The sequence below is a fragment of the Trinickia dinghuensis genome, assembly GCF_003367175.1.
GTDB classification, from domain to species: domain Bacteria; phylum Pseudomonadota; class Gammaproteobacteria; order Burkholderiales; family Burkholderiaceae; genus Trinickia; species Trinickia dinghuensis.
In genome coordinates this window covers 1-57,671 of record NZ_QRGA01000008.1, presented here as the reverse complement: position 1 = coordinate 57,671, position 57,671 = coordinate 1, and the positions used below count along the sequence as shown (strand labels likewise).

Genomic DNA, 57,671 nt, shown 5'->3' with positions numbered 1-57,671 from the left:
CCCATTCCTCACCCCGAGTTGCTCGAGCAAGGCATGCGATTGCTTCGTTTGGTGTAGGAGGACTCTGAGGCGAACTGCTATGTTTTTGGCTTCAATCTCGTTGCCCGAGTCGAAGTTCCGGCACCCGAGTTTCAACAATTCGATTTGCTCGGAGAGGGCTACCAGCAGGTCCTCTTTGCTGCGAGCACTTTTCTTTATTCCGTCCGTTGCCATGGGCTTTCCAATCGTTAGCGCTCGTGTGCCGGCGTCACTCTGGTCGGCTGCTCTTGTTCCAGGGGCCGGATGAATAGTACGTCAGCGCCGTTGCGCGGGCGATACCGTGCGTGATACGAGAAACATTCGTCCTCGAGTTCGCCAAAAAACTCGATCAAGTCTGGGCGTCGTCCGGTTTCGGCTCCAATGAGGTCGATGTCGTCGGGCGTGCCATCCTGGTTGTTCGCTTGAACGTACACGGTCAGGTTAGACTCGCGCCCAATCCGGTCCAAGACTTCGAGCATGCAAATGCCAGATAGCAGGACGACTCCGGACTTCGCGCGCGCTTGCTCAATCGCGGCTGTCAGTTCTTGAAGCCGCAGGGCTTCGACAAACACGCCCTGCTGACGCTCGACGAAATCATCGAGGTCGAGCCCTTGCACCCCGAGGCGACGCGCGATCTCGCGCATCAGTTCCGTCTTGCCGGCTTGCATGCACCCGTCAAACGTGATTAGGCCGTGCCTAATTTCGCGCACACGGCGCTCGAAGGCCTCGACGTCTGCCGTTTCGATGCGGGTTATTCCCATGCTTGCTCCGCGGTGAGAGTGGCTGCAGTCTCCGGCGACGCCTGCCGCAGTCGGCCGATTGTAGCGCGGCCACACCCGAGCAACTTGGCCAGCGATCGTTCGCTCTCGCCCTTCGTAAGTCGGGTGAGGTCATCGGCACAGGAAAGACTCTCACCCGATGGCGGATTGGAGCGGTAGAAAGTCAGGACGAGATCCAATCGGCTTTCCCGAAGCCGCAAAAATCAGTCACGGGCAACGATTTGCCAGCCGACTCGGATGTGGGAATGGCCGTTAAACACATCAAAGCAGCCGTAGATGAGGCCGAGTTCAAGGTCCGGAGAGGGGCGACGGCATCTGTCGTCGTCGCGTTTTCCAACGGTGCGGTGCGCACCTCATCGTCGGGCCGGATTCAGCCCAAGTTCGGCCGCCGGCTTGCTAGTCTCATTGGACATTCAAGCGTCTGCTGTGCCCCGCAAGCGGTCCCCTACCGCCTAGATCTTTGTGAACGCCGATCTCAGTGATCGCGTTGTCGGTCCGGCTCATCACATCCGCTGGAATCCGCAAGGTGCATCCCCACAACTTGACATCGCGCTGCCGGGGCTTTGGTTTCTCGATCAAGATAGAGGACACGCCCCGCCACTAGCGCAGTTAAAGGGGCCACTCTGAGGACAAACTTTTCTGGCAGCCCACACCGGTTGTCCATAGCCACACGTACGCACCGTTGATCGTTCGACATCAATCGGCAAATCACCGACAATCCATCATGACTTGCCGACGACAAGGACGACGATGAGAGAGCTGGATGACGAAGACAGGTCTGCGCTTGCTGCGCTCGAAGCAGAGTGGAATGCGAACCACCTTGAGATAAAAGCGATGCTGCCCCGGCTCGCTGAAGTTAGGCGGAGTTTCGCCCAAAATCCGTCCGACGAGACCGAACGCGCCATGCGACAGGTCGAAGAGGATACACTTGCCATCCATGAGCGCAGCGCTGAGATCCTCCAGAGGATGCAAGTACTTCTCGAAGTAACGGATGCGGACCTTGAGTCCATGGGAAGGTCCGGTGAGGAAATGCCGCGCTACCATCGCGAGCAGTTGACCGCAGACCAGGTGCCGGCGAACGATCGTGTGGATCTTCTGCTTGAGCGAACGTACGAGCAGCTTCTGAAGCTGCTACCAGGGACCAAGCTGCGTGAATATCGCGAACTGGAATTGGATTTGCCCTGGGGTGCGGGAACGAACGGCATACTCTCAATCGTCAAGGGGGTTGTCCCAGAAATCGAGAATCCGCGGATACATCGTTTCGCTCAGTGCATTCGTACCTGCGATACCTTCCTTTCGGGAAGCCAAACGTACGACATGTTTGCCGGCGCAAGCTTGATACCTCAAATTGCACGGCTTGCTCACCGGATCGACGTGCTGTCGGAGATTCCGGGCGCCCGAAAGCGCATCCGTTCGCTCTGGAACGGAGCGCCGAACGAGGTGGACTCGACCATGTTCGAACTTCTGGTGGCTGCGGGCTGCTCCGTAATGGGGCGCTCTATTGAGTTCCTCGACCCGAAGGGCGGAAAAACGCCAGACCTGCGATGCCACGATCCCTATCCGCTGGTCATTGAATGCAAGCGCAAGCGGGCGCTTACGAGTTATGAGATCAAAGAAGAGCTCATTATGCGTGAGCTCTTCGTCAAGCTCGACGCTGGCGCGCGAAGTGCAGGTATGTGGGGCACGTTTTCGCTGAACCTTTCCGTCGAGGCGCAAGCGGCACCGATTGATGAAATAGTTGAATATTTGTTGAGATGCCGGCATCTACTAGGCTCTCAGCCGCCCGAGACTCAGCCTTGGGGAACGTGGGACTATTCGGAGCTACCTCATTTCAAGCCCATTGGCGTCCGTACACGCATGTATTCGCCGATCATGCTTGATGAGGTCTTCGATTGGAATTCCGATCTCGCAGAATGGGATGGTCTCGTGTGTCGCGTCGAAAATCACGAGGAGTCGACGACCGATGCTGCTGAGAAGCCAGTCGGCCTTCGGTGGGTGAACACCAACGAACAGGCAGTCAAGAAGCGCTCATGGGGACCGATGTCTGTGCTGGGTGAGGCTATCGAACAAATTCCCCCTGGCGAATTTGGAGCTGTCTTTATCGCGAATCAAGAAGGAGCGCGAAGCGCGATTGCAGACATGCGGACGTTCAATTTTGCCAAATGGATAAAGGAGGATGCGTCACATTCTGCAAATATCCGCGTCCCTTTTGGACGACTCTTCAGGATGTATCCACGGCCGCTCGAACATGGTAGACCCGACTTCATCGAGAGTTCGATTAGCTTCATCGCAGACTACGGCGACGACGAACTCCCGAAAATGTTCCCGGGTAACGTGATCGTGCGCTGATGTACCTATACTAGCGCCGCCGACGCTGTGTCAGAGCCAACTGCAGTTTCAGCGGTACCTGACTGAGAAACATCGTCTCCGTGCAACCGTAGACTGGCGACTGGCTCCCTGTGCGTTCTACCGGCTGTGTCCTGAGATCCGCAACGGTGTCTGGACTTTTTCGGATGCTGCGCTCGTAGATTGACTAAGCCAGTGAATTGAAGCCAATTTCGTTAGGCGAACGGGAACTAACGGCCGTTGAACTTCGGCAGCGGTTCTTGCGGTCGCCGAAATTTGGGCGGCGGCTCCGGGGCGGCAGCGAGCGAACGTAATCATCCGTGCCGACAACAAGCCGGCTGTCGCCGCAGACATCTGCACGGTAGCCTTGCAGTCGGCGGCAGTTGTTGGCTATTCGAGAACTGCTGGTCTCGAAGCGGCGAAGGCCGCGGCGGTACAGGCGGCCCGTTGTTTGGCCGCCACGCGCCAGTAAAACGTCTCCGGTCCCTTAGAATTTCCGTTTTTCCATCGTCGAAAGAGGAGCGGCATGGCTATACGGCTTCTGGTTGATACCTGCGTCTGGCTCGACCTCGCGAAGGACTATCGCGAGCAGCCAGTCATCAGTGCGCTCGAAGACCTTATCGAGAACGACCATGTCGAACTGGTCGTGCCGCAGCAGGTGCTGGACGAATTCGACAGAAACACGGCCCGTATCATCGACGAGGCCCGGCGCGGTCTGCAGTCGCATTTCCGGTTGATCAGGCAGGCCGTGAATCAGTTTGGCGAGGACGGCCGCAAAGCCGAACTGCTGGCAGGACTGAACGAGGTCGACCACCGGATCGGTGTTGACGGCGACGCGGTAGGCGGTTCGATCGAACGCATCGACAGGCTTCTACGCAGCACACCCGCGCTCGCGATCAGCGACACGATCAAGCAGCGCGTCACCGAACGCGCTCTCGCGAAGCACGCTCCCTATCACCGCGCGAAGAACAATGTGGGAGACGCCATCCTCGTCGAGATGTACGTCGATGTGGTTACTGGCGCGACCGAGGACGCACCATGCGCGTTCGTCACTCACAACACGAAAGACTTCAGCGATGCAAACGGCGATTTTCGAAAAGCGCACGCCGACCTCGTGCACCTGTTCGATGAACCGAAGTCATCCTACTGGATATCGATGGTTGAATTCCTGAAGGACTACTGCCCCAATCTGCTTGGCGAACACGACTTCGAGTTCAATTACTCACAGGAAGCGCGGCGGCTACCGGAGATCCTCGAAGCCGAACACCTGTTGTTCCGGCAGGTCTGGTACAACCGCCACCGGAACCTTCGCCACGGGATTGAGACTGGCAATCATCATGTCGTCTCGGAGAAGGACTACAGCCGGAACCCGTACCGGGCAGACCAGACGCTCGATACCGTATGGGAAGGCGCACTCGCTGCCGCAAAGAGGACTGAGGACGAGGTCGGCATTCAGAACCTCGGCCCATGGGACGACTTTGAGTGGGGAATGATCAACGGCAAGCTCTCGGCGTTGCGATGGATTCTCGGGGACGAATGGGACATGCTGGACACGTAGGTGTCTCAATCAAGCGTCCAAGCAGCACACACACTAGCATCGTTGAGGGTTGTTCGGCGCCTGCCGATATCGGTATGACTGTGCACATGCTGCGGCGCGTGCCGGCATGCGTTGAACAAGCCTTGCTGGAGGAAACCGCGGAGTGCGCCGATGCGGCCGGAGTGTCGCACGGCTATGGGGATTGATGGGTAGGGACGGTCAGCGGTGGCGGAGAATGGCCGGTCGAATCACACACCGGATGAGCGCCGGTGCGGTGGTGATGTTGCACGAAGCCGCCGTGGCGAGGATCACTCGGCGATGCATGGTGCGGCGTGACGCGGCAGGCACAAACGTCCGCTCGTGGGTCGCGTTGCCGCGAAGCCGACGTTGGGTATGCCGGAACCGTTGCTGCACTGTAATCCAGCCTTTTCCAACGCGATCCAACAAAAAAAGAAAGTGCGCCGCGGATGAGGCACACCTTACGGCGCGCCTCAGTATGCGGGCTTTCTGCCAAGGTGGGTGCTCCGCGAGCTTTCGAGGCGTGAGGCTTCAGCGATCCTCTTGCCAGCCGTTGTCCGTTTTCGTCATCGCTATTTTGCCGCTGAACGTTTCTTCCAGCCCATCGTCGTACTGCTCGACGGATTCGTTTCCGTTGAAGAAATTGTCGAGCAGTGTTGTACTGACGTTCGGACACGTTTGCCGCATGGCGCGCTCCATCGCCGCCTTGGCTGTCCGCGGAGCATTGTTCACGAGCTGGTCGCCGCTGAGAAGCAGCGGCATGACCTTTTGGTATTCTGCCCAGCCGTCCTGGTGGGCAACTTCGTACGCTGCTGCATCCTGGCCCGGATTCGCTTGTATCCAAGCCTGCTCATCGGCTTTCCACGCGTTCTCGACTTCATGCGCATGCGCGAGCTGCGTCTTCAGGTTGTCAACCTCCTTAACGTATTTCCCGCTGGCATAGGCCTTGATTTCGGGCGTCGGCTTCATAGAGACCGTGTACTTCACGTCGATGAGGTAGTGATCGTCACCCTGGGGCGTACCATTCACCTTCTTGAAGTCTTCAAGCTGGAAGTACTTGCAGTCGCCCAGCGCATTGACGATCGCTTGTTTCGCGTCGTTTTCAGAAGGGGCGCTGTGCCCGCAGGCTGAAAGCATGGCGGTCGTTGCGATACATATGGCGAGCAGTGCGAATCTTGTGCTGCGCGTGCTTTTCATGATTTTGTTTCCCGTTGTCGTGAGTGAAGTAGGAAGCATGGAGTCCGGCGCTGGTCGGAGAGCAGGTATAAAAAAGCCGACCGATGGGCTGGTCGGCAAAGACGCTCCGGCTTGATCCGAGGGCTATGCCGGAGCATGAGAGCGCTTTGGGTTAAGCGAGCCGACGTTGCGTCGGCCACTAAGACGATGCAGTCCGGTAAGCCTAATGGGAGCCAGCCGGACCGTCCGCGTTAATAACCAGCGCGACGTACAACGAACCGATGCGATCAGTTCTTGTACTGCCAGGTGTTGACGTAGAAGTCGCCGTCGACCTGTTCGAGTAGCGCGATCAGACGACGCGAATCGGATGGCAACGGATTTTCCGTGAGCAGATTCGTATCCGTCGCCGAATAGTTCGTGCCGCTTTGACCGATAGCTGGGCTGCTGTAGTAGTCAAAACCGAGCGTCGCAACGGAATTCGGCGCTTGAGTCACCTCGCCCGTCAAGATTGACGTCGGCGTGATCGGATTGAGAGCTGATTCTGTCCAATCGAGCGAGAGACTTGAGACGCCCGCGCCTGTGGCCGATCCGCCGGTCGTCAGGAAGTTGCTGATGACATCGGTTCCCAGCGTTTGCCAAGCCACCTGAGCCCCAGCTTGCGGAGCTTGAATCGCAGCGATGTTGACCACGGTCTGAGGCGTGCCGATCTGTTGCTGACTCGGGTTATACAGCGTCACCGCATACGCTCCGAACTGTTGGATGGTGCTCGGATCGCTAGACTGCGATGCATAGTCCGACGTGCTCGGTACCGTCACGCCGCTACCCGAGATCGGCGACCATGCCCACTTATATTCGGAACTCGTGCCCTCGGACATTGTGCACGTCGTGCTTACCGGGAGGCCGGGGCAATACATCGGAACCGTGCGCGCCGTTGCCGGGAATGTCAGATAGGCACCGTGGCCGCTGAGCACCAGCCAAACCCCGTTCGCCGGCAAGCCGGGGCCCGTCACCAGTGCGGAGCCAACGACCGTCGAGTTGCCATTTACTGTCACGGTAGTCGGGATCAGGAAACGCAGCCCCGATTCGTAGCGGTTATTCGCTGCGTCCGCCTGATCGACATATTGCAAACGACCCACGAACGAAGCGATGTAAAGGTCGTATTGCTCCTGATTGCCGATCAACTGCCAACCGTTCGCCGTCTGCTGCACGAAGTCTGAAACAAAGCCGGGCTGACCCGAAGCGTTCGTGTACAGCATGTAGATGAGCGCGACAGGCCCCGTGGTGTTCGGGATCGTGCCCGCGGGCAGCATCGCCAACGTCTTGATGCCCGTTAGCTTAACTCCCGCAACATACGGTTGGGGGTGCCGCGCTTGCGGCGTCGAGAAGCCTTGGTTCAGATAGTTGGCGTCGATCGCCTGCGTACACGCGGCGGCGCTCGTGATGCTCGCTCCACCTTGCACATCGGTCATGCACTGGCTGATCGAGGCTTGGAAGCTCGCCAGGTAGTTGGCCGGTTGCGAGGGCGCAGATAAGGTAGTCGATACCGACGTCGAGCTATTGAGCTGGATGGCCGTGTTCGGATCGGCGAGGCTCGTAATCTGAAGACCCGTTCCCTTGGTCGAGGCCGTCACCGAAACGGAATCGATAACGGCGTCAAGGCCAGTTTGGTTCGCCGTGAAGGCTGTCGCGATCGGATCGAGGGTACTTGCCACGTTGTTCGCACTGAGGATCGGACCCAATGCTTGGTCGAGTACCTTCTCCGCGTTCGAGACATTAGCCGGCGTAACGGTTGAAGGACTTGTCAGGAGATCCGCCGGATTGCCCGAGGCCATCATCAGCGCCGCGACCGCCGTGGTGAGTGGGGTGACGTTTGCGGTCAGCGAGGTACTGCTCGAGGTGAGTGTCGGCACGACCGAATAGAGGAGACTGGATGCTCCCGACGGGTCTTGCGCTTCCAGTACGAGCGGAGCGGTCAATCCTTGCACTGAGACGGTGTAGCTGCCGTCCGCGTTCGACGTTCCCGTGGCCGTCTTGCCATTGGCGTCGATGACCGTGACGGTCGCGCCGGCAAGCGCCGTCCCGATCGCAACGGTGCCGCCGATGGAGGTTGCTGCTTGTTGGCTGGGTTGAGAACCCGTGGAGGACGTGCCGCCGCCGCATGCGGCAAGTAGGGTAAGAGAACTGAGGGACGCGCCGAGCGCGATTCGAATTCCTCGGGTGGGACGCTTGTTGTTCATTTCTTCCGATTTCCTTTCAAAAATAATTGTCGTGTTTACTCGACAAAATAGGGCGCGAGTCAACCCTGGGGGGTACGCCCTCAGAGCGCTATATCGGCTCGTGTCGGCAAAAAATGAAGAGTAAACACTACGTTATTTGAAGTGTATACAGCGTCGAGAATTAGTCGACAGATGGGCATCCTGCTCGGCATGACTGCCAAGCGCTCTTCCTCATCCCGTGTCCCGCCGGCGCCGATCTCCGTTGCCCTCGGCAAACGCGTCAAGCAATGCCGGCACGAAGCAGAGAAATCGCAGGAAACGCTCGCGTTCGAGGCGCACATCGACCGCACCTACATCTCGACAATCGAGCGCGGGATTGCCAATCCGACCATCGAGGCGCTCGCGAATATCTGCTACTCGCTGAACATCACGCTCGCCGAGCTTTTCGCGCCGTTGGACGGCGTATCGCTGAAACCTACTGGAGAGCGCCGTGCCAATGCTGCGACTCCTCCTGAGATCAAGCGCAACCGCCTGAGATAACGGCGGGCGGCGGCTTGGCGATCACCCGGATCGAGACAGCGGTATCGAGCGTAACCGGATAGGCTTCAGTCTCAGTCACGTACGTTGGACGCTTACGATCGAAGAGCAAGCGCGCGTTGCACGCCGCGAGCCTTGGTTCAGCCGCGGCCGGATCGAGCAGTAGCAGAGCGTGGGGCTCAAAGGTTCGCTTGTGTTGCCGCCCCTCGATGCCGACAACCAGCGCTGCGTGCACATCGCGAACGCGGCGGCGACGCCAGCCGACGATGGCGGGCCTTCCCCACTGCAGTTCACGTTCACTAAAGTGAAGAATTGAGCCTCGGCCGTCGGGTAACGCAACCGGCCGCACGCCCAGATTCAATTCCCAGACGAAGCTTTCAAATTCCGAGAGCGTGAGACCGTGCAGGTAGTACGACCATGCCCGATCCCAAAAAGCCGCTTCCGGACCGGTGTCGCTTCGAGAAAGCGCGACCGGATCGGTCAGCTTGCCCAGCAGCGCAAGCGCCATCGCCACGCAATGCAGCGCACTGCCGCTGTCCCAATGACCCTGGCGGCTAAAGAGCGGGACGCCGGAGTGGGCGAGGACCAACTGCTGGCCGGGCCGTAGCGCCGGATGAAATTTCTGGATCAGCATGTTAGTACTCGCCTGGCAGCAGGAACGTCGTCGCGTAGCGGTCTGCTTCGGTAATGAGCAAGACAGTGCGGCCACCGGCCAGAACATAGCCCGATACGATGCGCTGTCCGGCAACGATCGCTTGTTCGTTCTGTTGACGATCGGAATCGGACAGCTCACCCCAGTCGCCGCGCAGGTGCCTAATCAGCAGGTCGACAATCGAAATGCGCGCCTCGGCGATGACTTCCAGCGCGCCGGGCGTGGCAAGGATGCGGCCGAGCTTGAAACGCGGACCGGTGTGATGAATCGAAGGAAGATTCAAGATAAATTTCTCCTGGAAACGGTCGAGCACTAGCCTCCGGTCCTGCCGGATGCGTGAGCGTTGAAATCAATCGGAAAAGGGTGATACGGGATGCGCGTGTGCTGGCAGCGTACGCAGCGTCAGAAGCCAGCGAGCTACCGCGTTTCGGCGGCGAGTGCGTTCGGGTAGTGTTTCGCGAGGATGCGGTTCATGCGCTCAACCAGATCGGCCCGTGCGAACGTCAGATGCCCGTTGCCGTTCTTGAACCAACGTAGGTTGAAATAGGTGTGTTCGGCTTCGGCGAGTCTTGCTTGCCGAGCGTCCGAGACGAGGGCATAAGCCCCGAGCCGGTGATCCGGCTCGGGCTTGCCGTCGAGTATGCAGAACGCGCGCACGAGGTCGTCCAGTTCGTCGGTGACGCGATGATTCGTGCAGCCGTCCGACAGCAGGCGTTTCACGATGATTCGCTTGCCGAACTTGAACGGCCGATTGGTCTTGTAATCCCAGGACAGTCGCCTGAAACATTGGATAACGCCGCGCTCGAACATATCGCTGCGCGCGCCGTACAGTTGTGCGAACGTCGCTTCGATATTGGCCGTCGTGAGTTCGGGCACATCGCCTTCGGAAAGCTGTCGATCCCATTGCTCTCGGGCTTGGGCATCCATGAAGGTGCGCAAACCCGACTCGGACAGCAGATAGCTCCAGCCGCGCACGTCGATCACGCGGACGATGGCGCCCTCAGCCTCGTCGCGCTTTGCATACTCACCGGTAACGGACGGCCTGCCGCGACAGGCGTACGCATCGTCGAGTACCAGTCGTGGAAAACCGAGGTGAGCCGCCCCTGCGATCTGTTCGGCCTCGGCGAGCAGATCGAGCGCGGCGTGTACGCGCTCGACGACTGCGACGCGCTGGTTGGCGAGATTGGCAATGCTGACGCTTTTGACGAGGTCGGTGGTTGTATCCATGACTTTCCATATGGCAGACGGTTAAAGAGAAAACGCCGGGCGCAAGGCCCGGCGTCTATGCCGCCGTGTGGCGTGCGACGAGTTGGCGGCGCAGTGCAGTAGCTTTTGCCTGCGAACATCCAAGACGGCGTCGAATCTCCGCGACGGTGGGGCGCAGACGACCCGCAGCAATGTCCTGGGCAAGCTGAGTCACGTCGTCACCGGGGGAGCCGACGTCCGGTGGCGGCGTAAGCGGATCATCACGCGGGGTGCGACTAGGAGTCATGCTGTTTTGACTGCGCGATCCGCTTTCGTGACTCGCAGTCTCGTCGATGTGACTTGCCGCAGCGTCCGCTACTACGGGTTCGGTTACGGCAGTCACGGCGGGTACCGGCTCGACTGCTGTTAGCGTCGACTCGCTCACGACTGGTGCCGGGACCGGTAACGGCGACGCCCCTAGTGCGAGCACCCAAAGTAGGCAAGCGACCCCCTCCACGACTGCGGCGAACATCAGTCCCGACAGCAGATCGACGCGCGAGGCAGTCGTGCCGAGTAACGCCGCAAGTCGCGATGCGACCGGATCGGCGAGTAGTGCGTCACGTTGGGTCGTGACTCGGTCCTCCTGAGCTTCACGACGCCGAATGTCGCCGGCTTCGGCGTCCAGCGCATCGCGTCGCGCAGCGAGCGACGCGCGACGTGCACGCAGGCTCGGGCAGTAGCCCGCACAACGCCGAACGTTGGCGGAAGCGAGCTGTGTCTCTACGACCGCGCGCTCCGCCACGACGACCGTAAGACTGCGACCGGCCGGCAACACTCGCACTGAGACCGACGCAGCACGCCGTTCACCAGCGTGCATCTGCGCCAAGAGAAAAAACGTCGCGTGACCGAACACGGTTGCCCCCATACAGCCCAGCCACAATCCGGTGGCGACGACCCGAAGCCGTGGGGCAGTTGCGTGCGCGAGCGCCGGTAACAGATGGGCGGTCACGACGAGGACGACTCCAATCGCGACCCACACTAGTCGCTCCGGCAAAGTGCCGCCGCGCTGCCATCCCGACAGGATGGACAGCGTGACGGCCGTGCCTGTGGCCGTGACTGCTAGGGCCAAGGCCCAGCGCTGCGTCGTCATGCCGCCGCTCCGCCGAGCAGCACCGCCTGCCGCTCGAGCTTTTCGCGCAGCGTTGGTCGAGCGGCCGATCCGGTCTCGGTGGGCGAAGGTTCGCTGCTCGATTTCGTCGGTTCCGCTGACGGATAGAATTCTTCCGCCACCGCCGCCTGCTCCTCAGCGCTGTCCTCGAACGCTCCGCTGGCAAATCCGAGACGCGCAACTGCATCGAGCGCAGCCTGGTCGAACCCTGCGGATTTACGTCTAGCATCGAGTTCGCGCGCCTGCGTTAGCGCTTCCTCAAGCGTGCTGCCAGCACGGACCGACAGATCGACGTAGTAGATCGGCGTCCTATAGCTTTGTGCTGTACTTTTTCCGCGCAGCTTTAGTTCGAGTGGCAGGCAGGCGAGAAGGTTGCTGGACACCGCAGCGAAGTAATGCAAGCGCGCTGCGAGCGTGCGGATGCTGTTAAAGCCGCTAGTCCTGAACAGAAAGCTGTCCATTTCATCCTCGTCGCCGATCAGCACGTTCAGCCGCGCATACGGCTTGCAGCCGCCTTGTTGGCCGAACGTGCAGCCGTCGGGCGAAACGCAGGGTAGCGTCTCGATACCCTTGTCGGTCGCGCGCTTGCAAGTTTGGCCGTCGCCGACGCACACGGGCCGGCCGGTGTCGCGATCGAACAGGCTGTAGTCGGCCCGCAGGTTCAGATCCGGATCGTTGAAGAGCACCCGAACTGGAATCGCGCGCAGCTTGCCCGGAGTCGCTTTGCGCAGTTGCTCATTGAGTGGGTGGAGCAGCCACTCGCCGCGTTGTTGAACTTGGGTAGTGAGGGTGAACTGATCGTCTTTCTCGGGCAGTCGCTTGCCGGCCCTCTCGACAATGCGTCCGATTGAAATCCGCCCGACGACGGGCGGGGTAATAGCCAGACCCTTGAGCATGGTGGTCCTCAGAAAAGGAAGAAAGTTGGGAGAAGTGGGAGTCAAGCGGAGATGAGAAAGCGCCGAGAACCGGGTTTCGAATCGGCGTATTGCTGTTCCAACTCGGGGTGTTCAGCGAGCAGCCGTTTCAGGTCGACTGTGGACGAATCGCGGCTGCGCTTGAACGAGACCGCACCGGTCTCGAACACGGCACGTGTTGCTTCGCCCATCGCTTGTTGGATGGTCTGCTTTAACTGTGCTTCGATTGCTTGGTGCGCTTCGATCTGCTCGCGTACAGCAACGAGGTCAGCGAATACCGACGAGAGTTGCCGGTCGTCTGTGAAATCGACCGTGTCTCCATTACCCGGATAGAGATGGCGTAGTGCTCGGTCCGCAGATTCGGACCCGTCCGCAGGCGGTGGCGTATCCGATTCGACGTAACGCCAAAAGCGCGCTTCGAGTTCGACGAGCCGGCCGATCAATGCGTCGTCGCGTTCGATTCGATAAACCTCCAGCGCCTGGCCGCAAAGCAAGACGGCGACATGCGCCGCTGTTTTACCGGTGACGGCCAGTTGGTGCTGCACTTGGATCTGCACGTACTCCGGGACACCTTCTCGCCAGAGCCGCGTACCGAACTCCCCCGCCGTTTTGCATTCCAAAATGGAGACATCGCGGCACCCCACTACTTCACGATCGAGATTCGCGAGCATGAAAGGGATCGTGGGGTGCCGCAGCACGGCGTTGATGCGTCGAACCCGGTTGCCGGTTTGCTTGGTGTAGGACGCGGCAACGATTGGCTCGAGCAGCGTCCCCCAATAAGTGGGCGATGTCGTGTCGTCTGGAGCCGGGCGGGGCATGCTTTCGGCTCGTCCCGTTTTGTCGAGCCATAGCTCCAATGTGCTCATGTACGGATTAAGTCCTACTGCCGCGGCGGCATCTGATCCGCCGATGCCGGTGCGACGAACGGCGAGCCAGTCGTCCCGGCTCAATTCCTGCGTTTTGACGAGTTTGAGCGCCGGTCGGCGCATACGTGGCCCGTCGGGTTGGCCTGCACTCATAGTGCCTCTCAAAACAAAGCGGCCCGGCAGGAGAACCTGACCAGGCCGAGGGTGAAGGGGAACGGGAGGTCGCAGGCTCACACGACGAGCTTGAGCGCTTCATCCCACGCACGTTGCTTGATGTTTGCACCTTGCCCGAACCACGCCGCGTCGCGACGGTGATCGTCGCTTCGCGCGCGGCGGTGGTGATCGACGTACTCTGTCACTGCGTTGAGCAACCCCCACGCCGTGCCACTCGCCGAAGAAAGTTCGGCTCCCTTGCCGCGCCCGGCGTAAAGCTGCCCGACCGCCTTGATGGCGCGCTCATTCACGGAGAGGACTTCACGATCCGCGACGTTGGCGGTCGAGTAGGTGAGCACGCGTCGAAGGAACGCTTCGGCGGCCGTGTCCGATACCTTGTGTTCGGCCAGTGCTTTCGTTCTCGCGATGAACCTGTCCCACGAGGAGATCGCAATGCCGAGCTGGCGTTTGACGGCTTGAGCGTCGAACTGCGAACGATGCGGGACCTTGACCGTGCCGACGTTGTCTCCCCCCAAGGCAATTTGCAACGTGTTGTTGCAGACAACGCGAACCGAGGTGAACTGAGCGGTGGTGGCGAGGGTTCCGTCGCACGCGGTCGCCAACAGAAGGTAACCGTTGACCTGATCTTTTCCCTTGAGCGTCGCACTCTGCCCGGTTCGGGCTAACGCCCAGAGCTTGCGGCCTTCCTTCAGCACGCCCGCGGTTTCGAGCTGAAAGCCACCCACTTCTGTGAGATCGCGGTAGAACTCCAATATCTCGGACGGCTGTACGACTTGGTAGCGGGCAGAGACAACGGATAGGGGGGCCTTGGTGTCCGAGCGATAGAGCACTTTCTGTTCGGGGAAGGCATGGATTGAGCCGAGATTGTGGTTGCCGGCGGCGACGAAACGCACTTCGGCTTCTTCGATGCTCCAGTCCATCCCCGCAGCACGTGCCCAAACTTCGAGCGGTTGTTTCGGGGCGAGCTGATGGCCGAGGCCGTGCCAGGGAGTTGAGCCTACATAGGCCATGTTCTGTACAAGGTGCACTTTGGGGACTCCTGTGAAATAGGTGCATAAAGCCCGGCGCGGGCCGGGCTATGTGAAAGGAATGAATCGGAAGGAAGGGATGAAGCGTCAGCCAGGACGGGTGGAGAAGACGAATCCGCAGGCGAGACACCGCAAACCGTTGAAGACGCGCTGATCGAGCGCGTCGCCGAAGGCCGCGCCGGTCGCGCAGCCTGCCGCGCCGGCGACGAGGCCCGCGAGAACCGCGCCAGCGATGCCACCGCATATCGTGCCGATCGGCCCTCCGAGCGTGCCAACGACAGCGCCGGTTTCCGCGCCGGACAGCATGGCGGCAGCGCCGCTCGTGGCGCCCGCCGCTGCGCCGACAGCACTACAGATACGTCGTGCGAGGTGGCGTGGCTCGGTGTGGAACGATGCGCAGGACGGGCACGGCCACACCGGGCTCCCTTGATCGGGACGGTAGCGTGGCGATTCGCCATCGTCGTGTTCCGGCGGTCGATGTCCGTGGCGAAGCCGATCGAGTGCGGATTGCCACGCCGGGTCTTCATCGTAGTCACCGTCGTCGTAGGGGCGGAACGGGCTACGATCATGCATGGACCGGTGTCTCGGATGCACGGGCATAAGCTTCGCGCCTGACCTTGCAGACATGGCGGCAATGACACGCGGCCACCATCGCGCCACAGAGGAAGGCGATCGCAAAAGAGATTAGAAAATCGAGAGGGGAGAGCATCACCGGACTCCTGAGGCAGGTTCGTCGGTGCGGAGGTGCACAGACGGAGTGGCCATTACTGGCCGTGCTCTCGGAGGTGATATAGGGCTCAAATATTCTTGAATAGTCGGGCGCAGGCAGCGTTCGAAAAGGTGGGCCTACCTGGGTCTTGAACTTCGATACGGCTGCGGCTCGGCTCCAGTTGCGCGGATGGTGAGTGTCGTCAGGTGCTGGCGGCGCGCAAATGTAGTACCAATTGCGAGACAGATGCTACAGTCGGTTTATCAGCTATGTTTACGAAAACGCTTTGTCGAAACGGGGTGTGGGGCGTATGAAACTACAGAGCATCCGGCTGTCCGGTTTTCTGTCATTCGGACCAGACGCAACTGAACTGACCTTCAACGACATTACATACTTGATCGGGCCCAACGGCTCGTGCAAGACGGCGGCACTTCAGGCTCTATGCCGTCTGTTCGCCTTCGATCCCTCATTGAGACGGATTCAGCGCTCGGATTTTCACGTTCCATACGACGAGGATGCTGTTCCGGACGAAAGACAACTCTGGATCGAAGCTGATTTTGTCTTCCCTGAACTCGATGAAGATGGCGAAAATTCGACGGTGGCACCGCACTTCAGCCACATGCGCTTGGACACCGCTGATGGCTTACCGCGAGTTCGGTATCGGCTGAGTGCCACAATGGGAGTGGATGGCGATATCGAGGAAACCTTGGTCTATGTGCTGGATCTGAATGGTGACGGGTCTCCCCTGACGACTGCCCAGGTTCCACGAGCCGAAAGAAATCACGTGCAGGTTCACTACCTGCCTGCGCGCCGCGATCCTGCGGAACACATTGCGTACAGTACAAGTGCGTTGCTTGGGCGGATGCTGAGAGCAGTTAACTGGGAAAACGAGCGCGAGGAAGTCAAAGGCTTCACGGACCAGATTAGTGAAAGTCTCGCCGCAAACCCCTCCATTGCGGCTTTGAGCGAGAGCTTGAAGACGACCTGGGGTACATTGCACAAAGGCAGTTTCTTTGCCGATCCCCATATCACCTTTGTCGCATCCGAAATTGAGGCCCTTCTACGACATTTGTCTGTCTCCTTCTCGCCCGGACACGACGAAGAACTAGTCGATTTCTCTAGACTGAGCGATGGTCAGAAGTCCATGCTCTACTTGTCTCTGGTGCTCTCAGCCCAGTCCATTGGGCGCGCCGTCCTCGCCGGCGAGGACGATTCATTCGACCCGGATAAGCTGCGTCCGCCCGTATTTACGATCGTTGCGCTCGAGGAGCCCGAAAACAGCCTGTCGCCGCATTACCTGGGAAGGATCGTGAATGCGTTGGTGGCCATGACGGGAAACGAGGACGCGCAGGCCCTCATCGCCACGCACGCGCCCTCCATGCTGAGGCGAGTCGACCCGCAGCACATTCGCTACCTGCGACTCACGGATGAACGTACGACAAAGATCACGCGCATTCGAATGCCCAAGAAAACGGACGAGGCACACAAGTTCGTTCGGGAGGCTGTACAAGCGTACCCTGAAATCTACTTTTCCCGGTTGGTCATCCTGGGAGAAGGTGACAGCGAAGAAATCGTCTTGCCCCGAATCCTGCGTGCCAAGGGCGTCCCGGTGGACGAGTCCGCAGTGACTGTCGCGCCACTCGGAGGCCGGCATGTCAACCACTTCTGGCGCCTGCTCTCCGCGCTCGAAATCCCGCATCTCACCTTGCTCGATTTGGATGTCGCCCGGTATCAAGGTGGATGGGGACGATTCAAATATGCCAACGATCAGTTATCGGAGTACCGAGCCAAAGACGTCCTTCCTGAAAATTACGGAATTCCCAAGTGGAATTCAGACAAAAATAAGGTCCGAAAGTACCCGTGGTACATCGAGGCGCTTGAAGCACGCGGAGTCTTTTTCTCTTTTCCGATGGACCTCGACTTCGCGATGCTTCTTTCCTATCCGGATGAGTATGGCGTTGAATCGAATCCACCGAGTGAGCCCACCATCAAGGCCGTCCTCGGCGACAGCCACCACGATGCCAGCCAATACAATGCGAACGAGCTCGGCCTGTTCGGCACCTATCACAAGCGCTTCAAGCTAGGTAGCAAGCCGGCAGCCCACATCGACGCATTGGCCCAACTGAGCGACGAAGAACTCCTCGCTGACATGCCTGAGTCTCTGAGTCGCCTGGCGGACGCGGTGATCGCCAAGCTGGAGGAGTTGCCAGAGTGATCGCAGCGGACACCTGGCATCCAGCAGATGGGCTGACGCTCGAACCCAACGCCTGGCGCGCGGCGATGGAAGCGGAACGCTGCCTTGCCCTGACAGCGGGGCCGGGGGCGGGCAAGACAGAAATGCTGGCACAGCGCGCCGACTTCCTGTTGCGTACCGGAACCTGCCCCTATCCAAAGCGGATACTGGCTATCTCGTTCAAAGTTGACGCCAGTAAAAACCTGAAGGAGCGTGTGAAGTGCCGGTGCGGTTCAGATATGGCCGCGCGGTTCGACAGCTACACCTTCCATGCCTTTGCGAAGCGGATAATTGATCGGTTTCGTCCGGTGCTAACCGGGCAAGATGCCCTTGATGTCGATTACCGGATTGGTGGCCAGCGAGTCGCGCGACGCCAGATCGAATTCACGGATCTGGTGCCTCTGGCTACCCAGATTTTGAGAATCTCGGCCGTTGCCCGTCGTGCTGTCCGTCAGACCTACAGCGACGTCTTCTTGGACGAGTTTCAGGACTGCACTAACCACCAGTACGAGTTGGTGAAGATTGCCTTTCAAAGAACGGCCATCCGCCTTACGGCGGTCGGAGACACGAAACAGAAGATTATGGGATGGGCGGGCGCTCTAGACGGTATCTTCCAGACCTTTGCAACAGACTTTGGTGCGGTGCCGCTCAACATGTACCGCAACTTCCGTTCGAAGCCCCGCCTGTTGCGCATGCAGAACGAGATCATCCGTGTGATGGACCCATCTTCTGTTATGCCCGATGAGCAACTTGGAGGTGAGGAGGGGCTCATCTTCGCGTGGCGTTTTCCGGACAGCCAGCAGGAAGCTGAGTTTGTGGCTAACGCAATTGACGGCTGGATCAATCATGACAAGCTTGTACCGTCGGAAATCGCAATTCTGGTCGCCCGACAACCCGACCTGTATGCCGACCATCTGATGGCAGCGATGGAGCGGCGAAATATCCCATTCCGAAATGAGCAGCAGATCCAGGACATTTCGGTAGAGCCAGCCGCAAGACTCATCGTTGACTACCTGTCCTGTCTGTACGGGCAGCGCGCGCCCAAGGCTTGGATTCGTCTAATGGACCAGTTGATTCCTTTCGGTGATGAAGACGTCCAGGCCAACATGCGGCGAAACACCCAGCGCTTCATAGCGGAGCAGCGGAAAAAGGCTGTTCTTGTCGAATCGTTGGGCGAGCCTGCAACGGATTGGTGGGAGTCCGTACGTGAATTCTTGCGCCATGTGGGGATCGAGACCCTGTCAGCACTTTCGCCGGACTACGAGTCCACGGCTCGATTGAAGGAGGTCATTGCTGACACCAAGGTTCGGATCGAAGAACTGCTGAAGATCGAGCCTGACTTGCCGAAGGCACTAGAGCGTTTTTCCGACGATCAGGCAGTACGAATCCTCACCATACACAAGAGCAAAGGGCTCGAATTCGATTCGGTGGTCATTCTCGGTGTCGAAAACCAAACGTTCTGGGGCAACGCAGATGCAGAGCGATGTGCTTTTTTTGTGGCGGTCTCTCGGGCGAAGAGTCGTCTTGTCTTGACCGTAAGCGATCGCCGACAAATGCCTCCGTCGAATCCCTACCGATGGCAGGAAAATAGAACGACTCACAACGAATTCATGGCCTATGCCACGCCGTTTCTCAGCCTCCCATAAGCGATGAATCGGTGGGGGCATTCAACGAAAGCGACGATTGACAGGTGAATGTAGCGATGAACGTTTTCAAGTTGCGGCAGGGAGAGCACGAATACCAGAAGCTTACGGAGACGGGCTTCCATTTTGCGACAGGCAAGCAATATCCTTGGTATCAGAGCCGTGCCGGCAAGACGATGCACTATGCGGTCTGTCCGGAGTGCGAGAACCCGGTGCACATCGTCAACTTAGACGTTGACCGCAAGGTAGACGCCGGCGGAAAGAGCTTGCCGTTGTACGCCAAGCACGCTGTTGGGAACATTGAGGGCATCGGCAAGTTCGATAAGGATGCATACGACGAGTGCTCTCTCGCGGACCCCAAATCGTTTAACGGCCGAAACAAAACCCGACGACCCGGAGCGATTACGGCCGGCATCATCGACATACTCGTGAATCATGCCGATGCGGTTCACTACATGGTCGAACGATTTCTCGGCGCGTCGGTGTCAGACTGGCTGTTCGCGTCGATGCTCGAACAATTCCACGAGCAGGAAGGCTATCTCTATCGGGAAGTAAGCACTTCCAACGTGCCCTATGCCTTGTTGTACATGGCCGGAAATCAGCAAGTCACCGGCTGCGGGCCGAAAGACGATTCGGTGCTTGCCCGCGCTGTTAAGAAAAGCCAGAACTTCGAGCTGTCTCGGCAGCGAATCAGGAGGAAAGGCGATTCAACAGCACAGCTTCATTTTTTCGTGACAAACCACCTCATCAAAAAATCCGATTCTGGGAGCGAGCAGACGATGACCGTCGCGATAGAGGAGGAAATTTCCGGAGAACGGCATCTTCTCTACCAAGAGGCTGTGGCGCTTGAGATCGACTACTTTCGCAATATATTGGCAAAGCGAAATCGTCTTCGCGACATTGCACAAAAAGAATTTAATGGCCTTCCAGGAGCGGACTGAGGCACGTCTTGCAATAGTACAAGTCAGCATCGAGGGATGCGCGCTACTCTGTGGGCGCCATCGGATGCGGGAACAAGCCATACCGCCCATGGTGCGGATTCTTACCGAACATCAGCGATTGCTCGAGCTTCATAATTGCGTCGGGCGGATCAGTGTTCTCGATCACGATGACCTGCGTATCGGCGGACAATGTCTCTAGGTACGAATAGAACTGCTCCTGAAGGTCGGTGCCAGCTAAATCGTCTTCCGTACCATCGGGTTCCCGATAGGCGAGCAGCGGCGAATCGAGGACGACGAATCTCGTGTGTGGTGTTTGGCGCTCGCGGCAGAAAGCTAGCAACCCAAGTGTGAATGCCGCGTGTGTGATGGCACGAAGCCCCTTGCCGAAAGCACTGCGTGACTTCCCGGCGATAACGATGTCGCGTGTCTTGGAGTCGAAGTAAACATCGCCGGTTTCCGGGAAGTGCCAACCGGCGAGGATGCCCTCCACGGTCTTGGCAAAACTGTGGGCAACGGTAGTGGGGATGTCGGCGCTGGCAAGGGCGCCAGCTTTCTCCTCCTCGGCGCCGCTTTCGAGGTCAATGCGGCGGCGCTCGATGTCTTGTACTGTGGCGTAGAGTCCCAGTGCCTCACGCACCTCGGCGCGTTTGTCGGCAAATTCAGAATAGGACTTACGGAGGTTCGAAAGCTTGGGTGCGATAAGCTCTTCAACCGACTCGGAGATTGACGCGAGCTCGCGAACAGCAGCGGGCATTTTGCTGTCAAAGCTGGCGGCTTCGCGCTCAAGACTATGCACGGTCACCGAGAGTTCACCGCGCAAGATCTCAATCTTGGCGATTTCCGTGCGCGCCGCCTGTACTACGGCGTTAATGTTTCCGTCGCATTCGGCGTCAGCGCGGTGATGCGCCGGCGATGCTCCGCATAGAGGGCAATGCCCGGAGCCCAGGACATTAAACAGCGTCCCGCCCTCCTCGACAGCGCGCAGCCGCTCAATGTCGGATGCATAGTGCCTGTCGAGAAGGCTGAACCGCTCGAGCATCGCGCCGACCTCTGTTCTGCGCTCGCGGCTCTCCTCCAGCTTCTTGCGCAGTTCACGTCGTTTCCCGGCGGCATGCTGAAACTCCGCTTCAGTGGTGTTAACCTGAGCGGCTTGCTGGCGCAGCGATGTGTCGATCTTCTCAAGCTGCTCTTCCAACTCCTTGGGGCTCCTCGTCAACTCTTTGAGTCGGTCCCGGTAATCGCCAAGAAGTTGGTCAAGAAGCTGCAACTGGGCTTCACGGGATAGATCCTCAGGCTCGCGCTTATTGCTGGCGACCAGCGCCGAGTCGTCCGTACCTGTTAGCAGTAGCTTGAACGTTGCGAGGTTCGGCGTGTTGGCGATGGGATTACCATCAAAGAGCGGAGAACTTTGCTGTGTGATCTCAGTCTCGTTGACGATCATCAAGCGCGCAATGTTGCGAAAGCTCAGACTGTTGGTTTCGTTGCGGGAGTTCTTGCGTACTCGTTTGCCTCCGAGGCCGCAAAGACTCAGCAGGAAGGAAGAAAGATTCGCGTCGTTCCTGTCGCTATGTTGTTCGTCGAGCTGCTTGTATGGGGCGTCGGTCGCAGGTGGCGTCTGATGCAGCCCTTCGTAGAGTCGAAAACCGCCGCCGTCCATGCTGCGCCAAAGCGTAAATGACTGGCCATCGAGCGTCTCAAGGCCCAACAGGACGAGGTCGTAGCCGACCCGTTCGGGGATGTCACGCAAAGGCGGCTTGCCACCAAGCATGAAATCGATGGCCTCGACGATGAACGATTTTCCGGTGTTCGACGCGCCGTAGATGACATTCAAGCCTGCGCCGAAGGTCACCGTCGCTGGTTGCTTCTGCGGACCAAAGAATCCGAGGAAGCGTAAGCGGAAGCCAGGCGTCGCTGCCGTCATGCGTTGCCTCCAAGGCTTTGCTCGACCTGTTGGAACTCCTCGACCCATCTGTCAAAGAAGCGACGCATTACCGCTTGGAAGTCGTTATCCGTGTGCTCGCCAAGTACCTCGACCAGCCACGACGCGCGATCTTTAAGGGCGAGTAGATAGTGCGACGAGACGGACGAAAGGAACGTGGCGGCGTTCTCGCCTGCCACGTACTTGATTCCGTCCGGTGTGACTTCGCGCTCGACAAGGTCTCGGGTCATCATTAGAAGTAGTGCCTGCTCGACGAGCTTGCGGCGTACCAGAAGCTCGGCAGAGTGCATAGGCGTCGATGGATGGAGATTGTCCGGTCCGCCAACGTCAGCCGTATGTACCAGAAGATAGTCAAATGCGACAAGCCGCTGGAGATCGTAGGACTGCGGATAAGCAGCACCGAGGAGGGCGACAGCGCGGATTCCGGCTTCAAGGGGGCCGTTGAAAGTGACGGGTTTCCGTCTTTGACTCATGAGCGTGCCCACTGCAGGCGCTCCTCATTCACGAGCTGGTGGCAGATGCCGTCCCGATCCTTGGGGTTCGTGCAGGAGATCAAGGCGTTAGCTGTGATCTGCATTTCGCGCGCAGCCTTCGTGACGGCGCATACCTTCTGAAAGCCATCAACATGGTCGGCATCGTGCGTATCAATCACACCGTCGTAGATATCGTCCTGCAACGATTCGAACGTACCTGATGGAACCGTGTCGCGTGCGAAGACGCGCAAAGACTCCGCCTCATAAAACGCTTCACGTTGGCGACGAAAGTGTTCCTTGAGTTTGGGCTGCGCGAGCCCGGACGGATCGGCTATGGGCGTTCCGGTGTGCTCGCCGTATGCACTGAGCAACTGCGTGACATAACGGCTCTCAGCAGACGCAACGTCGGCAGGAGGTTTCCCTGCTATAGGCCGTGGCGGTAGCCCCCCACCGAACCGCGCGGCATGTACCGGCGTCGTGCGGTGATCGTCGACAAGCTGGAGTGAGGTCTTCGCGGCGAAGATCGAAAAGTCGAAAGTATCGACGTAGGCGCGCAGCGCTGAATCAAGCGAGATTTCCTGCGTACTTGTAATCGCGCCCTTTACGTTCTTGTCCCAGTTCGCGATCAGTTCCTCGCGGAGCTTCGCGGCGTCACTCAACAGACGGCTCAGCTTGGTGCCGGCGCCCCACGGTGACACAAAGAAGTAGTGCCGCGGGATCGCATACTCGCCCTTGAAGGAATACCAGATGATCTTGCCAAACTCGGGCCAGACATCTCCTGGCGTCAGGCCATGGTCGTAGTGCTTGCACTGGTAGTTGTCCCACACACCTTTGAGGCGCTGATCGTCCACGAAGCCGACAACGTCGATGCCCATGTCGCCGGAGCCGGAAAAGCGCTGCACCTGCGTGTACGACTGCTTGAGGCAGTAGTGGACCCACTCATGCACGAAGTCTTCCCATTGATCCGGCGAGTAGGTGAGAAGCCGCTGTTGTGGTGGTATGGATGGCCCGTGAATCACCTGGGACGCAGTTACTTTGCCAACAGGTCCACCGGGCGCGGCGATGTCCTTCCAACTGGTTGTCATGTCGTGCCTCCCGCCCGGACATCAAGGGGCTGGAAGTACGGATTCTTGTGTATCTGAGCGGCTTGGACTTTCTTCGCTAGCAACTCCGCGAGGTCTTGCTGCTGCTCGAGTAGGCGCACGATCTCTTGGAGGGTAGCGAGCACCAGAACCTTATGCTGCAGAAACTCACGTACCGTGTGAATCGCGGGTTCCGTGTAGTCGCTGGCAGAGATGAAGATGCCCCGGACCTCGGCACGCGATATGAGGCGGACAAGGTGCTCTAAAATCTCGGGCTTGCCGACCGGATTGCGGTACCACTTCATTTCAACGAAGTACAGAACGCCAGCAAGTTCGATCACGCCGTCAATCTGCTCGACGATCCCTTCCCCGGCTTCGCCGACCAGATGGAAGGCTTTATGAACGAGAACGCCGTAAGCCTGGAAGAGATTATTGAGCGCCGTCTCCAGCTTCTTGCCTCGCTCCTGTGCAGTGATCGCGGCGCCGAAGAGCGAGTAGAGCTCCTGCTTGGCAGTCTCGATCTTCGAGCTTCGTTCGCGCTTCTCGGCGGCAACTCTTTGCGTCTCGGCGAGACGCGCTTGACGTTCTTCCTCACGAGCATTGTTCATGCGCGTAAAGGCGTCCTTTTGGTTGACGACCTCTCGAATACTGGCAACGAGTCCCTTAGCCTTGAGCTGATCGTCTGGCCAGCATGTATCGAAGTTGGTGAAATCCACGACACGTCGCAGCACTTCACGGCGCTCGCGGAGGGCTGACTCACCCTTTGCGTTGAGGCGCTCGAGCACTGTTCGAACCATGTCGTATTTATTGACGTCCTTCGGGGTAGCTCGCAGACGAGCGGCAATGTCTGCGGTCCTGCTGTCAGGCACACCCGCACCACGAAAGAACACCAGCACATCGCGCTTAGAGCGGTTGAGAAGTGGTAAAACGTCCACTAACAGGTTGAATAGCTCTGGTGGATAGTGGAACGTGATGTCCGCCGGGGCGCCAGTCATGCGACTGCCTCCTCGAAAGCGCGCTCAGCGTCGATTTTGACACGGCAAAAGGCTTTGCTCGTCCCTGTCATTGGTCCTTCTCTACGCGCCCTGCACGTGTTTGTTGGTCTTGTGACGGCGAGCACTTGGGCCCGTGGGAAGCGCCCTTATGGCTTGCCCTGACTCAGCTTCAGCGAGATTTAGATCGTACCGCGCTTGCAAGTCCATCCAGAAGTGAGGCTCGTTGCCGAACCAGTGGGCAAGCCGCAGTGCCGAGTCACCCGTGATTCCGCGCTTGCCCTTAACAATCTGAGTAATCCGATTGGCGGGGACGTCGAGTTGGCGCGCTAGCTCAGTCGGCGACACGCCGACTGCTTCAAGCTGTTGGGCCAGGACCTCGCCCGGATGATGGGCCACTGTGGCCATATTTTGCCTCGAAGTCGATCAGCCATCGCCGTTCGCAGCCATTGCTTCGGCGGTGCGACGGTAGATGGACGATGTACGTCAATCGTACATCGCTTTGAGCTACTCGTCGACGGATCGTGAACTGGAAGCTGGAATCCTGAGTCTAGGCCGTGGTGCGGCGGCAGGGCGAGGAAGCGGCCAAAGCCGTTGCCGCGAAGATCGTCGTGGAGCGGAGGGTGGCCCACGCGGTGTCGTTGATGTTGCGCAGCGATTACGATGACGGCGGGAGCTTTGGCGTCTTATGCAACTCGACCCAGTATCCGCTCAGTTCGTCGTCTGGCACGTTGAAGCGCCGCAACCATGTCTCGCTTGCCACGGTCGTATTGAGCAAGGGCGCTGTACTGTTGGCGAGGGCATGTGCGCTATCGCCAGCGTTGGCGGCAAGCAAGGCTCGCCCCGTCGGAAGGTGACAGCACCATCGAGCAAGGGCGAGGTCAATCAGGGGATCATGCCGTTCCAACAGCGCCTGTTCGAATTGCTCGTCAGCCGTATCGCTGAACGGCTGCTTTGCGACCTGCGCGCCGCGGTCTTCAAGATACCTGACCACCGTCTCGGCCGGATTGACGACCAGCCGTGCTTCGGCCACTACACTGTTGAAACTTCGCACGTTGATCCCCCGTTGCTTTGTCGGGGAATGTAGCACGCCGGTCAGGATGAGGGACCCGTCACCGCCATGTGTCGGGTCGACGGGCAGGTACTGCTTCGTGTCGCTTGGTCGCCTACGGCGCAGCAGGAACGACCGCAGCCGCGGCGCTCTTGGCCTTCCATTCGCCAATGAACTTGTCCATCACTTCGAAGCACAGACATTCGTCGTGTCCGACGCCCATGTAAGCGCCGCGTTGGGCCATCCCGGCGACGCGCAATCGGTCGTCCGTAAACGGTCCGCCGCTGTTGCCTGGGCGGATGCTGCCTGAGTTTGCGATGGTGAAACTGACCATGCCGGCGTTCGGCTCAGTGCGGTTGAGTACTTTCTGTGGGTTGATGTCCGGCAAGTTCCAGTTCTTGTAGGCGGGAAAGCCGATGAGAACGCCGTCCGCATGAGGCGCAATCGGCGCCTCCATGGCCGAGAAAAACCGATGATGAGGTGGCGGCTCGTCGAACTGAAGAATCGCAAAATCGAACTGCTTGTTACGATAGACGACACGAGCGGCCCATGATTCGTGGGTTTCGGGGCGCACGACCGTCAGCATTTTGTTCACGACCTCGGGCGCGTCGAAATCCGCGGGGACTTCCATGCCTGCAAACTCGGCCTTTCCCACCAGCACGTGGTCGCACGTGACGAGCAAGTTGAGTTCTCGATACGCAAAGGCGGTCCCTTGCGCTTCGATGGGGCACTCATGATGACCGGGCGAACTATGGTAGTCCGCCAGCCACTCAACGACGAACACAGCCTCGCGCGCCGTCTTGTAGTCGCGGACAACCGGCTGTACCGGCAGTTCTCGCGCTGAGAACGGACCCGCCGCCATCTCCTTGAGAACGGCCGCGTTGTAGCGCTCTGCCAACCTGGTGTAGATCAGATCGTCGTCCCCTCGAACCATCTTCAAGTACAACAGCTTGCCCCACAGGACGTTTTTGAGTTTTGGAGCACTGCCACTGCGAGTTTGGCGCTTCCAGGGTTTTTTCTCGTACGGGCCGGTTGCTGATTTCACGATGCGCTCTTGCCATCCCTTTTCGGCCGCGTCGTACCCGTTGCGCTCCCAGGCGTTCAACGCGCCGCGGATACGGTCGATGAAAATCCGAGGTACGTTGGGAAACTTGTTGATCGTTAGCCCCGTGACTTCCATACGACGTCCGCGATCGCTCAACCGGGTTTTGGCAGCATTGATCGCGAAATGGTGCTTGTTGGTGATCAGGTCGTGCAGTTCGGCCCCAAGCGTGATTCCTCCGTCTTCGTCGATGACGCACACGGCGGCCGGCAGGTTCGACGTTTTTTTCAACGGAAATGAGAACGTCAGATCGTCGGCGTAGCGCGTGTAACGTGCAAGATTGCGACGGGCGAGATCGGTCAGATCGCGATCCATCGACCGGCACACAAGATTGGAAAGGAACGGTGATGTTGGCGCGCCTTGCGGCAGCGCGCCATCCAGTGTGCAGATCTGCGCGATGACCGTTGCGACGTGATGGGACAGATTGAACGGATGCTTGCGCAATACGCCACGCACCCGATAGAACGTGATGCTCGGGAAGAACTCTTGCAGATCGAGGTTCAGGATGTGGTGGTTCTTTGGCGAACAGTGCACCCGTGCGTTGGTGAGGATGCTTCGCTTTGGTACGAACCCGTGCACGGCGGGCTTTAACGGACCCGACCGGGGTTCGAGAAAGGCCAGGATGCGCTCCTGGATGATTTTCAGGCGCTTGCGTGGTTCCGAAATGACCCGAGGGCTGCCGTTGCGCTTCGTGATCGTGAAGTGCTTATACGGCGGCCGCGGGTAAATCATCCGCTTCAGGTTTTCATAATCGACGCCCAGCGCATTGCGGGAGAACCATGTCACATGGTTGCGCAGCATGGCTTCTGCGAGTTCGTCGGCACTCGGAATGGCGACCATGTTTCCCCGTTAGTGAGTGCCGCCCCTTATCCGTCTTTCTCCTGTAAACACACATCGCCGCAAATCGGACGAGCGATCATGTACGGTACGCTCGGGGATGCCTCGTGGAAAGTCTGCGTTAAACGCGGACCTGGTTAAGCTCCGTTCAGGGGCGGCATCCGATTGTAAGCTGTAGTTTCAGTTCACGGCAATGCGCTGTCGACTGCGTGGGGCGGATTATGCGGGTGGACAGTGGTCCAACGTTTTCTGAGTCGACGAGCGCTGGAAGTACCGTCGCCTCGCGAGGTCAAGCCGAAGGCCAAGGAGTGGGGACTGGCCAACGAGCAGAAGGCGCCGGTACGGACGGTGCCCAAGCGATCGGCGCGGGTATTTCGGCTCTGTCCTCAGCACTGGCCGTACAGCTTCTCTTCGATGGCCGCGTTGAGCCAAGCGACGAAGCGCTCCACGGTGTTGATCGTGGCTTCGAGCGAGGCTTGGCTAACGTGCACGGTGGGCGGCGCCAACCAGGTCTGCGCGTCCGGGTCCATGCGATCGAGCAGCTCCACCTCGCGGGCGTCCAGGAACACCGAGCGCGCGGTGCCCGGTTTCCGGTCGGCGTGCTTGGGCCTGTTGGTGGTGATCTCAAGGTCGTGCTGGATGCTGTTGCGCGTTAGCACGACGTCTTCCAGGACGGCGATGGGCACTGGGCCGTCGGCGAACGGGATCTTGAACGCCTCGGTGAAGATCAGGTCGTAGCCCCGGACCCAGCCTTTCCGGAACACGCGTTTGCGGTCCTCGGCGCTCAGCTCCTCGCAGTGGAGCCTGACGCGCGTTTGCAGATATGCCTGCAACGCCGACGCGAGCATGCACAGACACGCATGGCCTAGGACGTCGATCGAATCGTTGGCCTCCTGCCATTCGAGCATGAACGCGGGCTCCGGGTCCTCCGAGTACGGAGGCACAAAGGGCTCTTCCTCGTTCTCGATCTTGGTCCGACGATCGACGAAGGGCGCCGACGACCGGGCGTAAAGCTGCCGGATGAAATCCAGGCGGCGGTTCAGAAACCAGGCCACGTCCATGGCGTTCCCCGTACCGTTGTGATCGGCGAACAGTAGCACGTCACCGCGCCGTCGGAAGCCCCTCCCACTCGGTGGTGTAGCCCATCACCTCGTTGTATGCTGGTGCCCCCTCAACGGCCAGGCATCGCAACATGTCTCACCAGAAGGTCACCATCGGCGGCAAGGACGTCTACATCGTCGAATCGCACCATCACGTCTTGCTGGGCTGGGCGGAGGTGCGGCGCAGCCAGGGCAGCGCACTGGCGCTGCTCACGCTCGACCACCACATCGACACGAAGGCACCCTTCTTCAACCATCGCTTTTGGGCGACCCACAAGGGGGTGGGCAACGACAACCAGGCGGCGATGCAAACGATGCTACCCGGGATGATCGCGGCGATCGACTGGAACGACGAGGACACCGTGGTGGCTGCGATCGCCAACCTTAAGCACGACGAGCACATCCGGACTGCGATCCAGGCGGGGATCGTGTCCCGCGCGTTCGTGGTGAACCTGTCCGGCGAGAACCGCGCGGACGCGCAGGTCTACGAGACGTGCTCGGGCTGCGACGCGATTGGCTGCACGAAGCCCATCCACGACCACCGTTGTGTGCGGACGCGCGTCGATCAGGTGCTCGAATCGACCTACCTCGAACACGAACTGGGCAAGCTCAACACCATGGCGCAGGCGCGCGAAGTGCCGGGCGTCGAAGCGGCACCCTACATCCTCGACATCGACCTCGATTACTTTCACTCGGAGAAGGCGATCGACCCGAACGACGCGGCGACGTTCTACCGGCTCGTGCAAGGCGCGCTCGCGATCACGATCGCGATCGCGATCGAAGTGGGATGCGTGAAATCTCTGCGGTGCTCCGGCTCGAAGATCACGGGGCAATCGCTGCTGACGCGGATGCAGCAGCACATGCAGACCGCCTTGACCTGAGCGGTACCGGCGACCTGCTCATCGCTCGGTGGGCAACCCCTCCCACTCGGTGGTGTAGGTGGGCGCCTGTGCGTTCTGGCTCATGTGCCACGCCTGGCGACCCTCGACGTTCCCGACCCGCAGGGTCCCGTGTCCGAAGCGGTCGTTCACGGCGTCCAGCGCGGCCATCAGGCGCTCACGTCGTGGCGCGGGCCGGGTGAACAGGTCACGGTGCTTGCGCAGGCGAAGGTGGGCCTCCCGTTCGACCGCGCGTGCGTCGGGCACGTGTGTCGCGCGTTCCGGTGGTGAAGCAGACCTTGACCAGGCCGGGCATCGCCTTGTTCGACATCACGTAGGCGTAGCCTTCCGCAGCTTCCTCCGCAGGGCGTGGTTCAGTGCAGGTTGTCCGCAGTTTGCCAGATGGAGGCGAGCTGCGCGTGGCCATGGGCCTTGGCCTGCGCGGCTGCCGCGAACGCGTTGTGCAGTGGGGGCAGCACCGCCTTATACGCAGCGACGGCACGAGCGAGGCCCTTGCACGGCCCCATGTCTGGGATCACGTCGCCGGCCTTCACGGTGTTTCCGTCGAGGCAGGTGCCATGCCACTGGGCGATGCGGGCGTTGAGGGCGTTCTCCGCCGTCGCTTCGTCGTTCTGGGCCCGGTCGAACGAATCGTCCGCGATCGAGATCTGGGACTTGTCGACGCCCATCTGACCGACGATGACCCCGGCCTGGCCCTGCGCCACACCGTTGCCGATGGCTTCGAGGCGCTGCGCGCGATCGAGCTTCGCCTGCTCGACGGTCACGGCGTGCTGGTAGTAGGCTTGGGCACGGGGCAGGCGTTCGAGGTGCTGGTGCGCGCTGGCGACGAAGCGGTTCAGGCTGTCGGTCAGGGCGTTCAACTGTCGGTTGAGCTGTTCAACCCGCTGGCCCCGCTGGCGCGCGGCGATGATCGGCTGGCCAGCCTGGTTGAGCTGGGCGACCACCGTGTCGAAATCGGAGGGCTGGCCCGTGGCGAAGTGCTCGACACCGGTCTGGGCACCGTTGCCCACCGTGAGGTCGATCCCGCTTCCGGTCACGGTCCCGCTGAAGTTCTGCCTAATGGGCAGGGGCGTTTCCAAGACGGTGAGAGTGATGCTGTTCCCGTCGACCGACCCCGACACGTTGGCGCTGTTCGACGACAAGGTGCCGTCGTTCTTCAGCCCGGCATGGCGGAGCGTGCCGGTAAAGCGGTGGTCGGGCGTTTCGGTGATTTGGAGGAGGTCCACTTGGTTGCCGAAGTGGGACACGTACGACCCGGAGACGGAGCGGTCACCGCACCCGGCGAGGAGCAGGGTGCTCATCATGAACGCCGTCAGGCATGTCGCCAGGTCCAGGTACTTGCGTTGTTGGTCCTCCATCCCTGCTCCCGTTCTCAATGGTCTTTCTTTGTTGTCTACAGAGTATAGCGACCGCGTACGGCAACCGGCCAGGCGGGAGGACGAGCGACGTAGTGCAACTGACGCACCACCAGACCAGCCTGTGCTCAGATGGCAGGTTCCGAGCGGGCAACACGTAAACGACAACGGAGTCTCGCGGTCCCGTTTTTGCGATGAACTGAACGTCTGTTAGCCCGGCGAGCCACCGTCGTATCCGAACCCGTTCGACGGCACGGGCTCGGGCAGTCCCATGGCCTTTCGAAGCCGCAAGAGGTTGGTGGCGACCGCCGCCTTGCTGCTACCGACCGTCGGTGTTTTGTGCAGCTCGCGCCATTGTTCGGTCACCTGGTCGGGCGGCAGGTCGAAGCGCTTCAGCCAGGCTTCGGTCGCTACCGAGGTGTTCAGTAGCGGGGCGGTACTGTCGAGCGTTCCGCGCTGGAGAATGTCCATGTCCTCGGCGATGATCGGGCGCAGCGCTGCGTTGAGCAGGACGTACGCGGGCGGCGGCAGCGGCGACTTGCCAGGTCCGTCCGAAACGCCGGATTGGGGCGCGGCACCTGCTTGGATGATCAAACCATCAGTGCCCAACGGTTGACGAACGAACCAGTCGGGAGGCAACGTCCATGAGGCCGGTCCTCCGGCCGCGCGCACGAGGTCTGCATTCAGGGCAACGATCCAATCCACGGTTTTGATCTTGCCGGCCAATCTCACCGTGCTATAACCCATCGGATCGCCAACGTCGATTCCGGGGCCGTACCGACGAGCGAAGAAATACTCCGTCGCCTCGTTTGCTTCTTGCTCCATCGGCGGCAGGTTCACCGCAAAGCCGGCGTGCCCGTGAACCGTCGGCAGGACTTCACAGAACGCAGCAAACAACGCCTGGAATACCCCCGGCCGGTGCTCGAGGAAAGCACGGGGGAAAGTGAAATCAAGCACGTCCAGATTGCCGGAGAGAGTAGCTTTCCAATCGGCTACCGTGAACACGCCGAAATCGTAGAAACCCGTCGCAAGCTTGTGGTCGGCGCTCGTCATTTGCACGACCAACGCCTCGTCCGCGGGCACTGTCGTCGTCAGGATGTCCAGTCTTGGAGCCTTGTCGATCGGCATCGGCTGCTCGCCTTCCGAATAGAACCAGCGCAGCGGGCCGTCCTTCTGCGGCTTTTCCTCGAGCGCACGGGCCAGCGCTTGGGTGTATTCGGTGATCGTCCCGTTGTACTGCTCGAAGCACTTCACGAGTGCGGCGCGCACGGCACGCGTGTGACCGTTGCGAAAGTAGACAACGCCGCGCACCACGAGCGCCGCGCCGGTGATTCCCTTGCGATAGGCCGGCTCGTAGAAGCCAAACGGCAGTGTGTCTGCGCGATTCGGATCGGCGACCCAGGCTTTCATCTGCTCTTCATTCATGTCTCATCGTTCCATCACGCCGTCAAGGCAATATGCCAGGAGGAAGCCTTCCCGGTGGCGGCAGCGGAAGACTGCCGCCACCTGGGAGCGAGCTGCCGCCGCTTCCGCCGCTTTGGCCGCTTTGGCCGGCAAGGTCGTCTAGGTCGGACGTCGATGACTTCGACTGACGTTGGGTCGATTCCTGACCGTTCTGGTCGTCGTCACCGCATCCGCACTCTGCAGGACCAAGTCTCATGAACTTCGATTCTGAGCCCGCTATTTCGATGTAGTCCTGCCGCTGATCGCGAGAGAAATCGTCCGGTGGGAACTTATATTCGACCACCATTTTAATGTTTGACTGGACAGGCGGCTGCGTGGGGTCGTTGACGACCACAACATCCGGCCGGCGAAGATTGCCTTGCCCCGCTTTGTACTTCTTGCTGCCGCCCGGCCAGTAGTCGTTGATCCACTGGCGGATGTCAGAATGCGGAAGCAGCGGATCATCCGGGTCCGTCACCGGCTCCGGAGGTACCGCTTTCATGTTGTAGGTCTGTTCAGGCTTGTACTCGGTCGGTGCGCCGGTTTCCATCTGCGAAGTCTCGTTCGCGAAGTCCAACCGCTGCTGAACGCATCGTTGGCGCTGGATTCGGCCGTTACGCGTCGCAACGCCGATCTGTTTGCACTGGCAAAGCACCTGGCAAAGAACCATGCGATCTTTCTTCGACAAACGACCGCTGACGCCTACCGGGGTCGTTTGACCGTCGGGCGAGACCCCACCGGTCATGGAGCCCGGACCGTAGTCGCTCATGCTCCCTCGCTCCCGGGATGGCTGAACATCAGCGACGAAGCGTCATGTCCCTCAAGCCATTCTGTGAACCCGTTCCCGTCCGTCTTGCCTTGGATCACGCGACCGTCCGACGACCTGACCGTGTACGGGTGTCCCGTGACGGGCTTGCGCGTGATGTCATCGAGCACCTGAAAGCGCCCGCGATAAGGCGTTTGCGGGTTCGTCTCGGATAGAACGCTTTTCCCGCCGCCGATTGATCCACCGCCAGTCGAACCACCGCCAGTCGAACCACCGCTAGTTGGTTCGGCCGTTGTATTGTTTTGCGATGCGATGAGCGTGGCCCCACATGCGGTTATATCGCCTTCGGAGGCGACGGGCCGACCATCGAACGTCACGCCGAGATTCTTGACCCCGACGATCGGATAGACCCCACCGCACTTGGGGCACGACACCTTGTCGCCCAAGAGCGCGAGGGGGACGCCGTCCGACTTATTCTCCGGCGAACACGCAAGCACGCGACCGCCGTGCGAGGTCGTGTCGCCCTCGCGAATGAATGCAAAATCCATATTGCATGCCCTCTCTGTTTTTTGTCGGAGGAATGTAGCACAGCGGGTTTTCCCGGGGCCACCCTGTCAACATTGGCAGTTTTCGCATGCTGCCTCTGCGGTCGCTACACGTTCAGCGAGATTCTGGGGAGGGATGGAAGGCGCTGGAACGGTATGACGCCCGGCGTCAAGGAAGGGATGGGCGGCAGATACAACCTCGAGGCGATGGCCGCTACCGACGGACTACCACGGCAAACGCGCTCGATGAAGCGTCGCCGCGTTGTTCAGTTGATCAAGCAGCGGTTGTGGAAGATGCGCCCCCGTAGCTAGCGAGGCGGCTCTGAGCAGTTGTCCAAGTTGCTGAGGGGCGTTCCCGTCTTCGCGAACGGCTTCTTGCAGCAATGGGACCGAGAGGCTTGGCGATCGCAGCAACGCCGGAGTGCGCGCGTGCTCTCGCCACATGCTCGAGAACACTTTGGCGAGAGGTTTGAACGCCGAGTCGAGAAAAACTTTGCTCGGCAACGTTGATAGCCAATTCAGAGTTCGAATTTGGCACCTTGCCGTTGTCTCAGGGCTGCGTTGGCTTTCCATGAGGAGGCGGAAAACAGCGCCCAATCTGTCGATCTGCTTTGCGTCGGTGGTCATGACTAGCTTCGTCGCGTCGACTGGGTCGACGGAGATCGCTCGCAGCGCCTCGCGCGCTTCGCCGAGAAGCGCCGCGCCATGGGGTAGACCACCGAGGTCGGCGATCCAGGCAGCGGCGAGCTCCTCGACGGAGCCGCCCGAAAGGGCTCGGATGAACAGGGCGAGGCAGAACACCGATTCCATGCCCATGGGCGCGGACCGATCAACATCTAGCACTTCGCCCTCAAATGGCGCGAGAGCGTCCGTCAATGAGGCGATTTCGTTCCTCTGTTGCGCTCGATGCCGCCAAAAGTATTCGCTCAGGCCGTAGAGTCCGTCTGACAACTGTTCGAATTGGCCGCGGTCGAATAGCTCATTGCAGCGGAGGTTCCAATACTGGAATCCGGCTGCCAACACCCTCGACTGGGACAGCGTGGAGCGAAGTGCATTGACGCCGTCGCTTTCGACGCGCAGCAACGATGCAATTTCGATCACAAACGCCGCCGCCATATCTGACGGCAGTTTGGGCAGTTCAGCGATGGATTTGTTGCGGTGCGGGTTGCTGCACTGGCCGATCTGAGGTTCGGAAATCGGTTCAGATTCGAACTTGCCGCGAAGCTGTTCCACAATCCAGCGGAGCACGTGGCCGCCGAGCTTTTTGGCGGCAAACAGGTCGAATTGTTTGGCTGGGTCAAAGTCTCGCTCGAACGCTGACAGCCCCGCGACGATAAGCGCAACCACTCGAGAGCGTGCCCCGTCTTTGAACGCGCAATATGCAGCGTCGAAGAGCGCGCCTCCCGTCATCGCTGGCATTGAGCTTTCGCTCGCGCTTCGCGACGCGATCTCGAACCACTCCGATGCTGCGCCAAAGTCCCCCAAGGTTCCCGCAGCGTAGCCCGCTTTGCGTAAAACATGGGGGTCGCGTTCGAGATCGGCATTCGAGGACGAGGGGCGCCATAGCGACCCTTTCCACAAATTCAATGCTTGTTTGAAATCCTTTCTCCCAAAGTAGACGGACGCTTCCTGCGCTATCAAGACGGGAGCGTCGCCAAAGCTCTCGATGGCCGTTCGGAGGCATGCGAGGGCGTCTGCGCCGCGAGACAAGTGGTCTTCGTAAAGGACCGACAGCAATCTGGCGGCGGAAACCCCCATCGCCTTCGCGTTCCATTGTCCCGCAAGCGAAAGCATTCTGAGCAGCGTCTCTTCGGCGAGCAGCCAGCGAGGCGCCTCTCGATTTGCCTCGTTTTTCCATGGCCCCTGCACGAACAAATGGTTTCTGCTGAACATGGGGATGGTGAACGCTTTCAGCATCCGATCTCGAGCCGCGGGAGTTGTTGCTTCAAGCGCGTCAATAAATTCTCGCAACTGGTCCACATCTTTGCAGCGGGCGAAATTGAAGCCAAATAAGGAGGCGATCAAATCGGCGTCTTTCGTTATCCCACCAGGGCATAGCTCGGCGGTCAACCCTTCACCGATCGGCGCGTCGGGAATGGCGGACTCCAACCGATTGATCTCTTCAAGCGCATGAACAACGGTTCTCGCCCCGAATGACTGATCCGGCGAATCGGCCACCGACATGGCCCACATGAACTGGTTTGCCCCTCGCTGCTTAGAATCTTCTATGCGCGCTATGGAGTTTTCCCATTCCGTGGCAAGGCGAGGAAGTTCGGTTGTGGCCCACTGCTTTGCGATTCGAAATTGTGTCAGCCTCAAGAGAGCGATCGTCTGCGCGTCGAACACCCCCGTATTCGCGCTATCTCCACGCGCCACAAAGACAATCGGGGTTATAAAATCCGCGGCGGCACCGCGTAGCACCCACTTCTCGTCGATCAGGGAGGACAAAAACGACGAAAGGCGTCTGTCGTCTCCGCTTTCCCACGCGTGCATGAAGAGCGCGAAAGCCTTGTCCATCGAAACAGACCTACGGGCCACGAGCGCATCGAAGATGCATTCGTGCGCTTGTGCGACCTTCTTGGGGGACCACACCGACTTGGCCTGTTGAGTGAGGAGCGCTGTGATTTTGTATTCATGAGATGACTGCGTTTCGACCCATCGGCCGACCAGGCGATCAAGCGCATCTCCTGGCGAGCGCAGGCCGACGAACTCCTCTCCAATGAACAAGACCGCCTCGCGGTCTAAAGAGCTGAGAGCGAGACTGAGCGAGTAAAGAAGGTCAAGGTCTGTGTCGGGAAGCGTGCTCGCTGCCTCGCGTCGAGCGAACGCACGCGCCTGTTCAATGCTTGCTGGCGGGTTTTCCATCACTGTGGCGGGTGTATTGTGCCAATCAGCGTCCTGCAATTCGAGACCCAGCAGATGCACGAGTTTCGGATGCCCGCCGCCGCTTCGCGCAAGAATTGCCGCAGCAAATTGTGAGCTCTGGTCGCTAGGGCAGCCGAGCGCAGACACGAACTCGCGGATCTCTTCCCGTGAAAGGTCGGGCAGTGCATGAATATGGATGCCAGCCGTCCGCAGCCGAGGATCGACTGCCTCAGGATGAACCCCTTTCGCCGTGAGAATCAAAAATTGTTCGCGTCGCGCGCACTGCTCGGCCACCGCGCTGAATCGCGTCCACACCGCTTGCGTAATGGTGGTTGCGACCGGAAAATCGTCCACAACAACCACTGCTCGGGAGGGCAGGTCGCGAATCGCCAGAAGCAAACGGTCGAATGCCGAAGGCAGCACCGACGTGTCAAATGCCGACAAATCGACCCAGCAATCGACGCCGCCAAGTTCTTTTGCGACCAAGCTCGCCGCGGTGGTCTTTCCTCGCCCTTCGGAGCCGACAATAAGCGCGGGGCCGCCTCGTTGCGCGATTGCATCGACCAGCGATCGACGAGGCAAGCAGAACCGCGGAAGTGGCGGTTCGACGCCCAACATGGCGGGGGACGAGAAAGAGACCGAGGGCAGTTGCCCTGGCATCGCGCCTTGCTCGGCTGCCAGTGCTCGCCCCATTAGAGAGACGAGGTCTCGCGTCAAGGGGAGCATCATGCTCGTCTTGGCCTCAAATACCCTGAGCAGATCTGCTCTGGTCAGGGAGCGTAGGTTGACGTCGCGATGCTTGATCGTTTCGACGCAATGGGCGAGAAGTCCGTCGACAGCTTTCAGCGACTCGTTGTGGTCGATGTCCCGCTCGTCGCCCAAATCGATTGCCGCCCGCTCCACGGCGAGCTGAACCGAGTCCGTCGAGGGTTCCTTTGTCGCCCAATCGATGCGCTCGAAGAGCTTTGAACGCAACTCGGTCGCGGCGGCGGAGTCAAGAAAGCGTCGTAAGGTTGGGGGCTGCAAGGTTGAACTCAGATGGCGAGCAACGCGTGACGCGGCATCGTCGTCGCCCTCGGCCGCCATTCGCCAAAGATCTATTCCCTTCACGCCTTGGAACGGATCGCCTTTCTCCGAGCCAACGTCACCTCGCGTGACGAAGCGCATTCTGATCGGCCGGCTTGGGTTGCGCTCGACGTGCGCCCAGAAATTCTCGATGGCTTCGCGGACGTCGTTGGACCCGAGCGAGATGTTCTTGCCGGAGTTTTTGATCTGAGATGTGCTGGTCTCGCCGTTTTCGTCTACGACGTCAAAGTCTTCCGCACCTTCCAGGTAAAGCAATTGACCGGCGCCGAGTTTCGTCCAAGCCTCGACTGACCGCCAAATTTGGTAGTCGTAGCCCCGTAACGAATCGATCGCCTGTCGGCGGGTGTCGGCCGTGAGTGGAGCGGAGCTCGTATCGGAGGTCACTGAACGGTCTTTCCTTCGAAAGGCTCTTCTCGTTCACGAATCCAGGGGGCGAGCGTCGCCGCATGGGCGCACGAGGTCGCAAGCGCAATGTCTTGGGCACGAGGTATGGCGACGAATCGTGTCGCTTGGTCAGCCTCAGAGTGTGGCATCGGTCTTGTTGTTGACTCGGAATCTGCCTCGCATTTTACGGGCAAGGGCGCGCGGTTTGCTGTATTTGGCTTTGAGCCGTCCAAGAAAACGTTCGATGGATCTAGGTGGGCAAGGGAGGACGGGAAGCGGAAGTGGATCAGCGGGGCAGTCGAAATTTATTAGGCTAGAAAGTCGCACGCCGAGAATGCGGCAGTCCATCAAAGAGAGGACGGTCATGGAGAAATGAAATTGTAATATTGGTGGCCCGAGCCGGCCTTCATTCCAGGCCGGTAGGCATCATCAGCCCAGGCGGGCGATTTGGGAGAATGCCATCTCCATCAGTTTTGCCATTTTAGCGCTATCTGCCGACCCAGATGAACAGGGGAATGGCCGCAGCTTGCGAGGCGACGCAAAAGAGGACGGCCTCGCCGACGGAGCGGTCATAAATCCAGCCGATGAGGGCGCTGCCAATGAACCAGCACGCGCCGTAGGCTGCGGTGAAAGTCCCGAACGCCGACGCGCGCTTCGCCGTGGCGACCATCGGCGCGACGGCGGCGGGGATGATCGATTCGTGCACGCCCATCCCCATTCCCCAGAGCACTGCGCCCGCCAGCGCCCATCGCGGATCATGTCCCAGGAAGACGAGCGGTGCGAAGAACATCGTTGCTATCGTCAGGAAAATGAGCAGGCGGAAGCCAAAGCGGTCGAATAGCCGTCCGAGTGCGAGCGACGCGGTCCCGCTCGTCGCCATGGCTATCGCGTAGAAGACGGGAATCCAGTTCGTCGAGAGCACATGGGTGCGAGCCCAGTGGTATGCGATCAGCGAATAATCCGCAAAGCCCGCAGCAACGAGGCCCGCGCCGACGAGATAGACCCAGTACCGCGATGAAAACCCTTCCCGAGAGTTCGTCTCCTCATGGTCGTGTCCCATGTCTTGCGGCCGCGGAAAGACGAAGCGGGCGATCGCGAGCAAGCAGAGATTGGCGGCGGCCGGAATGGCGAGCATCGCGAATGCCATCCCGTACTGGCCGCCTCGGGCGATCACGGCCGCGACGACGAGCGGTCCGATCATCGCCCCCATCTGGTCGAAGGCCTCGTGGATGCCGAACGCCCAGCCATACCCTCCGATGCGTTGCGCCGCGTACGACAGCATGACGTCGCGTGGCGGATTGCGTATCGCTTTGCCGATGCGCTCGAGGATGATCAGGAGCGCGGCGGCCTGCCAACTATGCACGAGCGTCAAGGTTGGCACCGCCGTCATCTGCACGATATAGCCGACGATCGCGATGGGCCAGAAGCGTCGCGTCGCGTCGGCTGCGGTACCCGACACGACGCGCAGCCCGTAGCCCGCCAGCTCGCCGAACCCAGCCACGATCCCGATGATCGTAGCCGATGCGCCAACCGAGCCTAGAAACGGCCCCAGTACGCTGCGCGCGCCCTCGTAGGTGAAGTCAGCGAAGAAGCTCAACGCACCCACCAGCAGCACGAAATGCATGGCCTGCCGTCCTCGGTGGTCTGCCATGTGATTCATCCGTCGTCACCTCGCCGACAAGGACCTGCTTCGCGGCGATTCATGGAGCCTGGTGGTATCGGCATGATCCATCTTTTGCTAGATGAGCGTGAGCGCGAGGATCGCGACGAGCAGCCCACCGATCAGGGCGAGGTAGAAATTGAGGTTGCCTGACTGCAGTGCACGGAGTTTCCCGGCACACGAGGTGACGGACCGGACGATGGGCTGGAACAGATGCCGTTCGAACAGATCCGTGACGCCGTGCGAAAAGACGAGCCGCTTGATGAAGTACTCGCGCTGCTCGTGCTCACGCTCGGTGCTCGTCACCGGCAGATAGACGAAGCTGTAGAACGTGCGCATCGCATTGGAGAAGGTCAGCGGCGTTGTCATCGCGTCGTGGTCTGTGTCTGCTGTTCCGCCGAACCACACGGGTGCGCGCCGTACCGGGTAGCGCTTCGCGAGTGCCAGCATCGCGAGCGGCACTAGCGCGAGGAGCGGCATCGCGATCACGAGCTTCGACGGGGAGATGAACGCGAACTTGTCGGTGAGCGGCACAAGCAGCCATCCGGATACCATCGCCTGCGGGCTGTTTGCGTGAAAGAGCGCTTGCGCGCCGCCCGCGAGCGCATCGAGCCAGAGCGGCGCGCCCACCGCGACGGCAAGCACGCCAAGGCCCAATGTGCCGGCAGCCACGGCGAAGCGGCGCGGGATGGGCTGCACGTAGCCCACGTCGGGGATGCCGAGGAGTCCGAGCCCCAGGAGCTTGACGAACGTCGCGAGCGCGACGGCGGCGGCGAGCGCCAGCCCGGCGCCGGCCAGCACGAGCACGAGCCGACCGGTGAACGACGGCAGATGAAAACCCTGAAACACCGACTGGAACACGTACCACTCGCTGACGAAGCCGGCCTGAGGCGGTACCGACGCGAGGCTCATTGCGGCGAACACCGCGCCGAGCCCGAGCATGAAGCCGCTCGTGCGCAGCCAACCGCGCGGAATGATGTCGTAGCGGGCCGTCGATGCACGAACACCGTCCGCGACGAGGAAGAGCGCACCCTTTGCGAGCGAATGGCCGGCGAGATGCAGCAGCGCGACGGTCCAGGCGAGCCCGGCCAGGTCGTCCAGGCCGCTGCTACGAAAAAGCTGTGTGGCGCCGAGCATCGCGACCGAGACCGACGCATTTTCAGCGGATGAGTAGCTGAGCAGTGTGCGCCAGTCATCCTGTTGGAACGCATAGAGTATCGCGAGCACAGCGCTCGAGACGCCCGTCGCGAGCGCCAGGATTCCGAGTCCGAAGGCGGCATTGCCGTGCATTCCGATGCCGAGCCACGCGTTCCAGCTATGGCTCAACGCGTAGTAGGCGGCGTTGAGCACAACCCCGGAGAACACCGCGCCGCTCGCGCCGCTGCCGCTCGAATAGGCGCGGGGGAACCACTCATAGAACGGAACGAGGCCGAGCTTCGCTCCGAAGCCGACGAGCAGTGCGACGCCCGCTAGCCAGATGGCGGCGGTCGACGCGTGCGGCGCACGCGCTGCGAAGACGTCGAAGCCGACCCCGCCCGTGACGCGGTCGAGCAGCACGATCGCGAAGACGAGTGCGACCGCGCCGACTTCGAGCAACGACAGCATCAGGAGCACGGACCGGCCGCCGGTCGATTGCGCATCTTCCCCGGCCAGCATGAGCGCGCCTCCGAGGCTCATGGCTTCCCAGGCGACAAGCAGCGACATGCCGTCTTGCAGGCCGAATACGCCGAGCGCGCCGAGAAGGCTCAGCGCCGCGCCGGCCTGCCATTTGCCCGACCGCTGGGCAAGCGGAGAACCGAGCCAGCAGGCGAATGCCGCGGGCGCCAGCCCGAATCCCATCAGCCATAGGCCAGACGGTTCGATCTGGAACGTTACGGGCTGCGAAGCGAGGGCGACGGGCAGCGCGACATGTGCTGTCGCGTTCGGCAACGCCGCGAGGCAGGCTGCCACCGCAAGCACGCAGCCGGCGGCGAGCAGCCATCGGCCGACCGCGTGCGCTACCTGCATGGGCGAAAGAACGAATGCGGCGACCCAGGCGATCGCGGTCGCGAGGATGAGGTCAGCGCTCAATTCGTCCTCCTTGCATGCGCTCGCGCGAGCGTCCCGCAATCAACTGCAGTGCGTGGATGATGGCCGCGGGATTGGGCGGGCATCCGGGGAGGTACACGTCGACGGGTAGAACACCGTCGAGCCCCTCGCCGCACGCGTAGTTTCCGGCCGTCACACCGCCCGATACGGCACAGGTGCCGGTCGCGACAACCCATTTGGGCTCAGGCATGGCCTTGTAAGTCGTGAGCAACACTTCGCGCATCGCGTGGGTGACCGAACCGGTGACGAGCAGGACGTCGGCAAAGCGCGGCGAAGCCGTGAAGAAGATGCCGAGCCGGTGCAGGTTGTAAAAGGGGTTGTTGAGAGCCTGGAGCTCAGACTCGCAGCCATTGCACGAACCGGCATCGACGTGGCGAACGTGGATGCTGCGTCTGAACGGCGCGGCCGCGTGGCGTGACGATTCGGCCGGTACTTCGTGCGCCGGGGCTGGATTCCAGACGAGCTCGGCACGGTGCGTGACTGCGACCGCCCAGTCGTTCGACGGCATGAACGCGCCGGTTGGACACACTTCCGTACAGCGCTGGCAGACAATGCAGCGCCCCCAGTCCACTCGGGGCCGCGCCTTTTCAACGCCGCTGCCGGCTTCGAGCGCGATCGCCTGCGTCATGCAGGCATCCGCGCACGCGCTGCAATCGTCTCGGCATCGGGCGGGCTCGTATCGCGGCATGCCGAGCACGCCGTCTTGGCCATGCGCGTCGCCGCGCAGCGGCCAGTCAGTGCTGGCGCTGCCTTCTTTCAAGCCGAACCAGGTCCATAGCGGCATGGCAGTCGTCCTATCGGGCACAGCCCGAAATCGTCAATCCGAAACTCGCTTCGTTGATCGCGTAGTCCATCATGTTGCTGTCATGCACCGTGAACGGAAAGACGCGCCAGTTCGAGAACGACGGCTCCTTGATCTTCGCGCGCGCGATGCGCGATCGCCCGTCCAGGTGCAGTGCATACATCGCCGTGCCGCGCGACGACTCCGCCCACCCGAGTCCATCGGCATGTGCGTTGCCGACGCAGCGCACCGATAGCGGGCCGTCCGGAGCCTTGCTGCCAAGCGCGTCGTCGATCAGCGCCATGCTCACTCGCAGTTCCGCGATTCGCACTTTCATGCGCGCGTGCGCATCACCGCCCGGCTCGACCGCGACTGACGGCCGAAGCGCGTCGTAGGCTGCGTAAGGGTGGTCGCGGCGCAGATCGCGATCGATGCCCGAGGCCCGCTCCACCGGCCCCGTCGCGCCCTGGTCGAATGCCAGGGTGCGGCTGAGGAGCCCGGTCGAGAGCAGCCGGTCGAGATGACTCGGCGTCTGTTCGAGCAGCTCTGCGTACCGTTCGAGATCCGGTTTCAGCGCGTCGAGGCCCTTTGCGATCACGAAGAGATCGAGATCACGCCGTACGCCGCCGGGCTTCACGACGTTGCGCAGCAGGCGGCTTCCGCAAGCCTGGGCGGCGATCTGCTTCGCGCGTTCCTCGAGCAGCTTGCCTTGCGCTTCGCCGACCTTGAGCGTCGTCGTGTGGCAAAGATGGCCAAGGTAATGCAGGTGGTTGTAGATCCGCTCGAGCTCGGCGGCGATCACGCGCAGCCAGCGCGCGCGGGGCGGCACGTCGCAATCCGTCGCGTCTTCGACCGCATGAGCGTAGGCGAGCGCATGCGCGACTGTGTCGATACCCGACACACGTTCCGCCAGCAGCGCGCCCTCGTCGCAACTCGCGCCTTCGAACTGTTTCTCCATGCCCCGGTGCTTGAAGAAGAGATTCGGGTGATAGTGGAGAATGCCTTCGCCGACGTAGTAGAAGATGAACTGCGCAGACTCGAGCACGTCGGCCCGCACGGGACCGAACGGCAGCAACTGGACGTGTTTGCCCGAGACCTGCGGAAGGCGCGGCGCGGCAAGTGTACCGGCTACACCTGGCCGCGTCGCATCGGGAGGTTCAAGCGGTCCGCGCCCAGCGGGCGGCAAATGCGCCGTCACGAGGCGCTCGGGTTCGGGGTGCCCGGAGAAGGCGATGCCACTCATCTCCATGATTTCGCGTTCGTACCAACCCGCGAGCGGGCATTGTCCGGCGAGACTTGGTATCGCGTCGATCCCGACGTCGAGCTGCCATCCTGTGAACTCGCGTCGACCCGGTGTGCTTGCGATGTATCGCAACTGTGCCGCGTCCGGATCGCGAAACCACGCATAGGCCATTTGTAGCCGCCCGCCACTCGCGAGCAGGCGGGTGATTGCTCCGTCGACCTCCCGGACGGACATTTGAGCGATTGCGCAGTTTCTCATTTCCCGGCCCCCCCGAGATCTGCCGCGACCTTCGTGAAGAAGTGCCAGAGGCCTGCGGGCCACCAAACGCCGAGCACGAAGATAGGGATCAGCGCGAACCACATCGGTGCGGTCATCCACATGCTCGCGTGAATGGCAGGGTGAGGTGCCTGCACCTGGGGCACGGGCCGGTCGTCCATGAACATCGCCCGAAAATGATTCAGAAAGCCGACGAAGATCACGATCAGCAGCAGCATAAGCACGACGACGGCCCAGGCATTGGGCGTGGCGAAACCGGCGCGCATTAGCGTGAGCTCGCTAAGGAACAATCCGAACGGTGGCGCGCCCGTTATCGCCACGGCGCCCGCGAGCCAGAGCATACCCGTCGTGGGGAAGCGCTGCCATACGCCGCGGATTTCGTCGATGCGCTTGGTGCCGAACACCCGCATCACGTTGCCTGCACCGAAGAACATCAGGGACTTGGCAAGCGAGTGATTGAGCATGTGGTAAAGAACGGCGGCGATGGCGAGCGGTCCTCCGAAGCCCAACCCGAGTGCAAGCACGCCCATGTGCTCGACGCTTGAATAGGCCATCAGACGTTTGATGCCCTGTTGCTTGACGATGAAAAGTGCCGCGACCAATAGCGAGAACGCTCCGATGGCAACGAGGACAGTACGTGGAATGCCGGGCAGGCCGGCTGCATCCGTGATCGTCAGATACCGTGCGATGCCGAGCATCGCCGTGTTTAGCAACGCGCCCGACAGCATCGCGGAGACGGGTGCGGGGCCTTCACTGTGCGCGTCGGGCAACCACGTGTGCATCGGCGCGAGGCCTGCCTTGGTTCCGTAGCCGACGAGCACGAGGAGGAACGCCATGCGAGTGAGCGCGGGATTCATCTGCGGGGCGGCGTGACGCAAAGTCGCCCAGGTAGCGTCGTAGGTCGGACCGATCACGAGACTGCCCGCCCAATAGAACAATACGGTGCCAAGCAGAGCAAGGCTGATACCGGCTGAGACCACGATGATGTACTTCCAAGCAGCCTCGATGGCTTCTTCGTCTCGCTCGAAACCGACAAGAAAAGTGCTGACGAGCGTCGTCAGTTCGATCGCGATCCAGTAGACGCCAATGTTGTTCATCAACGGACCCGCAATCATCGTGGCGGCGAAGAGTGCAAAGAGTGCGTAGAACTTGGGCAGCCGATCGTGGTGTTCCGTGAGAAGCCGCATGTAGCCGATCGCGTAGATCGATGCGAAGCAATAGACGAGCGCGGTACACACGAGCGTCCAGGTGCCGAACGCGTCGACGAGCACATAGTCCGACATCATCGTCGTGGGTTCACCTACGCCATATGCGAGCAAGATTGCTGCAATGAGACAAACGATAGATGCTGCGAGATTCGCATATTCGGCCACGCGGGGACCCGCACCCAAGGCGCAAACACCGGCCGCGGCGATGGGTGCGATGACGATCGTGTAGGTCGGCGTTTCGAGCATGGTTACCCCACGAGACGCCTGAGTTGCCGGCTGCTTGTGCTGCCCACGTGTACAAGGAGATAGCGCACGAGCACGCCGAAGCTGACGACGATGACAAGCAAGTCGAATAGCAGTACGAGTTCGATGAGCATCGGCATGCCTGGCACAAGGATTTGGGAGCCAAGAAATATCCCGTTCTCCAGAAGCAACAGGCCCAACACTTGGCTAACGGCCTCGTGCCGCACGGCTAGCATCAGGAAGCCAATCAGCTTCATCGAAAGCATCACGGTCAGCGCCAGTACGACAATGGTGCCGCCGAGGCCGAGCGTGTCGCCAAGGTGGTCGGAGACGACAAATGCGAAGAGCACGAGCAGAGCACCTAACACCATGCACGAGCTGGGTTGTAGCACGACGTGTAGCTCTCGCTCCACATTGAGGCGAATAATGATCCGCCAGATCAGGTACGGGAGAATCAGCCCGCGAAAGAACGCAGTGAGGGCCGCAATCAGATAGAGTTCGGGGTAGCCACCGTAGTAGCCAACCGCGGCCGAGAGCAGGGCGATGAGCCACGATTCAGCGGTGAAAGCGAGCAGGTAGTTTTTGAGCCAATGCGACCCGAGCATGACGAATGCGAGCAGCAGGCTGCCAATTGCCAACAGGCTGAAGAGCGAGGCGGCGAGCGGACTCAAGTGAGCGAGCAGCATGACGGATCACCGTAGCTGATTGGCGGCGATTGCGAGCACCGCAAGCATGAACGAGGCCGCGAGCGGCTCTTGGTACCTAAAGAATCGCAATCTCGATTGCGCGGTCTCGATCCCGACGACGACAAGGGCGACCGCGAGCATCTTCAGGAAGAGCGCGATCGCTGCCGCCAAGGCGCCGATCGCCACTCCGTGATGCGAGAGCCCCCACGGGAGCGTCAGCACGTTGCAGAAGATCACGTACAGAATGAACTGCTTCATCATCGACGCCCATTTGAGCAAGGCGAGGAGCGGGCCGGAATATTCGAGAATGCGGGCTTCCTCGATCATGTACACCTCGATGTGCGTGCTTGAATGGATCGGCAGTCGGTCTGTCTCGACAAGGATGAGCACGAAGAAGGCGAGGACGAGGAACAGATGCGCTGGGCTCCAATAGACGGACGGCTGGGCGACGAGCAGGTGGTTGACGACGAACGGCAGCATCGATTTCGCGAGTAGCGTAATGCCGACGAGCACAAGGATCAGTGTGGGTTCAGCGAGAATGCTGAGCATCACAGCGCGGCTCGAGCCGATGCCCCCATAGGCGCTTCCCGAATCGAGGCCGGCAAGCGTGATGACGAATGACCCTAGCGTGAGAATCAGTCCGCCGCCGAGGATGTCGCCCATGTTGGATAGCGGCAGTGGAAAGTCTGTAAGCACCGGGATGAGGATCGGCACCGTCAACATGCACGTAAACGCGATGACGGGCGCGCTCCAATAGATCCACGATGCGGTTTGGGGAACGACGAGTTGTTTGTGGAAAAGCTTCCACAGGTCACGGTAGGGTTGAACGACGCCAGGACCGCGTGCCCGTTGCACGCGCTCTTCCCACTGGGCGATAACGCCGGATAGGAGCGGCGACAGTATGACGACAGTTAGAACCTGGGCGACCTGGAGAGCCACCTCGCGCATGCTTCCCATGTTCTCTCGTTCTTCTGGGCAACGATATGCCCGGGAAGCTCGTCAAATCGAGCCGGCAAAAAATGTCTACCGGCCCCGAAGCACCCGGGGACCTAGTAGGCATCATCAGCCGCTCAGTCGCTAGCGGCGGTTAGGGAGGAATGCCATCTCCACAAAGCCAGACTGGAGTATAGGAAACGCGGCCGCGTAAGCAAAGTCCGCGAATTTCCTAATGCGCAGAGCGCCCGAACAGCGAAAAATGCTTCGATTGCTTCGTGGGCTGCTCCTCGCCGATCACGCCAAATTCAATCGGGAAGCGTGTGTAAAACACATGCACCTTCTCTGCGCGCACCGTCGTCAGAATCCGCTCGGCTTCGTCTTCGGTGAGCGCGAGGATGATTTGGATGGGCTGGTCCGCAATGCTCAACATGTGGGCAGCATGATGAGCGCCCGCATGGCCGATACCCTCCGAGGCACTCAAGACGGTCGCACCGCGGATGCCAAGCTTGCGCACTTCATGGAGCAACCAATCGCAGACGGTTTGATTGCCGTGCCGGCGGTTCTGCTCTGTATAAAACGTCAACTGATAGCCATTCATTGCTCACCTCCGCCGTACCGTACCGGCTCGCGTGGAGCGTTATTGGCTTCGCCCCTGTGACATGCCCGTGTCAATTGCCCGCCCCGACGGGGTATACGGGAAGTTTAGTGCATGGAATTCAAATAATTATTCATGTTGCGTTGCAATAGCCCGTTCTCATGTGACCTGCGCCACGGTGCTGAACAGGCCGATCGCGCCGAGGTATTGCTTAGAGCGTGCCGGCAGGGGGCCGCTCTTCCTGTCGGAGATGTCCGAACGCCTCCCGGCCGGCATATATCGCCTGATCGCCGAGCATACGTTCGATCGCAAGTAGCCGGTTGTACTTGGCGACCCTCTCCCCGCGTGCAGGGGCGCCCGACTTGATCTGACCGCAATTGAGCGCGACGGCGAGATCGGCGATGCTGGTGTCTTCCGTTTCCCCGGACCGGTGGGAAACCAGGCAGGCGTATGCAGAAGACAGCGCGAGCCTCGCCGTATCGAGCGTCTCCGTGACAGTGCCGATCTGATTGAGCTTGATCAGGATGCTGTTGCAGCATCCTTCTCGGATTCCGCGCCGCAAGAACTCGCGATTGGTCACGAACAAGTCGTCACCTACCACCTGCACGCGCTTGCCTAGCCGGGTGGTCAGTGCGGCAAAGCCGCTCCAGTCGCTGTCGGCGAGCGGATCTTCCAGAGAGATGATCGGATAACGCGAGAGCCAGTCCTCCCAGTAGGCGATCATATCTGGCGTCGACAGCACTTTGCCGTCTCGTTCCAGGCGGTAGTGTTCGCCGTCATAGAAGGAGCTAGCCGCCGGGTCCAGGCCGATAGCGATGTCCTCGCCAGGCCGATAGCCGGCTCTTTCGATTGCTCGCATGATCGCGTCCATCGCCGCCGCATTGGACGGTAGTTTCGGGACGAATCCGCCTTCGTCGCCGACATTGGCGGGTGCAGCCTGTTCGGCGAGGACAGTCGCGAGCGCGTGATACGTTTCCGAGCCGTAGCGCAGTGCTTCGCGGAAAGTTGGCGCGCCGAGGGGCACCAGCTTGAATTCCTGCATGTCTGGTCCGCCGTGCGCGTGTTTGCCGCCGTTGAACATTGGTACGGGAAGTACATGCGCGTTGGTTCCACCCAAATAGCGAAACAGCGGCAAGCCGCACGTGAGTGCGGCAGCCTTTGCGCAGACGAGCGACGCGCCGAGAATTGCGTTGGCACCGAGTCGGCTCTTCGAGCCCGTGCCATCGAGATTTATCAGCGTTCGATCGATATACCGCTGATCGTCGACTGACAGTCCAACAAGTGCTTCTGCAATCGGTCCATTGACGTTGCTCAAGGCCCCAAGTACTCCTTTGCCGCCGTAGCGCGCAACGTCGCCGTCACGTAGCTCGACCGCCTCGAACTCTCCGGTGGACGCACCGGAGGGCACCGCGGCGCTAGCGCAGGTGCCGTCCGCGAGTGTGACCGTGACCTCGACTGTTGGATTGCCGCGGGAGTCGAGTATTTCATCCGCGAAGATGCTGTCGATTGCAGTGGCGTTGCTCATCGTCATGCTCCTTTGCACGGGGCCGGATGATCGGTTACGCGACAGGCGCTGTTGCCATCGTCCGTTGTCACTCGTGGGTACAGAATGCCCTCATGGCCGTGAGGATCGCGCTACTCGCCTCTTCGACGTCCCCCCAGCCTTCGAACTTCACCCACTTGCCTGGCTCGAGGACCTTATAGTGTTCAAAAAAGAATCTAAGCTGGTCGAGCACATAGTCGCCGACGTCGGCCAATCGCCGAATGGACTTTGTCGCCGGGCAGACGGAATCGATCGGGACCGCGATCACTTTTTCGTCGGGACCCGCTTGGTCGGTCATGTCGAGTAGACCCACTGGTCGGCAGGCAATCAACGACAGGCGTTCGAGCGCGAATGGCGCGAGCACGATAATGTCGAGTGGATCGCCGTCGCGCGCGAGCGTGCGAGGGATGAATCCGTAGTTCTGTGGATAGCGCATCCCGGCGCTCATGATGCGATCGACACGCAGCAGCCCCAGCTTCTTGTCGGCCTCGTATTTCACGGGTTCGCTTTGCGCCGGAATTTCGACGATTGCGTTGACCTCGTGCGGAGGATCGTCGCCGGCCGGAATCTCAAGGAAATTCATGGCATGTCCTCAGTGCTTCCGATCGTTTCGTACTCAATGGGACAGCGTGTGTAGAAGAGCCGCACGCCGCCCGCGCGAAGCCTTGCGAGGAGCGCGTCCGCCTTTTCGTCCTCGGTGGCGACGGTCACTGCCACCGGCTGGTCGACGAGATCGAAGAAGCGCGCTGCATGATACCGGCCGTGCGAGTCGATGCCTTGTGTAGCCTCCATCACAGTCGCTCCTTGAATTCCGGCCTGTCTTGCTTCATCGAGAATCCATTCGACGACAGTCATGTGCGCTTTACGGTGACTCTGGTTCGCTGCGTATACGGTCAGTTGACTTCCTTTCATTCGGCACTCCGTACGCGGTTGAGAATGAAGCTCGGGTATGCGGGCCGTGCAGTGACGAGCGACCGCCGCGCCGCATGTGCGAGCTTGGTGAGCTTCTGAAAGTGAAGTTGCAGAAACCCGATTCGAACAATGTCAAATCCGGGCAGCAGGGCGCTTAGACAGCCTACGACCTCCCGACCGGGAACTCGTAGGCATCATCAGCCGGCGTGGCCGGCGGTTGAAAGGAGGAATGCCATCTCCTGAATAAAGTCTAACACGGCCTGAACGGTATTCCTGCACTGTTTGTTCCCCGGTACGGGCCATCGGGTCGCCGGCTGTAGCCGGGCGCGAAGGCAGCGACCGGCAACAGCTGGAGGGGAGTTTGGTGCTAGTCTCGTGCAAGTTCGCACGGCAAAAAGATCGCTCTCACGTCGTGCAGATCGTTACGATGTGCCTGCCAGAAATCCTGTAGCTTGTTCTCAAGGTCGATGAGTTCGATGCAGTGTGGGAAGCGGTGATGGCCATTCTCCACGTGTTCGTGATGCAGTCGATCGCCGGCAAGGTACCCGGCATGCACTCGATGAAGCACCGCCTGCTCAATGCCGGCTCGCTTCGCGTGGCCCAATAGGTGGTGTGCAAGACTCTGCCGCGCGATCCGATGCCAAAGGCGAGTCGGACGCGCCTTGGCGGACTGATGGAAATAGAGACGAAGTGCTGTAAGTTTGGTCATTTTGAATTGTTCAGAAATCGGTGTTACGAATCACATCGAAAATGGCTAAGTGCGTTCCGGCAGACGGCGCCGCAAGGCCGCTAAGTCGGAAAGACGCATGCCGTTGGGTAGCAAGGGGTGTTTCGCATGTCCGACACGCTGTGCGCGATAGATGCCCGTATGCCCCGAGAAGAGATAGGCGACCACGCAGGCAATCGCGGCATAGACGCCGATGTCCGCACCGAAAAGTTCGATCGCCATGATCGTTGAAGCGATCGGCGTATTCGCCGCGCCGGCAAATACCGCAACGAAGCCCAGCCCTGCAAGCACGGGAATGGGAAGTGCAAGCACGTGGCCGAGTGCGTTACCGAGTGTCGCCCCGATATAAAACAATGGCGTTACCTCTCCACCCTTGAATCCCGAGGCCAGCGTGACCGCGGTGAAGCCGAACTTACCGAGGAAGTCGTAGACCGGAAGTGGGTCGTGAAAGGCTGCTTCGATCGTTGGGATGCCTAGTCCCAGGTACTGGGGCACGTTGAGCACCGTTGCCGCGACAGCGACAATGACGCCCCCCGTGAAAGCGCGCATCGGTCCGTAGCTGATCGTCCGCTTCAGAAATGCCGCAAGCGCGTGCGTCGAGTCGGCGAACAGCATGCCGACGACGCCGAAGGCGATTCCGGCAAGCAACACCGAGCCGAGCCCCGTCATCGAGACGGCGGGGACTGACGGAACGAAATAAACGGTGTGATGGATGCCCCAGAGACGACACACTTGGTCAGCTGCGACTGCGGACATGACGCAGGTCAGCAGGGCATCGTAGCGAATGCGACCGATCGCGAGCACCTCAAGTCCGAAGACGGCGCCTGCGAGTGGCGTTCCGAATACCGACGAGAAACCAGCGGCGATTCCGCCCATCAACAAGATTCGCCGATCCTCGCGGTCTAGCCCGCACGCGTGCGTGATTCGATCGGCGATCGCGCCGCCCATTTGTACGGCCGTACCTTCTCGACCCGCCGAGCCCCCGAACAGATGCGTAATGACGGTGGCCACGAGGACGAGCGGTGCCATGCGCTTCGGCACGATTTTCTGCGGATCATGGATTTCGTCGATCAGCAGGTTGTTTCCGCCCTCTACGGATTTGCCCACACGGTGGTACACCCAGCCTGTCGCGAAGCCCGCGATCGGAAGTAGCGCGAGCAGCCACGGATTGTGAGAGCGAGTTTCCGTTGCTAGATCTAGTGAGGCGAGAAAGAGGGCAGACGCGGAACCCGCAAGCGCGCCCAAGCCGCACGAAAGTACGAGCCATCGGCAAAGGTACGACACCATTGCCACTTGCTCGAGGGAGCTAATTTTCTTCATATTGTTCAGATTTGACAGAACATCAAACCTGGGCGGCAGAACGCCGCTCTACGGACGGCCTACGACCTCCTGCACCCAGGAATTCGTAGGCATCATCAGCTGGAAGCCCAGCGGTTATAGGGAGGAATGCCATCTCCAGCGGCGGATTCTACGCGAAAACGTTTCTGCGCCGCAACATTCTCTTGCAGACAGCGCCACTGCATCCCAGCGGCGCCCTGCTGGCTAAACGGTCGGTGATCGTGGTTGAACGGTCCGCGCCCGTGGCATAAACTGATCGGAACACAGGAGATGGCATTCCTCCCATAACCGCCCCTCAAGGGGGCTAATGATGCCTGCGAGCCCGGGATCGGGCGCCGTAGGCGTATGCCAGCTAGTTCCGCCGTCTTCGTAAGCGGGCGCCATCGTCAAACGTGCACTCCTTCTCGACTTCGCTTAACAGCTCGAAGTGAAGAGGGAGTTCGCATGACCTTTCACAGCATCCTGTTCGAGACCCCCGAAGATAGGCCGAGTGGAAACCAAGCTGGCGAGCCTGACTTTTTCGGCGACCTAAATCTAGACCAGATGGTGGCCGAGGCGACGCGGGGCTACGCGGAATATGACTTGGCGTCGTTCTTTTATACGCCGCTTTCGCGCGTAGGCGCCATCGTCTACCGCCACGAGATCATGCGTGATCTCGAGAACCCGGTTGTGCACGATTCCGTCAAGTTACTGACCGACGGAATGCGCAAGATGCGCGCTTTGCGGGCAGAGGGTGAAAAGCTCTATTACAGCCTGCAAAAGCAATGGTGGTTCCTCGAATCCACAATCGCGTACAGCATGACGCTAGGCACCTTCGCCAGAGAGTTGCATGCGTGCGAGCCTCGATCAAAAGGCTTTCGCGAGTTTCTCCAGCATCTGACGAGTTATCTCGCCTCTGAAGCGTTTCAGGCGCTTGTGCGCGATGCGGACGACGTCAAACGCGAACTCGCCTCAATCCAATATTGCACGCTGGTCAAAGGCAGCACGGTCACAGTGCGCCGGTACGACAGCGAAAGCGACTACAGCGCCAAGGTGCTCGGCATCTTCGACAGATTCAAGCTGGGGGCTACCAAGGAGCGCTGTGAAGCAGTTCGTGAGCAACCTCAAATGAACCACGTGGAAGCGCAGGTGCTCCAATTTGTTGCCAGGCTCTCTCCGCAGCCCTTCTCAAAACTCGCGGCTTTTCACGAACAGCATGCCGACTATCTGGATGCAACGATCGCAACGTTTGATCGCGAAATTCAGTTCTATCTCGCCTACGGCGCTTATGTTGGTCCGTGCCGCGAGCAGGGTCTCGAATTCTCCTATCCGCTGGTTACTGACACGAGCAAAGCCGCACATTGCGACGAGACCTACGATCTCGTTCTAGCGCACAAGCTGGCTACGGATAACGCGCGCGTGGTCTGCAACGGGCTGCACTTGAACGAAGGCGAGCACCTTCTGATCGTGTCTGGGCCAAACAACGGAGGCAAGACGACCTTCGCTCGGATGTTCGGTCAGCTTCACTACCTGACTCGGCTTGGCTGTCCCGTACCCGGGCACAATGCTCGGCTCTTTCTGTGTAATGCACTCTTTACGCACTTCGAGCGAGAAGAGAGCACGAAGGACATGCGGGGCAAACTGCGTGATGATCTTTACCGCATGCACGGAATTTTGACGCAGGCGACGTCCGACAGCGTCATCATCATGAACGAGATCTTCAGCTCGACGACGCTGGCAGACGCCCTGTTTCTCAGCAAACGCATCATCGGCCAAATTATCGAGCTCGGTGCCTTGTGCGTTTGCGTGACATTTATAGAGGAACTCGCGCGGCTGTCCGGCGAAGCAGTCAGTATGGTGAGCGAGATCGATCCCGCGGCACCGGAAATCCGAACGTACCGAATTCGGCGACGTGACGCGGGTTCCGAGGCGTACGCGATGTCGATCGCACGGCACTACGGTCTTACCTACGACCGGCTCAAGGAGAGGCTCGGACTATGAAGGCGCATCTGCTCCATTGCAGCCGCGACTTTGACCTGCGGCGCGCTCGGCTCTGGAATGAGACCGCACTGACACAGGATCTTTCCCTCGAGATCGTCTACCGAGCCATGTCGCAGGGGGATGCATACCTGTACGAGATCGCGAAGCAAGTCGTCCCGGCGAGTTTGACCGACCTCGGGGAAATTCGCCACCGCCAAGAGGTGCTAGCCGACTGCATCGAACACGAAGACGTTGCACGAAGTCTCTACGGGATTGCGGTGGAAGCGCTCGAGACAGAGCGGCACACATTTCACAGCATTTTTGCGTCGTCGCCGGGGATGGTACTGCATGGCGCGCGTGATCTCGTGCAGGCCTTCCTCGTCGTGCTTCACAAGTTGCGTGAGGTTGCCGACTTCCATACAGGCAGTTTCCGCTCCAATGGCTTCGAGCAATTCTTCGCGATGATCAGCCGCGAGCTGTCGGACGACTATTTTAGGGAAATCGAGCACTGCCTGAAAGAGCTCAAGCTTCGAAACGGCACGCTTATCAGTGCGCACCTGGGACACGGAAACAAAGGAATCCTTCACGTCTTGCGCAAGCCTCACGAGCCGGACCCAAATCTACTCAGGCGGCTGTTCGCCAGGCGTGCGCCGGCGTTGACGTTTCGAATCGCCGATCGCGACGAGGCTGGCGCAAGAGCACTGTCCGAGCTCGAGGCACGCGGCGTTCGCCTGGTCGCTAACGCGCTTTCACAGTCGGCCGACCATATCCTGAGCTTCTTCTCGATGCTGCGCGAGGAAACTGCGTTCTATATTGGTTGCCTGAATCTGCGTCACGAGCTTGAGCGGCGTGGCGTTTTCGTGTGCTTTCCTGCGCCACACCCGGCAAATTCTAGAACGTATGTGGCTGAGGAGCTTTGCGATGTCAGCTTGGCATTGCATCTATCTACTGCGCCGGTCGGTAACGACGCAAAGGCAGATGGAAAGGCGCTGGTCGTCGTTACTGGCGCGAACGAGGGCGGCAAGTCAACGTTCCTGCGCGGCGTTGGCCTTGCCCAACTCATGATGCAAGCGGGCATGTTTGTCGCAGCCAGGTCATTTGCCGCGAACGTCTGCGACGGGATATTCACCCATTACAAGCGTGAAGAGGATTCGACGATGCAGGGCGGTAAGCTAGACGAGGAACTCGGGCGCATGAGTGAGATCGTCGACCACATGCGCGAGAACGCTCTTTTTCTCTCAAACGAGTCGTTTGCCGCGACGAATGAGCGCGAAGGCGCCAAGATCGCTTTGCAAATCATTGCTGCGTTGCTGCAAAAGCGCGTGAAGATCGTGCTTGTGACGCACCTCTATGCGCTCGCGGATGAATTGCACGGGCAACGCGATCCGGCCGCTCTCTTTCTACGGGCCGACCGACGCACTGACGGCACACGAACGTTTAAATTGATCGAGGCCGCGCCGCTGCAAACTAGCTACGGCGAAGACCTCTATAGGCGGATATTCGTAGAGCGCGAAGTCGAACCGGCCGTGAGCACATCGGCCGCCCTCGAAGCTGGGCGTGCAAGTGTCGAATAACGCGCCCGATTGTTCCTTTGGAGGTGTCGTGATTACAATCGATATTCCCGGGTTCGGCGACCTTACGCTCGACCATCTCGTAGCGGACTATAACGGCAGCCTTGCCATTGACGGAAAGCCGCTCGACGGGGTGAAGGAGCGGCTCTCCGCTCTCGCGCCGCAACTCAGGCTCCATATCGTCACGGGCAATACTTACGGTGACGCTCACGACCATCTCGCCGGTTGGCCGGTTGAGCTTGTATGTTTGCCCGACGGTGCGCAGCAACGCGCGGCAAAGCGCCGGTACGTTGAGATCCTTGGCGCGGATCGAGTGGTCGTGATTGGCAACGGCCGCAACGACGCAGCAATGCTCAAGCTGGCTGCCCTTGGAATCGCTATCCTCGGGTCCGAAGGTGCAGCTATCGACGCGATTGAGAGCGCGGACATCGTAGTCCATCACGGGGTGGACGCACTCGGACTGCTCTTGAAGCCGAAGCGGCTCGTCGCTTCGCTGAGGGGTTAATCGGCGACTGTCATGCAAAACCGCGAAATAGCAGACAGCAAACGAGGGCCGGAGCTTTCAGATGGGGAAGTCGACTTCCTGTGGTGGTTCATTCAGGGCAGTATCATGGACCCCGACGTTCGGCAGCGGTTGAACGCACATTGGGGGCTTTGTGCTCGTCACAGTCTGGCATTTTTCGTCGTCGAAGCGGCGTTCCGGCCGCACCTCATTCATGGTTGCTCGATCCTTTACCGCGCGCTGATACAGCGCGCCACAAAAGTGCTCGATGATCGTGGGGTCCACAGTCTCATGCCGGCGAATGCTTGCCGCTTTATGCTGCGTGAGACAGGACCGTGCCACATGTGCGATCTTCAGTACGATGAGCATTCTGCCGCAAGCGCTCCGCTCGAGCGGCTTGCACAGGGGCGAGATTCAAGCAACGCAAGGCGCTTTGCCGTTGAGAACCGCAGCGGCTGGCTCCCCTTCGTTTGCGGGCGATGCACGGGAAATGCTGGCCCCGTGCTGTGCCGTGCCCATCTGATCGATGCCCTGGGACAGCCGCACGCGGGCGAAGTCCAATCACAGCATGCCTACGTTGAGGCAATCGGGGCACATTTGGCGAACTTCGAGAATGCGTTTCGATGGGACTGCCGCGACACCGATACCCCCGAAGACCGAGGTGCCCTGATAGCTGCAATCGGCTGGTGCGCCGGGTGGGGACAGCTACAAGCAAGTCTACTCGATGGATTGATTTGAAGAGCCCTTTCGAGAACGTCGGAACGACGTTCTCGGCTCGATGCATCGGTGTGCATTTCAGAGGGGAGCTCCGGTCAATTCTGAATAAGAAATTATCAACATATGAACTGCTCTATCAGCAACCACACCAAACCCGTGTGCGGCGCCCTACATATTCGTGCGATCTGATCGCCCGCGAACTCGCTTAACCGTGCATGCTGATTACGCAGGATTGCGAATAGCGCACGACCCCCTTCGTCCTATTCGCCCCGTGCCATCAAACGTGAGAATGCCTCCCGGGACGTTCCCCCCGAACATCCAGGCGGGCCGTTGCATCCCCAAAACCCTGTTCGCCGCTCAGACCGCATGCGGATGAGCACAAGGAGCCGGCTATGCCTGTTCGCGACATTACCTCTCGTCATCGCCAATTCGCCCCATTGGCAATCGCAGCGCTGTTAACGATTTCGCTTTCCAGCGGCTTCGCGTCGAGCGCGGCCAACGCGCAAAGCACGAGCAATAACGGCAAGAACTCAAACCCCACCAAGAGTTTCAAGGTCCCGGCATTGCCGACGGGTTCCGGGAATGTGCAAATACAACCGGGCATGTCGAAAAAGGATTGGGCGGACG

Annotated in this window: 50 protein-coding genes, 1 pseudogene and 5 riboswitches (1 of these 56 running past the window's edge); of the genes and pseudogenes, 12 read left to right on the top strand and 39 right to left on the bottom strand. The window is 60.1% G+C overall.

Features of this window, described 5'->3' with window-relative positions; genetic code table 11:
* Both DWV00_RS14960 and DWV00_RS14955 read right to left on the bottom strand, forming a co-directional pair.
* Positions 1–213, bottom strand: partial view of a hypothetical protein gene (locus DWV00_RS14960; RefSeq protein ID WP_115534385.1) — the beginning only. 456 nt of this gene lie to the left of the window's left edge; the window shows 213 of its 669 coding nt (coding positions 1–213); it begins with the start codon at positions 211–213; the stop codon falls past the left edge of the window.
* A 14-nt stretch (positions 214–227) separates the two neighbouring features.
* Positions 228–686 carry a nucleoside/nucleotide kinase family protein gene (locus DWV00_RS14955; protein ID WP_115534384.1) on the bottom strand — a complete coding sequence of 153 codons (459 nt, stop codon included), beginning with the start codon at positions 684–686 and terminating at the stop codon, positions 228–230.
* A gap of 861 nt (positions 687–1,547) precedes the next feature.
* Between DWV00_RS14955 and DWV00_RS14950 the strand changes: the two genes are divergently transcribed.
* Positions 1,548–3,146 carry a hypothetical protein gene (locus DWV00_RS14950; RefSeq protein WP_115534383.1) on the top strand — a complete coding sequence of 533 codons (1,599 nt, stop codon included), beginning with the start codon at positions 1,548–1,550 and terminating at the stop codon, positions 3,144–3,146.
* A gap of 523 nt (positions 3,147–3,669) precedes the next feature.
* Complete coding sequence (locus tag DWV00_RS14945) at positions 3,670–4,701, top strand: PIN domain-containing protein (protein ID WP_115534382.1); 1,032 nt, start codon at positions 3,670–3,672, stop codon at positions 4,699–4,701.
* 528 nt (positions 4,702–5,229) lie between these two features.
* Here DWV00_RS14945 and DWV00_RS14940 read toward each other — a convergent pair.
* Together DWV00_RS14940 and DWV00_RS14935 are read right to left on the bottom strand one after the other, a co-directional pair.
* Complete coding sequence (locus tag DWV00_RS14940) at positions 5,230–5,895, bottom strand: hypothetical protein (protein WP_115534381.1); 666 nt, start codon at positions 5,893–5,895, stop codon at positions 5,230–5,232.
* 266 nt (positions 5,896–6,161) lie between these two features.
* Positions 6,162–8,111, bottom strand: coding sequence for a carboxypeptidase regulatory-like domain-containing protein (locus tag DWV00_RS14935; protein ID WP_115534380.1), 1,950 nt, complete (start codon positions 8,109–8,111; stop codon positions 6,162–6,164).
* A 189-nt stretch (positions 8,112–8,300) separates the two neighbouring features.
* Between DWV00_RS14935 and DWV00_RS14930 the strand changes: the two genes are divergently transcribed.
* The gene (locus tag DWV00_RS14930) at positions 8,301–8,630 is read left to right on the top strand and encodes a helix-turn-helix domain-containing protein (RefSeq protein ID WP_115534643.1); all 330 of its coding nucleotides are present in this window, start codon (positions 8,301–8,303) and stop codon (positions 8,628–8,630) included.
* Here the strand turns inward: DWV00_RS14930 and DWV00_RS14925 are convergent.
* The 8 genes from DWV00_RS14925 to DWV00_RS14890 all read right to left on the bottom strand — a co-directional run bounded on the left by DWV00_RS14925 (position 8,608) and on the right by DWV00_RS14890 (position 15,187).
* A complete protein-coding gene (locus tag DWV00_RS14925; protein WP_115534379.1) occupies positions 8,608–9,261 on the bottom strand; it encodes a hypothetical protein in 654 nt (217 codons plus the stop codon). The genes DWV00_RS14930 and DWV00_RS14925 overlap by 23 nt on opposite strands.
* A gap of 1 nt (position 9,262) precedes the next feature.
* Positions 9,263–9,562, bottom strand: a complete 300-nt coding sequence (locus tag DWV00_RS14920; protein ID WP_115534642.1) for a hypothetical protein — start codon at positions 9,560–9,562, stop codon at positions 9,263–9,265.
* Positions 9,563–9,696: 134 nt separating this feature from the next.
* The gene (locus DWV00_RS14915) at positions 9,697–10,506 is read right to left on the bottom strand and encodes a DUF4942 domain-containing protein (RefSeq protein WP_115534378.1); all 810 of its coding nucleotides are present in this window, start codon (positions 10,504–10,506) and stop codon (positions 9,697–9,699) included.
* Positions 10,507–10,561: 55 nt separating this feature from the next.
* The gene (locus DWV00_RS14910; protein WP_115534377.1) at positions 10,562–11,614 is read right to left on the bottom strand and encodes a hypothetical protein; all 1,053 of its coding nucleotides are present in this window, start codon (positions 11,612–11,614) and stop codon (positions 10,562–10,564) included.
* On the bottom strand, positions 11,611–12,528 hold the full coding sequence (locus tag DWV00_RS14905) for a recombination directionality factor (RefSeq protein ID WP_115534376.1): 918 nt from the start codon (positions 12,526–12,528) through the stop codon (positions 11,611–11,613). Before DWV00_RS14905 ends, DWV00_RS14910 begins: the two co-directional genes overlap by 4 nt.
* 41 nt (positions 12,529–12,569) lie before the next feature.
* Positions 12,570–13,565, bottom strand: a complete 996-nt coding sequence (locus DWV00_RS14900; protein WP_115534375.1) for a YqaJ viral recombinase family nuclease — start codon at positions 13,563–13,565, stop codon at positions 12,570–12,572.
* A 77-nt stretch (positions 13,566–13,642) separates the two neighbouring features.
* Positions 13,643–14,614 carry a DUF932 domain-containing protein gene (locus DWV00_RS14895; RefSeq protein WP_115534374.1) on the bottom strand — a complete coding sequence of 324 codons (972 nt, stop codon included), beginning with the start codon at positions 14,612–14,614 and terminating at the stop codon, positions 13,643–13,645.
* An 87-nt stretch (positions 14,615–14,701) separates the two neighbouring features.
* The gene (locus DWV00_RS14890) at positions 14,702–15,187 is read right to left on the bottom strand and encodes a hypothetical protein (protein WP_115534373.1); all 486 of its coding nucleotides are present in this window, start codon (positions 15,185–15,187) and stop codon (positions 14,702–14,704) included.
* A 446-nt stretch (positions 15,188–15,633) separates the two neighbouring features.
* On the opposite strand from DWV00_RS14890, the gene DWV00_RS14885 reads away from it, so the two are divergent.
* From DWV00_RS14885 to DWV00_RS14875, 3 genes are read left to right on the top strand one after another with little or no spacing between them, the layout of a single operon-like run.
* Positions 15,634–17,538: an ATP-dependent nuclease gene (locus DWV00_RS14885; RefSeq protein WP_115534372.1), complete on the top strand. Its 1,905-nt coding sequence runs from the start codon at positions 15,634–15,636 to the stop codon at positions 17,536–17,538.
* Positions 17,535–19,202, top strand: coding sequence for a UvrD-helicase domain-containing protein (locus tag DWV00_RS14880; protein ID WP_115534371.1), 1,668 nt, complete (start codon positions 17,535–17,537; stop codon positions 19,200–19,202). The genes DWV00_RS14885 and DWV00_RS14880 overlap by 4 nt, the downstream gene beginning before the upstream one ends.
* Positions 19,203–19,258: 56 nt before the next feature.
* A complete protein-coding gene (locus tag DWV00_RS14875) occupies positions 19,259–20,140 on the top strand; it encodes a hypothetical protein (RefSeq protein ID WP_115534370.1) in 882 nt (293 codons plus the stop codon).
* Positions 20,141–20,183: 43 nt separating this feature from the next.
* On the opposite strand, the gene DWV00_RS14870 is transcribed toward DWV00_RS14875, so the two are convergent.
* The 8 genes from DWV00_RS14870 to DWV00_RS14835 form a co-directional block, all read right to left on the bottom strand.
* A complete protein-coding gene (locus tag DWV00_RS14870; RefSeq protein WP_115534369.1) occupies positions 20,184–22,061 on the bottom strand; it encodes an ATP-binding protein in 1,878 nt (625 codons plus the stop codon).
* Positions 22,058–22,564: an ABC-three component system middle component 2 gene (locus DWV00_RS14865; RefSeq protein WP_115534368.1), complete on the bottom strand. Its 507-nt coding sequence runs from the start codon at positions 22,562–22,564 to the stop codon at positions 22,058–22,060. The genes DWV00_RS14870 and DWV00_RS14865 overlap by 4 nt, the downstream gene beginning before the upstream one ends.
* Positions 22,549–23,637, bottom strand: coding sequence for an ABC-three component system protein (locus tag DWV00_RS14860; protein ID WP_115534367.1), 1,089 nt, complete (start codon positions 23,635–23,637; stop codon positions 22,549–22,551). The genes DWV00_RS14865 and DWV00_RS14860 overlap by 16 nt, the downstream gene beginning before the upstream one ends.
* The gene (locus DWV00_RS14855; RefSeq protein WP_115534366.1) at positions 23,634–24,629 is read right to left on the bottom strand and encodes a restriction endonuclease; all 996 of its coding nucleotides are present in this window, start codon (positions 24,627–24,629) and stop codon (positions 23,634–23,636) included. Before DWV00_RS14855 ends, DWV00_RS14860 begins: the two co-directional genes overlap by 4 nt.
* A gap of 81 nt (positions 24,630–24,710) precedes the next feature.
* On the bottom strand, positions 24,711–25,034 hold the full coding sequence (locus tag DWV00_RS14850) for a HigA family addiction module antitoxin (protein WP_115534365.1): 324 nt from the start codon (positions 25,032–25,034) through the stop codon (positions 24,711–24,713).
* 250 nt (positions 25,035–25,284) lie between these two features.
* Positions 25,285–25,680, bottom strand: coding sequence for a hypothetical protein (locus tag DWV00_RS14845; protein WP_181885485.1), 396 nt, complete (start codon positions 25,678–25,680; stop codon positions 25,285–25,287).
* Positions 25,681–25,792: 112 nt separating this feature from the next.
* Entirely contained in the window at positions 25,793–27,619 is a 1,827-nt protein-coding gene (locus DWV00_RS14840; RefSeq protein ID WP_115534364.1) for a reverse transcriptase domain-containing protein, read from the bottom strand.
* A 383-nt stretch (positions 27,620–28,002) separates the two neighbouring features.
* On the bottom strand, positions 28,003–28,716 hold the full coding sequence (locus DWV00_RS14835; protein WP_147297902.1) for a hypothetical protein: 714 nt from the start codon (positions 28,714–28,716) through the stop codon (positions 28,003–28,005).
* 92 nt (positions 28,717–28,808) lie between these two features.
* On the opposite strand from DWV00_RS14835, the gene DWV00_RS14830 reads away from it, so the two are divergent.
* The gene (locus tag DWV00_RS14830; protein WP_115534362.1) at positions 28,809–29,597 is read left to right on the top strand and encodes a peptide arginase family protein; all 789 of its coding nucleotides are present in this window, start codon (positions 28,809–28,811) and stop codon (positions 29,595–29,597) included.
* Between the two features lie 18 nt (positions 29,598–29,615).
* Here the strand turns inward: DWV00_RS14830 and DWV00_RS14825 are convergent, their stop codons facing one another.
* The 19 genes from DWV00_RS14825 to DWV00_RS14735 all read right to left on the bottom strand — a co-directional run bounded on the left by DWV00_RS14825 (position 29,616) and on the right by DWV00_RS14735 (position 52,277).
* Positions 29,616–29,861 carry a DUF4113 domain-containing protein gene (locus DWV00_RS14825; RefSeq protein WP_245964890.1) on the bottom strand — a complete coding sequence of 82 codons (246 nt, stop codon included), beginning with the start codon at positions 29,859–29,861 and terminating at the stop codon, positions 29,616–29,618.
* A gap of 107 nt (positions 29,862–29,968) precedes the next feature.
* Positions 29,969–30,973, bottom strand: a complete 1,005-nt coding sequence (locus DWV00_RS14820) for a hypothetical protein (RefSeq protein WP_115534361.1) — start codon at positions 30,971–30,973, stop codon at positions 29,969–29,971.
* A gap of 207 nt (positions 30,974–31,180) precedes the next feature.
* Positions 31,181–32,395 (bottom strand): DUF3396 domain-containing protein, encoded by a 1,215-nt coding sequence (locus DWV00_RS14815; protein ID WP_115534360.1) that lies wholly within the window; start codon positions 32,393–32,395, stop codon positions 31,181–31,183.
* Between the two features lie 22 nt (positions 32,396–32,417).
* The gene (locus tag DWV00_RS14810) at positions 32,418–33,182 is read right to left on the bottom strand and encodes a VRR-NUC domain-containing protein (RefSeq protein ID WP_115534359.1); all 765 of its coding nucleotides are present in this window, start codon (positions 33,180–33,182) and stop codon (positions 32,418–32,420) included.
* A complete protein-coding gene (locus DWV00_RS14805; protein ID WP_115534358.1) occupies positions 33,179–33,727 on the bottom strand; it encodes a PAAR domain-containing protein in 549 nt (182 codons plus the stop codon). The genes DWV00_RS14810 and DWV00_RS14805 overlap by 4 nt, the downstream gene beginning before the upstream one ends.
* A gap of 222 nt (positions 33,728–33,949) precedes the next feature.
* Complete coding sequence (locus DWV00_RS14800) at positions 33,950–38,059, bottom strand: hypothetical protein (RefSeq protein ID WP_115534357.1); 4,110 nt, start codon at positions 38,057–38,059, stop codon at positions 33,950–33,952.
* 413 nt (positions 38,060–38,472) lie between these two features.
* Positions 38,473–38,534: riboswitch (Fluoride riboswitch) on the bottom strand.
* Between the two features lie 12 nt (positions 38,535–38,546).
* A complete protein-coding gene (locus DWV00_RS14795) occupies positions 38,547–39,710 on the bottom strand; it encodes an MFS transporter (protein WP_245964889.1) in 1,164 nt (387 codons plus the stop codon).
* A gap of 87 nt (positions 39,711–39,797) precedes the next feature.
* Positions 39,798–41,789 carry a proton-conducting transporter transmembrane domain-containing protein gene (locus DWV00_RS14790; protein ID WP_245964888.1) on the bottom strand — a complete coding sequence of 664 codons (1,992 nt, stop codon included), beginning with the start codon at positions 41,787–41,789 and terminating at the stop codon, positions 39,798–39,800.
* Positions 41,779–42,591: an NADH-quinone oxidoreductase subunit B family protein gene (locus DWV00_RS14785; protein ID WP_115534355.1), complete on the bottom strand. Its 813-nt coding sequence runs from the start codon at positions 42,589–42,591 to the stop codon at positions 41,779–41,781. Before DWV00_RS14785 ends, DWV00_RS14790 begins: the two co-directional genes overlap by 11 nt.
* A gap of 10 nt (positions 42,592–42,601) precedes the next feature.
* A complete protein-coding gene (locus tag DWV00_RS14780; RefSeq protein WP_245964887.1) occupies positions 42,602–44,065 on the bottom strand; it encodes a hydrogenase large subunit in 1,464 nt (487 codons plus the stop codon).
* A 20-nt stretch (positions 44,066–44,085) separates the two neighbouring features.
* A complete protein-coding gene (locus DWV00_RS14775) occupies positions 44,086–45,561 on the bottom strand; it encodes a proton-conducting transporter transmembrane domain-containing protein (RefSeq protein ID WP_115534353.1) in 1,476 nt (491 codons plus the stop codon).
* Positions 45,562–45,563: 2 nt separating this feature from the next.
* Entirely contained in the window at positions 45,564–46,244 is a 681-nt protein-coding gene (locus DWV00_RS14770; RefSeq protein WP_115534352.1) for a hydrogenase, read from the bottom strand.
* 6 nt (positions 46,245–46,250) lie between these two features.
* A complete protein-coding gene (locus tag DWV00_RS14765; protein WP_245964886.1) occupies positions 46,251–47,201 on the bottom strand; it encodes a respiratory chain complex I subunit 1 family protein in 951 nt (316 codons plus the stop codon).
* An 89-nt stretch (positions 47,202–47,290) separates the two neighbouring features.
* A riboswitch (Fluoride riboswitch) is annotated at positions 47,291–47,361 on the bottom strand.
* 48 nt (positions 47,362–47,409) lie between these two features.
* Positions 47,410–47,778: a DUF190 domain-containing protein gene (locus tag DWV00_RS14760; RefSeq protein ID WP_115534351.1), complete on the bottom strand. Its 369-nt coding sequence runs from the start codon at positions 47,776–47,778 to the stop codon at positions 47,410–47,412.
* Between the two features lie 208 nt (positions 47,779–47,986).
* Complete coding sequence (gene eno / locus DWV00_RS14755; protein WP_115534638.1) at positions 47,987–49,300, bottom strand: phosphopyruvate hydratase; 1,314 nt, start codon at positions 49,298–49,300, stop codon at positions 47,987–47,989.
* A 67-nt stretch (positions 49,301–49,367) separates the two neighbouring features.
* On the bottom strand, positions 49,368–49,901 hold the full coding sequence (gene ppa, locus DWV00_RS14750) for an inorganic diphosphatase (RefSeq protein WP_115534350.1): 534 nt from the start codon (positions 49,899–49,901) through the stop codon (positions 49,368–49,370).
* Complete coding sequence (locus DWV00_RS14745) at positions 49,898–50,230, bottom strand: DUF190 domain-containing protein (protein ID WP_115534349.1); 333 nt, start codon at positions 50,228–50,230, stop codon at positions 49,898–49,900. The genes ppa and DWV00_RS14745 overlap by 4 nt, the downstream gene beginning before the upstream one ends.
* A gap of 181 nt (positions 50,231–50,411) precedes the next feature.
* Positions 50,412–50,479: riboswitch (Fluoride riboswitch) on the bottom strand.
* A gap of 118 nt (positions 50,480–50,597) precedes the next feature.
* Positions 50,598–50,939 carry a DUF190 domain-containing protein gene (locus tag DWV00_RS14740; RefSeq protein ID WP_245964885.1) on the bottom strand — a complete coding sequence of 114 codons (342 nt, stop codon included), beginning with the start codon at positions 50,937–50,939 and terminating at the stop codon, positions 50,598–50,600.
* A gap of 45 nt (positions 50,940–50,984) precedes the next feature.
* Entirely contained in the window at positions 50,985–52,277 is a 1,293-nt protein-coding gene (locus DWV00_RS14735) for a voltage-gated chloride channel family protein (protein WP_115534348.1), read from the bottom strand.
* Between the two features lie 79 nt (positions 52,278–52,356).
* A riboswitch (Fluoride riboswitch) is annotated at positions 52,357–52,423 on the bottom strand.
* Between the two features lie 129 nt (positions 52,424–52,552).
* A riboswitch (Fluoride riboswitch) is annotated at positions 52,553–52,619 on the top strand.
* A 120-nt stretch (positions 52,620–52,739) separates the two neighbouring features.
* Here DWV00_RS14735 and DWV00_RS14730 point away from each other — a divergent pair.
* The 5 genes and pseudogenes from DWV00_RS14730 to DWV00_RS33690 all read left to right on the top strand — a co-directional run.
* Positions 52,740–54,275 (top strand): MutS-related protein, encoded by a 1,536-nt coding sequence (locus DWV00_RS14730; protein WP_115534347.1) that lies wholly within the window; start codon positions 52,740–52,742, stop codon positions 54,273–54,275.
* On the top strand, positions 54,272–55,828 hold the full coding sequence (locus DWV00_RS14725; RefSeq protein ID WP_115534346.1) for a MutS-related protein: 1,557 nt from the start codon (positions 54,272–54,274) through the stop codon (positions 55,826–55,828). The genes DWV00_RS14730 and DWV00_RS14725 overlap by 4 nt, the downstream gene beginning before the upstream one ends.
* A 28-nt stretch (positions 55,829–55,856) precedes the next feature.
* Entirely contained in the window at positions 55,857–56,330 is a 474-nt protein-coding gene (locus DWV00_RS14720) for an HAD family hydrolase (protein WP_115534345.1), read from the top strand.
* Positions 56,331–56,342: 12 nt separating this feature from the next.
* Positions 56,343–57,065, top strand: coding sequence for a hypothetical protein (locus DWV00_RS14715; protein ID WP_115534344.1), 723 nt, complete (start codon positions 56,343–56,345; stop codon positions 57,063–57,065).
* A 371-nt stretch (positions 57,066–57,436) separates the two neighbouring features.
* Positions 57,437–57,671: pseudogene (locus DWV00_RS33690) on the top strand (hypothetical protein); the annotation flags it as partial.

Bases quoted from the DNA above. Each gene is read 5' to 3' on its own strand.
- DWV00_RS14955 (WP_115534384.1), bottom strand. From the start codon at position 686: ATGCAAGCCGGCAAGACGGAACTGATGCGCGAGATCGCGCGTCGCCTC.
- DWV00_RS14950 (WP_115534383.1), top strand. From the start codon at position 1,548: ATGAGAGAGCTGGATGACGAAGACAGGTCTGCGCTTGCTGCGCTCGAA.
- DWV00_RS14945 (WP_115534382.1), top strand. From the start codon at position 3,670: ATGGCTATACGGCTTCTGGTTGATACCTGCGTCTGGCTCGACCTCGCG.
- DWV00_RS14940 (WP_115534381.1), bottom strand. From the start codon at position 5,895: ATGAAAAGCACGCGCAGCACAAGATTCGCACTGCTCGCCATATGTATC.
- DWV00_RS14935 (WP_115534380.1), bottom strand. From the start codon at position 8,111: ATGAACAACAAGCGTCCCACCCGAGGAATTCGAATCGCGCTCGGCGCG.
- DWV00_RS14930 (WP_115534643.1), top strand. From the start codon at position 8,301: ATGACTGCCAAGCGCTCTTCCTCATCCCGTGTCCCGCCGGCGCCGATC.
- DWV00_RS14925 (WP_115534379.1), bottom strand. From the start codon at position 9,261: ATGCTGATCCAGAAATTTCATCCGGCGCTACGGCCCGGCCAGCAGTTG.
- DWV00_RS14915 (WP_115534378.1), bottom strand. From the start codon at position 10,506: ATGGATACAACCACCGACCTCGTCAAAAGCGTCAGCATTGCCAATCTC.
- DWV00_RS14910 (WP_115534377.1), bottom strand. From the start codon at position 11,614: ATGACGACGCAGCGCTGGGCCTTGGCCCTAGCAGTCACGGCCACAGGC.
- DWV00_RS14905 (WP_115534376.1), bottom strand. From the start codon at position 12,528: ATGCTCAAGGGTCTGGCTATTACCCCGCCCGTCGTCGGGCGGATTTCA.
- DWV00_RS14900 (WP_115534375.1), bottom strand. From the start codon at position 13,565: ATGAGTGCAGGCCAACCCGACGGGCCACGTATGCGCCGACCGGCGCTC.
- DWV00_RS14890 (WP_115534373.1), bottom strand. From the start codon at position 15,187: ATGCATGATCGTAGCCCGTTCCGCCCCTACGACGACGGTGACTACGAT.
- DWV00_RS14885 (WP_115534372.1), top strand. From the start codon at position 15,634: ATGAAACTACAGAGCATCCGGCTGTCCGGTTTTCTGTCATTCGGACCA.
- DWV00_RS14875 (WP_115534370.1), top strand. From the start codon at position 19,259: ATGAACGTTTTCAAGTTGCGGCAGGGAGAGCACGAATACCAGAAGCTT.
- DWV00_RS14870 (WP_115534369.1), bottom strand. From the start codon at position 22,061: ATGACGGCAGCGACGCCTGGCTTCCGCTTACGCTTCCTCGGATTCTTT.
- DWV00_RS14860 (WP_115534367.1), bottom strand. From the start codon at position 23,637: ATGACAACCAGTTGGAAGGACATCGCCGCGCCCGGTGGACCTGTTGGC.
- DWV00_RS14855 (WP_115534366.1), bottom strand. From the start codon at position 24,629: ATGACTGGCGCCCCGGCGGACATCACGTTCCACTATCCACCAGAGCTA.
- DWV00_RS14850 (WP_115534365.1), bottom strand. From the start codon at position 25,034: ATGGCCACAGTGGCCCATCATCCGGGCGAGGTCCTGGCCCAACAGCTT.
- DWV00_RS14840 (WP_115534364.1), bottom strand. From the start codon at position 27,619: ATGGTCGCCATTCCGAGTGCCGACGAACTCGCAGAAGCCATGCTGCGC.
- DWV00_RS14830 (WP_115534362.1), top strand. From the start codon at position 28,809: ATGTCTCACCAGAAGGTCACCATCGGCGGCAAGGACGTCTACATCGTC.
- DWV00_RS14820 (WP_115534361.1), bottom strand. From the start codon at position 30,973: ATGGAGGACCAACAACGCAAGTACCTGGACCTGGCGACATGCCTGACG.
- DWV00_RS14815 (WP_115534360.1), bottom strand. From the start codon at position 32,395: ATGAATGAAGAGCAGATGAAAGCCTGGGTCGCCGATCCGAATCGCGCA.
- DWV00_RS14810 (WP_115534359.1), bottom strand. From the start codon at position 33,182: ATGAGCGACTACGGTCCGGGCTCCATGACCGGTGGGGTCTCGCCCGAC.
- DWV00_RS14805 (WP_115534358.1), bottom strand. From the start codon at position 33,727: ATGGATTTTGCATTCATTCGCGAGGGCGACACGACCTCGCACGGCGGT.
- DWV00_RS14795 (WP_245964889.1), bottom strand. From the start codon at position 39,710: ATGGCAGACCACCGAGGACGGCAGGCCATGCATTTCGTGCTGCTGGTG.
- DWV00_RS14785 (WP_115534355.1), bottom strand. From the start codon at position 42,591: ATGCCGCTATGGACCTGGTTCGGCTTGAAAGAAGGCAGCGCCAGCACT.
- DWV00_RS14780 (WP_245964887.1), bottom strand. From the start codon at position 44,065: ATGTCCGTCCGGGAGGTCGACGGAGCAATCACCCGCCTGCTCGCGAGT.
- DWV00_RS14775 (WP_115534353.1), bottom strand. From the start codon at position 45,561: ATGCTCGAAACGCCGACCTACACGATCGTCATCGCACCCATCGCCGCG.
- DWV00_RS14770 (WP_115534352.1), bottom strand. From the start codon at position 46,244: ATGCTGCTCGCTCACTTGAGTCCGCTCGCCGCCTCGCTCTTCAGCCTG.
- DWV00_RS14765 (WP_245964886.1), bottom strand. From the start codon at position 47,201: ATGGGAAGCATGCGCGAGGTGGCTCTCCAGGTCGCCCAGGTTCTAACT.
- DWV00_RS14760 (WP_115534351.1), bottom strand. From the start codon at position 47,778: ATGAATGGCTATCAGTTGACGTTTTATACAGAGCAGAACCGCCGGCAC.
- eno (WP_115534638.1), bottom strand. From the start codon at position 49,300: ATGAGCAACGCCACTGCAATCGACAGCATCTTCGCGGATGAAATACTC.
- ppa (WP_115534350.1), bottom strand. From the start codon at position 49,901: ATGAATTTCCTTGAGATTCCGGCCGGCGACGATCCTCCGCACGAGGTC.
- DWV00_RS14745 (WP_115534349.1), bottom strand. From the start codon at position 50,230: ATGAAAGGAAGTCAACTGACCGTATACGCAGCGAACCAGAGTCACCGT.
- DWV00_RS14740 (WP_245964885.1), bottom strand. From the start codon at position 50,939: ATGACCAAACTTACAGCACTTCGTCTCTATTTCCATCAGTCCGCCAAG.
- DWV00_RS14735 (WP_115534348.1), bottom strand. From the start codon at position 52,277: ATGAAGAAAATTAGCTCCCTCGAGCAAGTGGCAATGGTGTCGTACCTT.
- DWV00_RS14730 (WP_115534347.1), top strand. From the start codon at position 52,740: ATGACCTTTCACAGCATCCTGTTCGAGACCCCCGAAGATAGGCCGAGT.
- DWV00_RS14725 (WP_115534346.1), top strand. From the start codon at position 54,272: ATGAAGGCGCATCTGCTCCATTGCAGCCGCGACTTTGACCTGCGGCGC.
- DWV00_RS14715 (WP_115534344.1), top strand. From the start codon at position 56,343: ATGCAAAACCGCGAAATAGCAGACAGCAAACGAGGGCCGGAGCTTTCA.